Here is a 52516-nt window from a genome sequence, read left to right as displayed (position 1 = left end):
GAGCGGGTCGATTCCGGCTACCGCTCCATGATGAGCGTGCAGTCCTCCCTGGTCATGTACCCGATCTATGCCTACGGCTCCGAGGATCAACGCCGCAAGTACCTGCCCAAGCTCGCCTCGGGCGAGTTCGTGGGCTGCTTCGGCCTCACCGAGCCCGACCACGGCTCCGACCCGGGCAGCATGGCCACGCGCGCCAAGCCCGTTTCCGGCGGCTACGAGCTGACCGGCAGCAAGATGTGGATCACCAACAGCCCGATCGCCGACGTCTTCGTCGTCTGGGCCAAGGACGACGGCGGCCAGATCCGCGGCTTCGTGCTGGAAAAGGGCTGGAAGGGCCTGACCGCTCCCGCCATCCACGGCAAGGTCGGCCTGCGCGCCTCGATCACCGGCGAGATCGTGATGGACGAGGTGTTCTGCCCCGAAGAGAACGCCTTCCCTGAAGTGCGTGGCCTGAAGGGCCCGTTCACCTGCCTGAACAGCGCCCGCTACGGGATCGCCTGGGGTGCGCTGGGCGCCGCCGAGTTCTGCTGGCACACCGCGCTGCAGTACACGATGGACCGCAAGCAGTTCGGCAAGCCCCTGGCCGCGAACCAGCTGATCCAGAAGAAGCTGGCCGACATGCAGACCGAGATCACGCTGGGCCTGCAAGGCTGCCTGCGCCTGGGCCGCATGAAGGACGAAGGCACCGCCGCGGTCGAGATCACCTCGATCATGAAGCGCAACAGCTGCGGCAAGTCGCTCGACATCGCCCGCACCGCGCGCGACATGTTGGGCGGCAACGGCATCTCCGACGAGTTCGGCGTGGCCCGCCACCTGGTCAACCTGGAAGTCGTGAACACCTACGAAGGCACGCACGATGTGCACGCGTTGATCCTCGGCCGTGCGATGACCGGCATTGCAGCGTTCTAAGCCCCCCGAGGGGGCTGAGCCTGGACACGAACAGTCCTGAGGACTGTTCGTGCCTGGCGAAGGGGCGGGCCTCAGGCCCGCCGCGGTCTGCAAGACCGCGCAGCGGACCGGCAAAGCCGGATCCGCGCACGCCACTTGAAGAGCGGCGGCTCCTGAAGGAGCGCCGCGGGTACGGAGATTGATCAATGAGTATTGGTGCTTTGCAAGGGCTCAAGGTCCTAGATCTTTCTCGTGTGCTCGCGGGGCCGTGGGCGGGGCAGTTGCTTGGTGATCTGGGCGCGGACGTCGTCAAGGTCGAGCGCCCCGGCGCCGGCGACGACACCCGCGTGTGGGGCCCACCGTGGGTCGAGTCGAAAGAGACCGACGAGCGGCAGGCGGCGTACTTCCAATGCGCCAACCGCAACAAGCGTTCGGTTGCAATCGACCTGGCGACGCCGGAAGGTCAAGCGCAGGTGCGTGCGTTGGCCGCGCAGGCCGACGTGGTGCTCGAAAACTTCAAGGTCGGCGGCCTGAAGGGCTACGGGCTCGACTACGAGAGCCTGAAAGCAGTCAACCCGAAGCTCGTCTACTGCTCGATCACCGGCTTCGGCCAGACGGGGCCGTACGCACCGCGCGCGGGCTACGACTTCCTGATCCAGGGCATGGGCGGGCTGATGAGCTTGACCGGCCGGCCCGAGGGTGAAGAAGGCGCCGGGCCGCAGAAGGTGGGCGTGGCGCTGGTCGACATCATGACCGGCCTGTACGCGACGATCGCCGTGCTGGCCGCGCTGAGCCACCGCGACCGCACCGGCGAAGGTCAGCACATCGACCTCGCGCTGCTCGATGTTCAAGTGGCCACGCTCGCGAATCAAGCGGCGAACTACCTCTCCAGTGGTACGGCACCGAAGCGCCTGGGCAACGCGCACCCCAACATCGTGCCGTACCAGGACTTCCCCACCGCCGACGGCGACATGATCCTCGCGATCGGCAACGACGGCCAGTTCGCGCGCTTCTGCGCGATCGCGGGCAAGCCGGAGTGGGCCACCGACGAGCGCTTCGCGACCAACCCGGCGCGCGTGGCGAACCGCACGGTGCTGATCCCGCTGATGCGTCAGACCACCGTGATGCGCACCACCGCCGAGTGGATCGCGGCGCTCGAAGCCGAGGCCGTGCCTTGCGGCCCGATCAACCGGCTCGACCAGGTCTTCGCCGACCCGCAGGTGCAGGCTCGCGGCATGAAGATCGAGCTGCCGCATCCCGCTTTTGGCAGCGTGCCGCTGGTGGCCAGCCCGATCCGCCTGTCGGCTACACCGGTGCAGTACCGCATCGCGCCGCCGACGCTCGGGGAGCACACGGCCGCCGTGATCGCCGACTGGCTCGGCGTGCCTGCCGCGACACCCTGACGCCTTGCGGGGGCGCGCTTGCGCGCAATCAATTCCCATTCCGGGCACCCGCCCAGAATCGCCCGCACACAGCGATTCAGGAGGTTGTGCCATGGCATCGAAACTTCTCCGCACCGCGGCGCGCGGGCTGTTCTGGCTCTTGGTCGGATGGGCTGGTGCGACGGGAGGGGCCTGGGGAAAGCCGCCGAACATCGTCTTCATCCTCGCCGACGATCTGGACAGCGCGGCCGCCGCCACCATGAGCCAGGTCAAGACCCTGATCAATGACCAGGGCATGACCTTCTCGCAGCACTACGTCAACATCTCGTTGTGCTGCCCCTCGCGGGTGTCGATGCTGCGTGGCCAGTTCGGGCACAACACCGGCATCATGCACAACACGGCGCCCGAAGGCGGCTTCCAGGGCACCTACTCCAAAGGCCTGGAACAGTCGACCATCGCCACCTGGCTCCAGGCCGCCGGCTATCGCACCGCACTGCTCGGCAAGTACCTCAACGGCTATCCCGACGGTGCCCCGTCATCCACCTACATCCCGCCCGGATGGAGCGAGTGGTATGTGCCCAACGGCGGTGATCCGTATGGCGAGTTCGACTACGCGATGAACGAGAACGGCAGCACCGTGCCCTACGGCCACGCCGAGGCGGACTACCTGACCGACGTGCTCGCGTCGAAGGCGAGCGAATTCGTCCGCCGCAGCGTCGCACAGTACCCCGACCGGCCCTTCTTCGCCTTCGTGTCGACCTACGCGCCCCACTTCCCGGCGACACCGGCGCCGCGCCACGCGGGAGCTTTCCCAGACATCCGCGCGCCGCGGCCTCCGTCTTTCAACGAGCCGGACGTGAGCGACAAGCCCTCGTGGCTGCGCACCGCGCCACTGCTGACCGAAGCCGAGATCGCCGAGATCGATACCCGCTATCGCAAGCGGCGCCAGTCGTTGCTGGCTGTGGACGAGCTCGTCAAGGGTCTCGTCGATACGCTGCAGGCCACGGGCCAATTGAATGACACCTATGTCGTCTTCACGTCCGACAACGGCCTTCACCAGGGCCAGCACCGGCTCATGGCGGGCAAGTCGACGGCTTTCGAGGAGGACATCGTGGTGCCCTTGTCCATTCGCGGCCCCGGGGTGCCCGCCGGCCAACGGGCAGAGGCCTTGACAGTCAACGTCGACTTTGCCCCCACCATGGCAGACATCGCCGGCGCCACCGCACCGGACTGGGTCGACGGACGATCGCTGATGCCCTTCCTGCGAGGGCAGGTGCCGGCGCAATGGCGTCGAGCCGTGCTCATTGCGCATGACGAGGTCACCGGCCCGCTGCGCGACATGCCCGGCATCTACGAGCCGCCGGATCCCTTCGATCTTTCGCCCATGATCTGGAAGCGCGATTACGCCGGCCTGCGCACCGCCGACGGCCACACCTACGTCGAGTACGAGAACGACGAGTTCGAGCTTTACAACAACGCCGTCGACCCGTGGCAATTGCGCAACCGCTATGCGACCGCGCCGGCCAAGCTCACGACACGGATGGCCTCCTGGCTCGCGGCGCTGCGCAATGCCTCGGGTGAAGCCTTGCGCCAGGCGGAACTGCGCGCGCCTTGACCCCCTGCGGGGACGCGCATCACGCCCCGCAACGAATGCGACTGGCTCGACCCAGCTTCGTTCACTTAGCTCTTTTCGGCTTAACCGCGGAACGCGCCCTGCGGCGGCCACCCGGCGCCATCACCTTCTCCTGGGGCAGCAGCAGTGCCGCCCATGGTTCACCAAGGAGATCGCCATGGTCAAGTTTCTGCGGCAGAGTGCCGGCCTCGTGCTGGGCGTGTTGGTCGTGTGCTCGGGCGTTGCCCGGGCCCAACCACCCAACATCGTCTTCATCCTCGCCGATGACCTGTAAGCCGCCGCGGCGTCGAAGGTGGCGCAGGTGAAGGCGCTGATCACCGACCGGGGCACGAGCTTCCAGCGGCACTACGTCAACGTGTCGCTGTGCTGCCCATCGCGGGTCTCGACGCTGCGGGGCCAGTTCGCCCACAACAGCACCATCTACGGCAACGCCCCTAACGGCGGCTTTGAGGGCATGCATTCGAAGGGCCTGGAGTGTCGACCGTCGCCACCTGGCTGCAGGAGGCCTACATCCCATCCGGCTGGACCGAGTGGTACAGCCCCAACGGGGGCAACCCGTACAGCGGGTTCGACTACCAGCTCGACGAAAACGGTCAGACGGTCAGCTATGGCCACGCCGACGCCGACTACCTGACCGATGTGATCTCCGACAAGACGATCGACTTCATCCGCCGATCGGTCGAGCAGCATCCGGAGCAACCGTTCTTCGCCTACGTCGCGCCATATGCACCGCACCTGCCGGCCACGCCGGCACCGCGCCATGCCGACGCGTTGCCCGGCCTCGCGGCGCCGAGAACGAACTCAATCAACGAACCGGATGTCAGCGACAAGCCCGGCTGGGTGCGCAACGCACCGCTGCTGACCGAAGCCGAGATCACCGTGCTCGACCAGGCGCCGCCAATCGCTGTTGGCCATCGACGAGATGGTCCAGCGCATCGTCGACATCCTGCAAGCCCTCGGTCAACTGGACAACACCTTCGTCTTCTTCACGTCCGACATCGTCATTCCGCTGTTCACTGGCCTGCGCACGGCTGACGATTTCACCTATGTCGCCTATCGCACCGGTGAATACGAGCTCTACGACAACGCCAAGGACCCGCGGCAGCTGCGCAACCGCTACGAGGCAGCGAGCGACAGCCAGAAGGCACGCCTGGCGGCATGGCTGGAGGCCCTCGACGGTGCCTCGGGTGAATCGCTGCGCCAAGCCGAACTCAACCCGCCCAAAGTGAGTGGCCGCCGCGGCACGACCTGGCTGAAGGGCATGCTGAAGGGCGTGCGCGCCGCACGACGCCGACCGCGACTACCCGGCAGATTGCGCTGACAGTCGGTTACCTGTTCGTGACCCGAACGTCTCACGGCCGTCGCATTCATCGGGAAAATTTGCGATGCCCCGGCCGCAAACAGGCGGCCGGCAACAACGACCTTCCTGAGGGGAACCCAATGGGCAACATCATCGCCCGCGGCTTGCAGGCCGCGGTGCTGGGCCTGGCATTGCTCGGCTCGGCCGGCGCCAAGGCGCCGAACATCGTCTTCATCCTGGCAGACGACCTGGACGCCGCCGCAGCGGCCCAGATGCCGCTGGTCAAGTCGTTGATCACCGATCGCGGCACCACCTTCTTGCACCACTACGTCAGCCTGTCGCTATGCTGCCCGTCGCGCAGCTCCACGCTGCGCGGCCAGTTCTCGCACAACACCACGATATTCAAGAACGACCTGCCCGATGGCGGATTCGGCGCCTTCTACGCCAAGGGCCTGGAGGCATCCACCGCTGCCACCTGGCTCACTGACGCCGGCTACCGCACCGCGCTGATCGGCAAGTACATGAACGGCTACCCCGAGGACGGTCCTTCCAGCAGCTACATCCCGCCGGGCTGGACGGAGTGGATGAGCCCGATCGCCGGCACGCCGTACAAGGGCTTCAACTACACGATGAACCACAACGGCACGCCGGTCAGCTTTGGCAATGCCGAAGCCGACTACCTGACCGATGTGATCTCGAATGCGGCGGCCGACTTCATCCGCCGCTCGGTCGACCAGTTCCCCGACAAGCCGTTCTTCCTCTTCCTCGCGCCCTACGCGCCGCATGCCCCCGCCATCCCGGCACCGCGGCATGAGCACATGTTCAAGAACCTCAAGGCGCCCCGCGGCCCGTCGTTCAATGAAAAGGACGTCAGCGACAAGCCCAGCTGGGTGCAGGCGCAGCCGATGCTGACCTCGACGCAGATCGAGGACATGGACAAGCTCTACCGCAAGCGCCGCCAGTCGCTGCTGGCGGTTGACGAGATGCTTGCAAACGTACTCAACACCCTGCAAGCCAAGGGCGAACTGGACAACACCTACATCTTCTTCACGTCGGACAACGGCTTCCACCAGGGCCAGCACCGGCTGGACTCCGGCAAGATGACCGCGTTCGAGGAAGACCTGCTGATCCCGCTGTCGGTCCGCGGCCCGGGCGTCCCGGTGGGGCAAACCATCAATGCCATCACGGCCAACGTCGACTACGCCAGCACCTTTGCCGAGATCGCCGGCGCCAGCGCGCCAGCCTTCATCGACGGTCGTTCGCTGCTGCCGTTCCTGAAAGGCCAGACGCCCTCCAGCTGGCGCGCCGCGCTTCTGCTGGAAAACAAGGACGGCGCGGCACCCGCGCTGCGTGACGCCAGCAGCCCGTTGGAACCGGCGGATCCCTTCGAACATCGCCTCGGCACCCGCGGTGATGGCCCGGGGATCGATGGCTTCCTGGGCCTTCGCATCAACGACGGCACGACCTACCTCGAATACGTGACCGGCGAGCGCGAGCTGTACAGCAACATCCACGACGCGGCTCAGCTGCGCAACGGCTACGCGCTCGCGTCACCGGTGTCCAGGCAGCGCCTGGCAGCTTGGCTGGCGTCGTTGAAAAACGCGTCGGGTGCCGCGCTTCGAGAAGCCGAGCTGCAGGCCCCGACGCGCTGAGTCCCTGGGCCCCGGGGCCCCCTGCTGTCCGCATGAGCCCTGGGCGGGCCGCGTAACGATGGAGAAGAATTTGTGAGCATCCGCTTGACGGCGGCGGCTCCCTCCCCTTCCCACGTTCACGACGACGCACCACTTCGTTTGCCGTGCGCTCACCGCCGCAGTTGCTGGCCGACGACGCTGCCGGCAGAATCGGCCGGCGCCCGCGGCGCCGGTCCGGCACCGCCTGCGACGCACACAGGAGACACCATGCGCAATCTGCCGCGGTTGGGGGCCGTGATCGTGCTCGCGCTGCACGTCGCATGCGGCGGCAGCGGTAACAGCGCGCCGCCGCCTGATCAGCGCGCGCCGAACATCGTCGTCATCCTGACCGACGACCAAGACGTGGCCTCGTTGGCGCACATGCCCGCCGTGAAGGCCTTGCTGCGCGACCAGGGCACCACCTTCGCCCGCCACTATGTCAGCTTGTCGCTGTGCTGCCCGTCGCGCATCAGCGGCCTGCGCGGCCAGTTCTCGCACAACACGACCATCTTCAAGAACGGCCCGCCCGATGGTGGCTTCGAGGCCTTCTACGCCAAGGGACTCGAGCAGTCGACCATTGCGACGTGGTTGCAGGCCGCGGGTTACCGCACGGCGCTGTTCGGAAAATACCTGAACGGCTACCCGGACACCGCGCCGTCGCCCAACTACGTCCCGCCAGGCTGGACCGAGTGGGCCAGCCCGAACAGCGGAACGCCCTACAAGGAATTCAACTATTCGCTGAACGAAAACGGCCGGACCGTCAGCTACGGCGAAGCCGAAGACGACTACCTGACCGACGTGCTGTCGGACAAGGCGACCGACTTCATCCGGCGCACTGTCGACCAGTTTCCCGACAAGCCCTTCTTCGTCTACATCCCGACCTATGCGCCGCACGGGCCGTCCACGCCGGCGCCGCGCCATGCCGACCTGTTCCCTGGCGCACAGGCGCCGCGCACGGCGTCCTTCAACGAGACCGATGTTTCCGACAAGCCGGCGTGGGTCCAGGCGCAGCCGCTGTTGACCGCCGACCAGATCGAGCAGATGGACAAGCTGTACCGTCACCGCCTGCAGGCCCTGCAAGCAGTCGACGAGCTGGTGCAGAACGTCGTCGACACGCTGCGGGCCAAAGGCCGGCTGGACAACACCTACATCGTCTTCGCCTCCGACAACGGCTACCACCAAGGCCAGCATCGGCTCGACTCCGGCAAGATGACGGCATTCGAAGAGGACGTGCGGGTGCCGCTGGTCGTGCGCGGCCCGGGTGTGCGGCGCGCCGCCACGGTGACCCAGATCACCGCCAATGTCGACTACGCCCCGACGCTGGCCGCGATGGCCGGCATCACCCCGCCTGCCTTCGTCGACGGGCGCTCGCTGCTGCAACTGCTGCGTGGTGAAGCACCATCGGCCTGGCGCCAGGTGCTGCTGCTCGAACACAAGCCCGACAACTCCGACGACAGCCTCGCGCTGACCAACGGCACGCGCGAGCCAGCCGATCCGTTCGAGACGCTTGGCGACGGCCCCGGCATCTCGGTCTTCAGTGGCGTGCGCACGGCCAGCGGCCTGACCTACATCGAGTACGAAACCGGCGAGTTCGAGCTGTACGACAACCTGACCGATCCGGCCCAGCTGACCAATGCCTACGTCAGCGCGCCGGCCGACCTGAAGGGCCGTCTCGCTGCCTCGGTCGCCAGTCTGCGCACCGCCGCCGGCGCGGCCCTGCGGCGCGCCGAAGAAGTCGCCCCGTAGAGCCAGACGGCCCACCGGGCGTCTGGCTTCGACGTGCTTCGCCGGCTGGCCGTCAGGGCCCGAGTCGGCCTACTTGCCGGCTTGCTGCGGTGCCGGGCCGTCGCTGCCCAGCTCGACCGCGAACGACAGCGCCAGCTTCGCGAACTTCAACGCATGGTTGGCGTTGTTGCCCGACTTGCTGATCGTGTCATTGGGGGTGTGGATGTACGGGTTCGAGTCATCGAACAGCGCTTCGGCCGGCATCGATGCAACGTAACCCCGGTTCGTCCACGAGGCGTGGTCCGAACAGGCGTAGCCACAGCGGTCTTCACTGACCTTCAGCGACGGCTGGTAGTAGGCCACCAGGTCCTTGACGAACTTGTTCTGCGCGGCGTTGGTGTAGTCGGTCATCACCGTGATGTCGCTCGCCGAGCCCTTGTAGTTCGTCATGTCCAGGTTCATCACGCCGATCACCTTCTTGCCCTTGGACTGGTAGTCGCTGGCGATCTCCTGCGAGCCTTTCAGGCCGACCTCTTCGGCCGCATAGGCCATGAACTGCAACGTGCGGCGGGGCTTGTAGTTGCTCGACAGCAGCACCCGCATCACCTCCTGCAGTGTCGCGACGCCGGAAGCGTCGTCGTCGGCGCCCGGGGCGATGCTGTTCTCGTTGGTCCAGCCGATCGTCGAATCGAGGTGGCCACCGATCACGACGATCTTGCCCGGGTTGGTCGTGCCCTTGATCGTCAGGATCACCGACTTCTGCGGCCAATTCGGGTGCGAGAACTGCTTGACGGTCACGTCGTCGCGGCCGGCGGCGAGCTGCTTCCAGGTCGTCAGCAGATCGTTGCTCGAGCCGATGCCGCCCGAGGTCGTGTAGTAGCGGTTCTTGTAGTCGGTCGACAGCTTGACGATCGTCGAGCGGATGTTGCTCTCCTGCAGCTGCGGCAACAACGCGTTGACCTCCGTCTGGTCGTCGATCGCGTAGCTGACGCCCGCCGGCTGGTGGGCTTGCCGGGCCGCCGCATCGCGGAACTGGGCCACGACCTTGCGGCCTTCGGCGCGGCTGCTGTGCAGCATGAAGCCACCGCACCGATTCAGCTGCTCGTGCACTTCATGCGACAGGCGCGGGAGCGCCTCCTCGTCGACCTGCATCAGGTAGACAGATTCATTGCGCGTGCCGGCGCGGCCATCGGCCGTCGGCGCCTGCACGGCGACGGCATACGGCTCCACCTGCTCCAACTGCGCGCCAGCGCGACGCAGCAGGCGGTAAGACTCTTCGCCCATCGAGGCCCAGACCATCGGGCCGGCCTGGGCAGATGCCACAAAACAAGTCGCCAGGGTGCCAGTCACCCAGGCTGCGCGGCGTGATTTCATTCGTGTCTCCTTGTCACTGGAATGTCAGTCGAAGGCTCGTTGCCTCAACGCAGTCGGGGGCCTGCGAGGGCTTGGCGACATTACTGGGTTTGCCGCCACGGCGTATCCCCAAGACCCTGCTTGGCATCATGAACTTCAACGTTCTTGATGCTCTCGCAACCTGTCGACACAGCTGTTGCCGGCATCGCGGCGCCGCGGCGCCATGAAAAAGGCACCGGGGTGACCGGTGCCCAAGTGATCGGCGCCTGACGCCGCGCAGCGCCAGGGCCGTTGGCCATCGCTGGCCGTTGGAGACTGCCTTACTTCGTGTCGGCCTTCGGTGCCGGGCCATCGCTGCCCAGCTCCACCGCATAGGCCAGCGCCAGCTTGGCGAACTTCAGCGCGTGGTTGGCGTTGTTGCCAGACTTGCTGATCGTGTCGTTGGGCGTGTGGATGTACGGGTTGTCGTCGCCCATCGGCGCCTCGAACGGGAACGACGCGACGAATCCCCGGTTCGTCCACGATGCGTGGTCCGAGCACGCGTAACCGCAACGGCTTTCGTTGACGTTGTACGAGGGCATGTAGTGGGCGGCCAGGTCCTTGAGGAACTTGTTCTGCGCCGAGTTGGTGTAGTCGGTGATCATCGTGATGTCACTCGCCGCGCCCTGGTAGTTCGTCATGTCCAGCTGCAGCACGCCGACGACCTTCTTGCCCTTGGACTGGTAGTCGGCGGCAATGCCCTGCGAACCCTTCAGCCCCACCTCTTCGGCCGCATAGGCCATGAACTGCAACGTGCGACGGGGCTTGTAGTTGCTCGACAGCAGCACCCGCATCACCTCTTGCAGCGTGGCGATGCCCGATGCATCGTCATCCGCCCCAGGAGCGATGCTGTTCTCGTTGGTCCAGCCGATCGTCGAATCGAGGTGGCCACCGATCACGACGATCTTGCCCGGGTTGGTCGTGCCCTTGATCGTCAGGATCACCGACTTCTGCGGCCAGCTCGGGTGGGTGAACTGCTTGACCGTCACGTCGTCGCGGCCGGCGGCGAGCTGCTTCCAGGTCGTCAGCAGGTCGTTGCTCGAGCCCACGCCGCCGGTGGTGGTGTAGTAGCGGTTCTTGTACTCGGTCGACAGCTTGACGATCGTCGAGCGGATGTTGCTTTCCTGAAGCTGCGGCATCAGCGCGTTGACTTCCGCCTGGTCGTCGATGCCGTAGCTGACGCCCGCCGGCTGGTTGGCTTGCTTGGCGGCAGCGTCGCGGAACTGGGCCACGACCTTGCGCCCTTCCGCACGGCTGGTGTGGAGCATGAAGCCGCCGCACTTCTTCAGGTTCTCATGCACTTCGTGCGACAGGCGCGGCAGCGCCTCTTCGTCGACCTGCATCAGGTAGACAGATTCATTGCGCGTCCCGACGCGGCCATCGGCAGCCGGCGCCTGGATCGCCACGGAATGCGGCTCCACCTGTTCCAACTGCGCGCCGGCACGGCGCAACAGGCGGTAGGCATCTTCGCCCATCGAGGCCCAGACCATCGGGCCAGCCTGAGCGGATGCCACAAAACATGTCGCCAAGGTGCTGGACACCAGGGCTGCGCGGTGTAGTTTCTTCATCATGTCTCCTTGTCACTGGAAGTCAGTCAAAGGGGCCGGTTGCCTCGCGGTCGGGGGGCCCGCGGCAGGCTCGGCGACAATACTGGGTTTGCTGCCGCCGGGCACCCCCCAGGCGCGAGCCTTTATCTTTTTTGACTCTCTGGATGGCTGTAGAGCATGAGTGCTTTCAATGAAGAGCGCGTGTTGAGCGTGCACCACTGGACCGACAAGTTGTTCAGCTTCACCACCACCCGTGACAGCTCGTTGCGCTTTTCGAATGGCCACTTCACGATGATTGGCCTGCGCGTCAACGGCAAACCGCTGCTGCGCGCCTATTCGATCGTCAGCGCCAACTACGAGGAGCACCTGGAATTCCTGAGCATCAAGGTGCAGGACGGGCCGCTGACCTCGCGCCTGCAGCACATCCAGCCCGGTGACTCGATCATCGTCGGGCGCAAGCCCACCGGAACGCTGCTGATCGACTACCTCACGCCCGGCAAACGGCTGTACCTGCTGTCCACCGGCACCGGCATGGCGCCCTTCCTCAGCATCGTGCGCGACCCGGAGACCTACGAGAAATTCGAGCAGGTGATCCTCGTGCACGGCGTGCGCGAGGTGAACGAGCTGGCCTACCACGACTACCTCACGCGCGACCTGCCGGCGCACGAATTCCTCGGCGAGATGGTGACCCGCCAGCTGATGTACTACCCCACCGTCACGCGTGAACCCTACAAGCACCAGGGCCGGGTGACCACGGTGATCGAGAACGGCCAACTGGCGCACGACCTGCGCCTGCCGTCGCTGAACGCCGCCGAAGACCGCGTGATGATCTGCGGCAGCCCGGCCATGCTGCGCGACCTGAAGACGATGATGGAAGTGCGCGGCCTGAAAGAAGGCAACACCAGCACACCGGGCGACTTCGTCATCGAGCGCGCCTTCGTCGACCAATAGCAGGCGTATCGAGGCGTGTCAGGGCAAGCCAGAGCCTGCCTTGCCCTACTTTACAAAGTGGACGTGCTGGCCTTTCAGCCGGCCCGCAGCATGATGGCTTCACGGCAGCAGAACCCGCCACGGTGCACGGTGCGTCGTGACCAGCGGCCCGGCCGCCCGGAAGCCTCATGCCCCTTCCGCCCTTTCCCTCTTACCCGCCCGCCTGGCTCGGTGCCGCGCTCTGCGCCACGCTGAACCTGCTCGGCGGCTGCGCCAGCGCGCCGCCAGCCCCCACCCTCGCCCAGGGCATCGCCGCTGCCGCGCTCGGCCAGTGGGCTCGGGTCGACATCCTTCCGGGCGCTGCCGCCCCTGACGCACGGGCCCTGGCCACCTGGTGGCAACAGTTCGGCGACCCCCACCTCGACCGCTTGATGCAGCAGGCCCTGGCCGGCAACCTGGACTTGCGCTCCGCCCGGGCCACGCTGCGCCAGGCCCAGGCCGCCCGCGCCGCGGCCGAGGCCGGCACCGGCCCGCTGCTCGGCATCTCGGCCGGCGCCAGCCGCAGCCTCACTCGCAGCAGTACCAGCAACCTCTACAAGCTGGGCTTCAGCGCCAGCTGGGAGCCTGACCTGAATGGTTCCCAGGCCAGCGGAGTTGCCGCGGCCGACGCCGACGCCCAGGCCGCCTGGGCGGATCTCGGCACCACCCGCATGACCCTCAGCGCCGAGCTGGGCCTGGCCTACGTGCAGTGGCGCGGCGCCCAGGCCCGCCTGCGCATCACGGCCGCCAGCCTGGCCAGCCTCGAGCAGACGCTGGAGCTCGCGCGCTGGAAGGCCCAGGCCGGCCTGGCGAGCGTGTTGGACGTGGAACAGGCGCGCCTGTCGGTCGAGCAGACCCGCGCCAGCCTGCCCAGCCTGGCAACGGAGATCGCGCAGGACGAGCACCTGATCGCCCTGCTCACCGGCCGCGCGCCCAGCGAGCTGATGGCTGATCTGCCGGCCCAGCCCTTGTCCACCAACGGCGTGCCGCAGGCCGGCCCGGCCATGGAGCGCCTGGCCGTGGGCCTGCCGGCCGACCTGCTGCGCCGCCGCCCCGACCTGCAAGCCGCCGAGGCCCGCGTACGCGCCGCCTGGGCGCGCCAGGAACAGACCCGCCGCGCCGGCTGGCCCGGCCTGGGCCTGAGCGGCTCGGTCGGCCTGCAGGCGCTGACACTCGGCGCGCTCGGCCAGGCCAGCGCCGGCGTGGCCGCGCTGGCCGCGAGTGTCGACTGGACGCTGTTCGACAACGGCCTGCGTCGGGCCCAGGTCGACCAGGCCGGCGCCGCGCTCGATAGCAGCCGCATCGCCTACGACGCCGCCGTGCTCGGCGCGGTGAGAGACGTCGAGGACAGCCTGGTCGCGCTGCGCGGCAGCCGCGACCGCGCCGAATCGCTGCGCCAGGCAGCCGATGCGGCTGCCGCCACGCTGCACTGGACCCGTGTGCGCCACGACGCCGGCCTGACCGACTTCGCCACGCTGCTCGAAGCCCAGCGCAACGAACTGGGCGCGCTGCTGGCGCTGCAGACCACGCAGACCGACCTGTCGCTGAACCTGATCCGCCTGTTCAAGGCGCTCGGCGGCGGGTGGGATGCCGACGCGGCCAACGCCGAGCCCGTGCCGACGCCTACGCCCAACCCCTCCCCCAACGCGCCGCCAGCCCCCGCCGCCAGCCCCCGCGCCTGACACCGCGCCTGACACCGCTGCCCCCACCACCATGCCCGCAGAACAAGAAGCCTCCCACCGTGCCCTGCCCGACTGGCTCCAGGGCGACCAGCGCCACTTCCTCAAACGCCGCTCGACCTGGGTCATCGCCGTGCTGGCGCTGGCGCTGGCGGCCGGTGGTGTCGCCTGGTGGCGCGCGCAGGCCCGGGCCGACGCACCGCGCTACCTGACCGAACCGATCACCCGCGGCGACATCGCCCTCACGGTCACGGCCAATGGCACGCTGCAGCCGACCCGCTCGGTCAACATCGGCAGCGAGCTGTCGGGCACCGTCAGCGAAGTGCTGGTCGACGTGAACGACCGCGTCAAGAAGGGCCAGGTGCTGGTGCGGCTGGACACCGCCAAGCTGCAGGACCAGGTCGCCAAGTCCGAGGCTGCGCTGCAGAGCGCCCGCGCCGGCATCGCCCAGGCGGTGGCCACCACCCGTGAAGCGCAGCAGGCACAAGCCCGGCTGGACGACGTCAAGCGCATCTCCGGCGGCAAGCTGCCCGCCGCCAGCGAGCTGGACGCCGCACGCGCCACGCTGGCCAAGGCCCAGGCCGCCGAGGCCGGCGCGCGGGCCGACTTGGTCCAGGCCGAAGCCACGCTGCGCACCGACCGCACCAACCTCGGCAAGGCCTCGATCCGCGCGCCGATCGACGGCGTGATCCTGACCCGCGCGGTGGACCCCGGCAACGCGGTGGCTGCGTCGCTGCAGGCGGTCACGCTGTTCACGATGGCCGAAGACCTGACGCAGATGAAGCTGTCGGTCAACGTCGACGAGGCCGACGTCGGCCAGGTCAAGGAGGGCCAAACGGCGCAGTTCAGCGTCAGCGCGTGGCCGGGCCGCAAGTACCCCGCCAGGATCACCCGCGTGGCCTATGGCTCGACCACCACAGACAACGTGGTCACCTACACCACCCAGATGCTGGTCGACAACCCCGACCTGACGCTGCGCCCGGGCATGACGGCCACCGCCATCATCGCGGCCACCGAGCGCAAGGGTGTGCTGCGTGCGCCCAACACCGCCTTCAGCTTCGACCCCAACGCCGCCTCCGGCCGCGCCGGCCCTGCCAGCGGCGGCATCGTCTCGGCCTTGATGCCGCGCCCCGGCGGCCAAGCCACCAAGCGCGCCCGGCCCACTGACGGCGCGGGCGCCAAGTCCGCCGGCCAGCGGCGGCTGTGGGTGCTGCAGAACGGCCAGCCGGTGGCCATCGCGGTGACCGCCGGGTTGTCCAACGGCAGGCTGACCGAGGTCAGCGCGCCGGAGCTGAAAGAGGGCATGGCGGTTATCGTCGACCAGCAAAGCGGGGCCAAGCCGTGAGCGACACGCCCAGCCCAGACGCGGGCCGAGCGCCGGGCCGCTCCCAAGCCGGCCCGCATCTTCTCGGGGGGTCGGCCGAGGTACCCATCGAGCGAGGGGCAGAAGACCAACCGCCGTTGATCCGCCTGCGTGGCGTGACCAAGACCTACGGCGAAGGCGACATCGCCTTCCAGGCCTTGAAAGGCGTCGACCTGGACGTGCGCGCCGGAGAATTCGTTGCCATCATGGGCCCGAGCGGCTCGGGCAAATCGACCGCGATGAACCTGCTGGGGTGCCTGGACACGCCCACCAGCGGCAGCTACCTGTTCGACGGCATCCCGGTCGAGCGGCTGGACCGCGACGCCCGCGCCCGACTGCGCCGACGCCACCTGGGCTTCGTGTTCCAGGGCTTCAACCTGCTGCCGCGCACCTCGGCGCTGGAAAACGTCGAACTGCCGCTTCTCTATCGCGGCGAGCCGGCAGCCCAGCGCCACGCCGCCGCGCGTGCCGCGCTGGCCCAGGTGGGCCTGGCCGGCTGGGAAACGCACACGCCGGCCGAGCTGTCCGGCGGCCAGCAGCAGCGCGTGGCGATCGCCCGCGCCATCGTGACCCAACCCACGGTGCTGCTGGCCGACGAGCCCACCGGCAACCTCGACACCGCACGCAGCCAGGAGATCATGGCCCTGCTCGACGCCCTGAACCGCGACCACGGCATCACCGTGCTGATGGTCACGCACGAGCTCGAGATGGCCGCCCACGCACGGCGCATCGTCCACTTCCGCGACGGCAAGGTCGAACGCGACGAAGTCACCGCCACCACCGTGGACCACCTCACCGCCATCGCCGGGGCCGCCTGATGTGGGCCAACACCTTCTTCCTGGCGTTTCGCGCCATCCGCCGCAACCTGCTGCGCTCGTTCCTCACCGTGCTGGGCATCGTGATCGGCGTGGCCGCAGTGATCACGATGGTCACGCTCGGCAAGGGCGCCACCCAAGCGGTGCGCGACCAGATCAGCGGCCTGGGCAGCAACCTGCTGATGGTGCGGCCCGGCCAGCGCCTGGGGCCCGGCATGGGCGGTGCCGGCGCGCCGGCATTCAAGGAAGCGGACGTCGAGGCCATCGCCTCGCAGATCGGCGGCCTCAAGGCGGTGGCGCCCGAGGTGCGTTCGGGCGTCACCGTGATCGCCAACGGCAAGAACTGGGCGACCACCGTCACCGGCAGCAGCGACGCCTACTTCACCACCAGCAACTGGACCATTGCCAGCGGCCGCATCTTCGACGCCGATGAACAGGCCACCGGCGCCGCGGTCTGCCTGATCGGCGCGACCGTCAAGCGCGAACTCTTCGGCGCCAGCTCCGACCCGCTGGGCGAGCAGGTCCGCATCAAGTCTTTCTCGTGCGAGGTGATCGGCACGCTCGCCGCCAAAGGCCAGGCCGCGATGGGACAGGACCAGGACGACACCATCATCGTGCCGCTGCGCACCGCGCAGCGCCGCGTGACCGGCTCGACCCGCGTCAACACCATCCTCGTGTCGATGCGCGACGGCGCGGATGCCAAGCGCATCACCGCCGCGCTGACCCACCTGCTGCGCGAGCGCCGCAAGCTGGCCGAAGACGCCGACGACAACTTCAACGTGCTCGACACCGCGCAGATCGCACAGACGCTGTCCGGCACGACGCAGCTGATGACCTCGCTGCTCGGCGCGGTCGCGGCGGTCAGCCTGCTGGTCGGCGGCATCGGCATCATGAACATCATGCTGGTCAGCGTGACCGAGCGCACGCGCGAGATCGGCGTGCGCCTGGCCATCGGCGCGCTGGAACGCGAGGTGTTGCTGCAGTTCCTGATCGAGGCGGTCGTGCTGTCGTCGCTGGGTGGGCTGGCCGGCGTGGTGCTGGCCACAGCGGCCTCGATGGCGCTGGCCTCGCTGATGCAGGTGCCCTACCTGTTCGACCCTGGCATCAACCTGCTGGCCTTCGGCTTCTCGGCTGCGATCGGCGTCGTCTTTGGCTTCTTCCCGGCACGGCGTGCGGCACAACTGGATCCGATCGAGGCGCTGCGGCACGAGTAGCGCCGGGCCGCCTCACCGCGGCGGCAGGCTGTCGCAGCGCGGGTCGAAGTTGCAGCCGGTCAGTTGCACACCGATGCCCACGCCGACGACGGTCTCGAGAAACAAGCCGATGTCACGGGCGTAGTACTTGCGCGCCACCACGCCCGGCTCCAGCAGCGAGTAGTTCTTCGTCACCACGCAGTCGCCATCGGCGCACAACCGATGCGCCAGCGCGGCCGGCACGAACTCGTCCAGCGCGCCGCCCGCACCGTAGGCATAGGTGATCGACAGCACCTCGGCCACGTCTTCGGCATTGGCCAGCGAGAACTCCTCGCGGTAGACCTGCCCCACTGCGGGCGCGGCCGGCATGATGACGCCGCCCTTGTCGCCGTTGCGGCCGTGCTTGACCGAGCCGCTGACATTCACCAGCTCGGACCGGCGAGGCACATCGCCTTTGAAGCTCTCGTAGTTCTTGACCTCCTCGCCCAGGTACCAACTGGTGCCGTCCTTGGCCGCGGCGAACCAGTCGTCAGTGGCCTCGTGCAGACGCTCCTTCACGTAGACGAGGTCGCGCAGCACGATGGCGGTCACGCCCTCGATCAGCTTGGTCTCATCGACCACCTCGATGGTGTTCAGCTCGTCGCCGCCGCTGTATTCCCAGCGCTTGCCGATCTCGAGCGGGAAGTACGGGTTCGGGTGGCTCAGGTGGTGGTAATCGGTGTCGAAGCGTTTCGGGTCGACCTTCGGGTCGTAGCGCTGCTCGCCAACCACCGCGCAGGATGCCTTGCGCCAATCTCGCTGGGCCACGCAAAGGCCTTTCGCCCTGTCGTTGGCCTTGCTGGCGTCCTCACGGCAGTCCCGGCGGGCCGCCGCACTGCGCAGGTTCAGGCAGATGGCCCGCGCCACCCCGTGGTCGGCTTCGGTCTGGTCGAGGCAGGCCTCGTGCAACTGAGCCACGGTAGCCGAGCAGGTTTCCTGCGCCGCGGCGCAGGAAACCGCCAAACCGGCCAGCAGGCCCAGGGCCGCGGCTCGCCGCATCACTTGTCGGTTCATGGTCAACTCCTTTGATCTTCGGTCAGGTTGAGGTATGAGGAAGCCGCCTCGAACCTCGGCGGCCAGATCACTCTGCGCGGCACCGGTGCGGGCCGTCCATTGGCGCAATGACATAGGCGCCGCGGCCACCGCCCCCCCGGGCCGGTGGCGCATCCGCCGCTAGACTGACGCCGCCCGGCCTGACACCGGGGCAAGGCACCCCCTGCGGAGGCACAAGATGGACGACTGGTGGAATACGCGCACCCGCCTCTGGTCGGCAGTGGCGGCGGTCGGCGGACTCGGCCTCGCCGTCGGGCTGGAGCTCATCGACGAGCCCGACATCACGCTGGTGGAGTTGCTGCTGGAACTGCTCAAGTCATTGCCGATCGTGATCACCTGCGTCGGCATGGTCTTGCTGTTTCAGCTGACGCGACGCCAACGCGTCGAGCACCTGGCGCTTCTGCAAGGGCTGGACGAGGCCCGGCAACAAGGTGAACGATGGCGGGCCGACTCACACCTGTTGCTCAACGGTCTGAGCGAAGCGATCGACCTGCAGTTCCGGCGCTGGAGCCTGACCGAAGCCGAACGCCAGGTCGCGATGCTGCTGCTCAAGGGCCTGAGCAGCAAGGAGATCGCGGTGATGCGCCAGTCCAGCGAGCGCACGGTCCGCGAGCAGGCCCGTGCGGTGTATGCGAAAGCGGGCCTGAGCGGACGTGCTGCGCTGTCGGCCTACTTTCTCGAAGACCTGCTGGCACCGTCGGCACAAGGCGTGCGCTAAGCGGCAGTTCGCGTAGAGTGCCGCCGTGCCAGCCACTCGCGTTGCCGCGCTTCTCCATGATCCACAAGCCCTTGCTGTCGACCGCCCTGCTGCTGAGCGCATTGGTGGCTGGTTGCGCCTCCCAGCCCGAACCGCGCCCGCACACCGCCAGCCGCGGCGTCACGGTGCTGGTCACGCCGTTCATGATGCCGGTGCTGAACCGCCAGCGCAACGTGCGGCTGTACCTGCCGCCCAGCTACGGTACGAGCGACAGGCGCTATCCGGTGATCTACATGCACGACGGGCAGAACCTGTTCGACGACGCCACCTCGTTTGCCGGCGAATGGGGCGTGGACGAGACGCTGAATGACATGGCCGCGCGCCAGGGCTTCGAGGCCATCGTGATCGGCCTGGACAACGGCGGCGAATACCGCATCCGCGAGCTGAACCCGTTCGACCACCCGAAGAACGGGACCGGCGAAGGCGAGGCCTACCTGGCCTTCATCGTCAACAAGCTCAAGCCGGTGGTGGACAGCCAGTACCGCACGCTGACCGGGCCGCAGAACACTGCGATCGTCGGCAGCTCGATGGGCGGGCTGATCTCCGACTACGCGATCCACCGCTACCCGCAGGTCTTCGGCCGTGCCGGCGTGCTGTCTCCCGCCTACTGGACGGCCGACCCCGGCATCTACGACTACGCAGTGCAGCACCCGCTGCCGCTGGGCGCGCGGGTCTATTTCTCGATGGGCGGCAAGGAAGGCGACAGCGCGCTGCCCGGCGTGAAGCGAATGCACGCCGTGATGGCCGCACAGCGCCCTGAGCCGGGTGCGGTGGCGCTGAACATCGCGCCCGATGCCAAGCACAACGAGGCCGCCTGGCGGGCCGAGCTGCCGAAGGTGTTGAACTTCCTGTTCGCGCCGCTGCCTGCCCCTGCCGCCCAGTGACACTCGAGGGTTTGACGCTGCTGCTCGCCGACGAGCAGCTGGTGGCGGTGGACAAGCCGGCAGGCATGCTCTCGGTGCCCGGCCGCGGCCCGGAGCGGGCCGATTGTGCGGCCAGCCGGGTGCAGGCCGCCTACCCCGATGCGCTGATCGTGCACCGGCTCGACATGGGCACCTCGGGCGTTCTGGTGTTTGGCCGCGGCGCCGACGCGCAGCGCACGCTCAGCGTGTCGTTCGCGCAGCGGCGGGTCGACAAGCGCTACATCGCCATCGTCGCCGGTTCACTGCCTGCCGACGAAGGCAGGGTCGAGCTTCCGCTGATCTGCGACTGGCCGAACCGGCCGCGCCAGATGGTCGATCATGACCGCGGCAAGGCCTCGACCACGCTGTGGCGCGTGCTGCAACGATCGGCCGACGGCGCCACCACCCGCGTCGAGCTGACCCCGCTGACCGGGCGATCGCACCAGTTGCGTGTCCACATGCAGCAGATCGGCCACCCGATCGTCGGTGACGAGCTGTATGCCCCGCCCGATGTCCAGGCGATGGCCCCACGCTTGCTGCTGCATGCCGAGTGCCTGACACTGCCGCACCCGGCCGATGGCCGGGTGATCACGATCCCGAGTCCCTGCCCTTTCTGAGCACCGCCCTTCACCTTCTTGACACATGCGCCTGCCTGTCGAGTTGCCCAAGGCCTACCGCCTGCTGAACCACGGCCCCACGGTGCTGGTCAGCGCCCAGCACGGCGGGCACCGCAACGTGATGGCCGCTGCCTGGGCAATGCCGCTCGACTTCGACCCGCCGAAGGTGGCCGTCGTGCTGGACAAGAGCACCTACACGCGCGAGCTGGTCGAGCAATCGAGCCGCTTCGCACTCAGCGTGCCTTGCCAGGCTCAGGCGCGCATGGTGCACGGCGTGGGCAGCCACAGCGGCCGCGAGCGAGACAAGTTCGCGGCCTACGGGCTGCAGGCGCTCGAAGAGCCGGCCGCGCATTCGCCGCTGGTCAGCGGCTGCATCGCGTGGCTCGACTGCGAACGCTTGCCCCAGCCCGAGCAGGAGGCGCGCTTCGACCTCTTCCTCGGCCTGGTGACCGGCGCCTGGGCGCTGAGCCAGGTGTTCAGCGCGGGTCGCTGGCACTTCGAGGGCCACGACGACATGCGCACGTTGCACCACATTGCAGGCGGCCAGTTCTTCTCGATCGGTCGCCCGGTCGACGGCAGCAAGTGACCATCGCTTCGAAAGACATCCCATGACCCACCTGACCCTGATCACCGGCGCCTCGCGCGGCCTGGGTGCCGCGATGGCGGCGCAGCGCCTGCGCCAAGGCCACCACGTCATCGGCATCTCGCGCCAGGCGTCTGCCGAATTGGCGGCGCTGGTCGCCACCGGCAACGCGATGCTGACGCAATGGAAGCTGGACCTCGCCGAACCCGAGGCCGCCGCCAGCCAGTTGGCCGCCTGGCTGGCGGCGCAAGACGGCAAGGCCTTCGCCAGCGCCACCTTGATCAACAACGCCGGCGTCGTGACCCAGCCCGGGCCGCTGGAAGGCACGCCTTTGGCCGAGGCCTCGCGCGGCCTGCGCGTCGGGCTGGAAGCGCCGCTGCTGCTGAGCGCCGCGTTCCTGCTCGGCACGGCCACCTGGCCCGGCCCGCGCAAGCTGCTGAACATCTCGTCCGGCCTGGGCCGGCGCGCGATGGCAGGCAGCGCGGTCTACTGCGCGGCCAAGGCGGGCATGGACCACTTCGCCCGCGCGGTGGCGCTGGAGCAGGCGGCGTTGCCGAATGGCGCGCGCATCGTCTCGCTCGCACCCGGCATCATCGACACCGACATGCAGGGGCAACTGCGCGGCGCCGATCCCGCCGCGTTCCCCGAACGTGAGCGTTTCACCCAGTTCAAGAGTCAGGGCCAGCTCGACTCGCCCGAAGTCGCCGCTGCCAAGGTGCTGGCCTACCTGGACCGCGCCGACTTCGGCGCCAACCCGGTCGCCGACGTGCGCGACGCCTGATCAGGCCGTTGCCGCCGGCGCCTGCTGCGCCAGCGTCAGCACCACCGCATCGCAGTCGAGCGCGAAACGGTGCGACAGGCCCGCGGGCACCTCGATCATCTCGCCGGCGATAGCGCTGCAGCGCTCACCGCCCTCGGCCTCCATCTTCAGCGTGCCGTTCAGGCAGACGATGTACTCGGGCATCGCATGCTGCTCCAAGGCGTAGGCGCCGGGCGGAACGTGGATCAGCAGCAAGGCGCCGGCCGAGGTGCGCGCGAGCAGGTGGTCGCTGTCGGGGCGAGCGCACGGCCCACGCTTGGCAATGGGTGGTGCTTGAACATCAAGACAGTCATCGTCGGCCCTCTCAGGCCTTCACCAGCTGGGCACGATGTCGATGCAGCTGGCCGCGGGCCCGACGCACCCGTTGATAGCCCACGCGTCGAGCAAGAGCGGGCCACGCGTCGTGTCGACCCACCAGGTGCTGCAGCACGAGTTCGCGGCCCCGTCGCGCTCGATGTTCTGCGGCGTCGGCCGCGGTACCCGCTCCGACGGCTGGCGCGACGATCAGATGCCGCGCCGCATCCGCTACTGGATCGACGACCTGCAGTTGCTGGTGCCGTTCGTTGCCGAGGGCCGTGCACTGGTCTACCTGCCGGACTTTGCGATTGAATCCGCCGGCCTGCGCCGGTTGCGCGTGCGCGATTGCCAGTACACCTGCGAAGAATCGGCCTCGCTGCTGTGGCGGCCGACCGAGGCTGCCGGGTGGCAGCTGCGCATGGTCGATCGGCTGCGCAACCACTAACCCCCGAGATCAGAGGCGGCAGGCTTCTGATTGCCGCCGCCGCTGGGTTGACCGTTCGGCGGCTCGAAGTCCTTCATGATGCGCGCCAGTTTTCGTGCGGCGCGAATGCCCTGGTCTTCGAAGTTCACGTTGACCAGCACCTGCAGGTCGAACACCTCGTCGGCCAACGAATCGATGCGCCCCGCCAACTCCTCCAGTTCACCATCGCTGTACTCGTAGTTGAAACGCTCGGACGAGGCCGTCGTGCCCTTGCCCGTCCAGGTCTCCGCGTTGCGGCCGTGCAGGCGCACCACGGCCAGCTGCGGGTTCGTCACCGCCCACACGCCTTGCGCATAGTTGCCAACCCCCTGCGGTTCGTCGACGACCACATGGACCACGCCCAGCTCGCGTTCCCAGGCCAGGGTGTTCCCGGCCTGCCGGTCGTTCAGCCAGGTCTGGTTGCGAAACTCGACCGCCAGCAGATGACCGGCCATGCGCTCGACGCAATGCTCGACATGCGCCCGCCATGCCGGCTCATCCGTCACCCACGGCGCGAACTGGAAATGCACCGCCCGCAGCTTGCCGGCGTCCTTCAGCGGGGCCAGCGCGAGGATGAAGCGCCGCCACAACTCGTCGCGCAGATCGCCCGGCAGGTCTGCGTAGTAGTAGTTCTTCTTTCGCCCGGTCAGTGGCGGCAGATGCGGCTTGATGTCCGGCGGAAAGACCTGCGGCGGCGTCTGGTGGCCGGTCAGCAGCCGGAAGGCCTTGACGTTGAAGACGAAGTTCGCCGGCGTGCGCTGTGCCCACAGCTGCGCGTGCAAGGGCTCGGGCAGCGCGAAGAAGCTGCTGTCGACCTCGACCAGCGGGAACTGGCTGGCGTAGTAGACGAGCCGCTGCTCGGCCGAGCTGCAGCCGCGCGGGTAGAAGGTCTTGGCCTTGATCAGCGACGGGTCGGTCCAGCTGCAGGTACCGACCCGCACGTTGCCACGCCGCCCGACAGGCCCGGGCGTCTCGGCGGGGAACAGTTCGGCCTGCACAGGCTCGATCAGCACATGTCACTCCATCGGCTGGATTGGCAGTCTGCGGCGGTGGCAGCGCAAGATCAAGACATGCCGACGTGGGATCGACCACGTCGATGCCCTCGCGCCTAGACTGCGCCCGCTCTGGACGGCCACGCGGCCGCGATTTATGCGTTAACAGGCCCTAACCAAACCGCCCGTGCAGAAACCAGCCCGGCTCGCCTTCGGGCGGCGCGGGGCGGATGCGGTAGACCCACAGCAGCGGGCCCTCGGCCTGCTGGGCGATGAAATAGTCACGGCAGACGAGGTCACCATCCCACCAACCGGTTTCGATGCGCTCCGGGCCGGCCAGCAGGTGCAAGGGCTGGCCGGCAAACCACGGGCGGCCCTGTCGTTCGGGCAGCGCCTGCGGCTGGGGCAGCAGCCAAGCCGGGCGGGTCAGGCGCGCCGCAGGCATGGGCGCCGACGAAGGGGCCGGCACCCGCGCCTTGTCGTTGACCGTGAAGCCCTGGTGGACCGTGGCACGCTCGGGGCGGTGGTCGGCGTGGACGGCCAGCCGGTGCACTGCCTCTGTGCCCAGCCGGGCTTGCAGACGCTCGACCAGGCGCAACAGGCCCTCGCGTTGGCCTGCCTGGCTGGGGAAGAGTTCGCCATTGGGCGGCGGGCCCAGCACCGGCGAGTCACAAGCCAGGCCCAGCGACAGCACCGGAGCCGCCAGCGGCTCACGCGCCAGGCGTTCGCGCAACACCGCGTGCAGATGGCGGGCGTCACCGGTGGGTTCGGCCAGCGTGATCTCGATGCGGCTGACATGGACGCCGGCCTCGCCCTGCGAGTTCGCTCGCAGGCGGCTTTCGTGGTGCAGCAGCAGCTGGAAACTCTGCACCCGCGCATGGCGCGCCTGCGCCCACGCCAGCAGCCGGGCGAGCAGTACCTGGGCGCCAGCGAGCAACGCGTCGGCGTTGTCGGCCCGGGCCCACAGTTCGGCCTGGCTGTGAAACCGAAGCGGCGGCTCGATGGCTTCCAGCGGGTCTGGCACCGTGCCCCAGGCGCGATCGAGCATCAGCAACAGCTCGGGTCCGAAACGCCGCGCCAGGCCCCCCCGCGGTTGCCGGCGCAGATCGCCCAGCGTGCGCAATCCCATGGCTTCGAACTGAGCACAAGCAGCTTCATCGGGCGCCAGCCAGGCAGCCGGCAAACCCAGCAATCGCTCGTGCAGCGTGGCCCAAGCCGCGTCGGAGGAGCACAACGCCGAACGGGTCAGCGGGCCTGGCGGGTGAGACTCGTCGCCGGCCCGGGCCAGCAGCAGGGCCCCGAGTGCCGTGGGTGCCTGGGCCCGCTGCAGGCGGTGGCCCAGCGGCGCCAGCGCGTCGCTCATGCGCTGCCACAAGCGCGCCGGGCCGCCAAAACAGCGCAAGCTGGCCTGCACCTCGACCAACAAGCCATCGGGTGGCGCCGGCACCACCGTGGGCGTGAAGGCCAGCAAGGCGTGGGCGACGGCCTGCAAGGCCTCGGCATCACGCAGCGGATCGGCCATGCCCAGGACCAGCTCAGGCACCAAAGCCAGCGCCGTGGCGCGTTTCATGCCCGGCGCGACACCCCGCTCAGCCGCTGCGGCATTGACCGCGGCGATCCGATGTTGCGCTTGCAGTGCCACCGGCTGGGCGGCCTTCTCGGGGCCGAGCAAGGCACTGAACGCCTCGAGCGAGAGCGCCGGCAGATGAAACCCCACCCAAAGCATGACGACAACACCGTGGCGTGAAAACCCGTGGGCAGCAAGCTCAAGCCGCCGAAGCACCGGCCGGCGGCCCCGGTGGCTGCCCCGCAGCGCCATTCGTCGAATGCCGAAAGCCCGCGCTGCCCCGTGAGCCAGGCAAGCCAGCACCTTGGGGCGTGGCCGCGAGAGCCGTGGCCCCGGCGGCCTTCGGCGAATCGGTGGAGGCACGGCGGGGCACGGCCTTCGCCCGCGCCAGGGCGCGCTCGGAAAGCACAGGTGCCAGCGTCAGCTGCAGCGGCTGCGCCATCGCCGGGCCTTTGCGCTTGATGATCTGCAACTGCAGGTCATCAGCCCCGGCCGGCTGCAGCAGCACGCGCAGCGGCGCCGGGCTGGGCTGGGCCTGCGCCGACAGCTCGCGCAGCAGGAAAGCAGGGCCTTCGTGCGACTGGGCGGCCAATTGCAGCCGGCGCAGCGCCTCGGGGCGCGCCGCCGCGCCGGGCCAAGCCAGCACGGCCCCCACCTGCCCGCTGCGCAAAGCCTGCTCGATCGCCCAGCACAACTCGGCGCCAGGCACGGCACGGCGCGCCCGGCGCATGCCAGCCCCCGCCATTTGCTTGGGCGACGTGGGTCGTGACCGCACGACGATGCACTGCCCAGGTGGCCAGCCGAGTTCGGCCAGTGCCACCGCATTGGTTTCGGCCGGCGGATCGAACAGCATCACGCCTCGCCCCGAACGCGCCAAGCTCGCCAACAAAGGGGCCAGCAACCGGATCTCACCAACCCCTGGCCCGGGCAGCAGCAACTCGGTCAGTACCCGCACCGGCCAGCCGCCCCCCGGCAACTCTGCGTCCAAGGCGGCAAACCCGCTGGGCAGGCCGCTGCTGCCGAGGCTCGCTGCCCCTGCCCCGCCCTGCGCCCGCCACAGCCCTGGATGCACGCGGGTAGGCTGAGCCAGCAACTCGGCCCGGCCGGGAAACGCAAGCGCCAGGCCGCCCCCGGGCACGCTCTTTGCCGAAGCCATGGCCGGCTCGCTGCGCACGGGTCTGGAGGGAGTGAAAGAAAGCGCCATGACACTGTTTATTTGTACAGCACATCCTACGCCAAATCGGCCTCCGAGATGAAGGCGTCTTTTGGCGCCATCCAGGTCGGCAGGTTGCCGAAGAACTGTATTTGTGTACAGTATCACCATCCCATTGCCCCACGCTGGCCACATCGGCCAGGCCAAGCTGCCGCATGGCCTCGCGGCAGGAGAACACAGATGAACGCCCCGAGAAGTACGACCGAACTGCAAGACCAAGAGACATGGATCCAACTCTTCGCCGCCCGCCTGACCGCCTGCTGGCCCCGACTCGATGCGGTCGACGCCGAACACGTGGGCGATGGGCTGTCCCGCGAGGCCCGCTGGCGAAGCATCGAGCCCACCCTGGCGGCGGAACGCTGGATGGCGCAGGTGCTGGGCCCGACCTCGATGACCAACACGACGACCTCTGCGACACCTTCCGCGAAGACCGCCACGACATCCACGCCGACCCCTCAGACCACGACCTCACGCTCATATCCCGAGGTGGCTTCATGAGTCCCAGCGCCTTGCACTGGCCGGCTCGCCGGCATCTGTTTCGCCACACCAACCACTCGCAGCGCGGGTCGCTGTGGTGGACGACCGCGGTGCTGGTGGTCGCACTGGTCGGCGCCGGCGTCAGCGTGGCCTTGGCTTGAGCGTGCCTCACCGACCACCGGACGAGTCCTGCGCCTCAGTGAAAGAACCACGAAAAAGGCGCTGAGTGATGAACTCACTCAGCGCCTTGTCGTTTCGGCTGTTCAAGCCGCCGGGGCACTCAAACAGCAGCCGGAATGCTCGAAAAAAGGTTGCTGAACTTGGCAACTGAAGACCGGCCACGACAGCCTGTTGGATGGCCCGAGCGGCCGCGGAGCCCCTTCGGACGGCTTCCGTCCAGGTCTGCAAGCCAGGCTTGACACGGCCCTCCCCCAGCGAGCCAACCTGCGGCCGTGCTGCGGCGCGATTGCGCAGGCTCAATCGCGAGCTGGCGGCAGGCCTCCAACATCGCCGAGTACCTGGCCACTCGATGAGTCAGGGCCTGTTCAGCGTGCATTCGGGCGCCCGAGCCCGCGAAAGGAACGCACATGACATCCTCATCAGTTTTTCGGCTCGGTCTCATGCCTGTCGCCATCGCCTTTGCATTGACCTGCATCCATGCGCCGGCAGGCGCCACCGACAAGTCCGAGGCCGAGGGCTTGGTGGTCAAGTCCCTTGCCACCGTGCAGGCACTCTCGAAAGACAGCGACTTTGCGGCCATGAAGTCCTCCCTGGCCCAGGCCAGGGCCATCATCGTCTTTCCCCGGGTGGTGAAGGCTGGCTTCGTGCTGGGGGGCTCGGGCGGCAGCGGCGTCTTGCTGGCGCGCGATGCCGACACCGGCACCTGGGCCGGGCCGGCGTTCTATACCCTGCGCTCGGCCAGCCTGGGCCTGCAGGCCGGCGCATCGTCGGCAGAAATGGTGATGGTGGTGAACTCGCAGAAGGCCCTGGACTCGCTGTACACGAACAAGCTCAAGCTTGGCGCCGAAGCCACCGTTGTGCTGGGCCCCAAGGGCGTCGCGAAAGGTGGCCCGCTTGGCGCGGACTTCGTCGTCTACTCGAAGGTGAAGGGCGCCTTTGCCGGCGTGTCGGTCGACGGGTCGGTGCTGGATGTCCGCCAATCGCTCAACACGGCGTTTTATGGCAAGCGGGCAACACCGACCGACATCCTGGTCAAGCGCGACATCAGCAGCCCCGAAGCAGACCCGCTGCGCGTGGCGGTGGCCGACGCCGCCAAGTAATCGAACGCCGCCGAACCTTGGATAGCGCCCAGGCTTGCGTTCGCGCAAGCCTGGGCAAGGGGCGCTTTGGTAGCGTTCGCCCATCTGTCCGTGGGCCAGCAGCTCCTTCCACATGCAGATCGAGGCCAATGTCGGGACGCCCCGCCCCATCACGCTGCAGCGGTTCCTCACCGCTGTCGTCCTGATCTGCGTCGCGCCATTGCTCATCCTGGCGGCGGTGCTGGCCGCAGATCGCGTTCGCGAATCGCGGAACGAGACCACCCAAGTCGCCGAGCGCCTGGCGAAGAACGCGGCAGCGGCGGTCGACCAGCATGTCAGTGCGCGCATCGGTGCCTTGCAGATGCTTGCGGGATCCAGCCTGGCCGATGACCCAGCCGACTGGGGCACGCTGCGGGCAGATGCGCAGTTGCTGCGCGAAAGCTTCGGTGGGCAGGTCGTCTTCGCCGACACCGAGGGACGCATGCGGTTCCATACCGGCGTGCCGCCGCGCTCGCCGTTGCCACCGCTGCCCCAGCCCCAGGGGCGCAGCGCCGCGCAGATCGCCATACGCACCGGCGAGCCCGCCGCTGGAGACGTCTTCCTCGGCCCGATCGTCAAGAAGCCACTGGTCGCGCTCGCGGCACCAGGTGTCCGTCAAGGACGGGTCGATTTTGTGGTGCTGAACGTAGTGAGTGCAGAAGACTTCATGCAGCCCCTGAACAGGGTCTCGCTTCCGACCGGATGGCGCGTCTCCCTGCTCGACAGCGGGCAAGCGCTGGTCGCGCGCCGGGAAAGCGCCGGGCCGGATGGACAGGTGGACTACAGTTCCGCCCACACGAAGGTGGTCCTGACCCAGGCGCCCTGGTCTGTCGTTGTCGAGGTGCCGGCCGGAGAGATCGATGGGCCGCTGGTGCGGGCTTCGATACTGCTGACGCTGACGGTCCTCACGACCGCCGTGGTCGCAGTGGCGGGCGGCCTGTTGGCCAGCCAGCGCCTGGCCCGCGCCGTCCAGTCGGTTGCCGGGCCCGTGTCCTTGCCGGCCCGTCGAACCCGGATCAAGGAGGTCATCGATCTGCAGCAGGTGCTGCACGCCGCCGCACAGGACAGGGAGCTGGCGGTCGCGACACGGCTGGAGCGCGATCGCAAACATGCCGAAGCCATGGCCCAGTCGGTGGCAGACCTGCAGATTCGCGAAGGCCAGCTCCGAGGCATCTTCGAGTCGGCCACCGACGCCATCATCACTTGCGATGCCACGCACCGGATCGTCATGGCCAATCCGGCGGCCGCCCAAATGTTTCGCACGACCGTCGAAGGACTGGTCGGCTTGCCGCTCGCCAGGCTGGTACCAGATCGTTTCCGCGCCCGCCATGACAACGCGATGGAAGCCTTTGCCCGAACAGGTGCCACGTCGCGCACGATGGGGGTGGTGGGCGCCAACCTCCGCGCATTGCGGCTGGACGGCGAGGAGTTTCCGATCGACGCCGGCATCTCGCACGTTCAACATGCCGGACACGAACTGTTCACGGTGATCATCCGCGACATCACCGAGCGGCGTCGGGCCGAGCGGGACATGCGGCGCTACCACGTCGAACTCGCGCGCTCGCAGCGAGAGCTGCGCCACCTGATGGCCGCGCAAGTTCAGGTCCAGGAGGAAGAACGCAAGCGCATTGCCAGGGAGCTCCACGACGACCTTCAGCAATCGATCGCGGCCATCCTTCTCGACGCGGGCACGGCCAAGGAATTGCTGACCGCCGACCGGCCGGTTGTCGAGCCCCTGCTGCTGAACGTGACCAAGCTGGCCAACGCGGTGTTGACATCGACGCGCCGCATCGTCGAGGACCTGCGTCCACAGGTGCTGGAGGTGCTCGGCCTTCCAACTGCGCTGGAGACACTCGCGGCGGCCTTTGCGAACCGGATGAAGATCGAGTGCGAGGCCATGCACGACGACTTCGTCGCAGGCCTGCAGTTCGACGACCTGCAGGCGAACTGCCTTTACCGGGTGGCCCAGGAAGCCCTCAACAACGTGGCCAAGCACGCGCATGCACAGCACGTCTGCCTGACGCTGGTACGCCAAGGTGAATCGTCGGTCAGGCTGAGCATCACCGACGACGGCGTCGGGATGAACGAAGGTGCCCGCGTGAACAGAAGATCCTTCGGCCTGCTGGGCATGGAGGAACGTGCACGGGCGGCCGGGGGAACCCTGAGCGTGACGAGCTCGCGCGGGGCCGGCACGACGATCACGGTCGTTCTTCCGATTTCGGACACCGTGTCGACAGCAGGCGGGCCCGTGCGCGCGGCCGATCCGCAAGACGCCTAGCGCGAACCCCGCGCCCTGCCCCGTCTTGCGCCAGCGCAACCTGGTGTCCGCGATTCTTCCTAAAGTGGAATCGTCAGTTGCACGAACACAGGAGCGGCACCCAACGCCGGACAGCCATGGCCACCCACAAGCGACCGAATCCGTCCCCCGCCGAGCCGCCCGCACCCGACGAGCTTCAGGACGAGCGCTTGCTTCGCATCCGTGAGCGCCCTGACGGCTACCACTGGGTCGACGTGGAGGGTCGGCAGGAATTCGGCCCGTACGAGTCGCCGCAGGACGCCCTGGCCGCCATGGACGATTCCGAAGAAGCGCTGGAGACGGCGATCAGCCAGACCGAGGGGACGTCGCAAGCCGAGCAGGACCTCGACGTGGAAATCGGCTCCGACCGCCCCGACGAAGACGAATCCGACGCCGGCCCCCGGTGACCCTTGCGAGGGGCCGGCAGGACGCCCTTCATTGCGCATGCTCAACTTTGCCGGCACGCAGGTTCCTATATTCGTCAGGATCACGCGAGGACAGAGCATGAATCGGACGGCCTCACCGGGATCAAGACTCACCACGTCATTCGTTTCGCTACGGACCTGCGCGCGTTGACATGACGTTCGCCGGCAACCCGGCGGCATCCGGCATCGATGAATTCGACGTCGAGGATGCGCTGACCTTGGTGCTTCGTCGTGTCGCGCCCGCTCTGCGCAGCAAGCCCATCGGTTTTGCGTTCGACAGCCGCCTCGGGGCCACCAGAGTCTTCGGCAACCCGCATGCGCTCGAAGGCGCCTTGTACAGGGTCATCTGGGCGGTCGCAGAGGTCCTCAGCGAAGGATTCCTTGTCGTCCATGCGACAGGTTCGCCTGTCCACCAAAGACTGCGCTGCCTGATCTATGTCGCCGCCACGGGGCGTCCCAATCCAGGCCCAGGGTGCCGGCCTGCGGGCTGCCGACGGACAACGCCAGCCAGGTGCCCGCGGTGGCGGCGGTGCCGATCAGCGCCTGCGCCGGCGGCTGGCGGCTCGCCCGCGCCTGCAGGTCGAGCCAGCCTTCGGCCGGCATCGCCGCAATCACCCGGCGCACCATTTCGGCCAGCGCCGCCTCGAGATGCTCGGCATCGACGTCGGCGGGCTCCGGGCAGTCTGCGGCAACGTGCAGGCGCAACCCGATTCCGCTGCCCAGCAGAGGCCGAACCCGGCTCACGAAGCCGTTCAGCAGAAGGGGGAGCGCCCCGGTCATGACCATCGCTCCGTCAAAGGCGCATGGCCGCGCGGGCCTCACGGGGCGGGCCCATTGGCGACACCGGAGAGAGCGGGCCGCCCTCGATGCCCGGCCCGGTCGGGATCTGCTCCACGGCAATGCCTTTCACCAGCGTAATCAGCAGTCTATGGAACGACCGGCAAGGCATATATTCTGGATACACCGAAATCGAACTAACGGGAAACCGGTACTCGGCTTCGGTTGCAGCCACTCAACCTTCTGCTCATCAAAGCAAGGGCACGCTGTATGCAGTATCCCGATCTCCGCGACGGCGAGGCTGGCTTGGTCCGCCTCGCGCAACAGGGCAACGGGCACGACCCGCTCACCATGGCATTCGCCGACGAACTGGAACGCCGCGTCGAAGAACGCACGTCGATGCTCAGGCGTTTGTCGTGCGCAGTCGACGCGGCAGAGTGCCGCGAGCGATACCAGCTCGCTCGCATGCTGCATGACGACCTGGGCCAGACGCTGGCCGCCGTGCAGATCCGCCTGGCGCCGCTGTGCGCAGACCCGCGCGAGGACGTGCGCCAAGCGTGTGCCGAGATCGCCCGGCTGGTGGGCGAGGCCCACCGGGCCACCCGCTCCGTGACGACCCAGTTGGCGCCGCCGGTGCTGCACGAACTGGGGCTGGAGCCGGCGCTGGAATGGCTGGCCGAAGACCTCGGCCGCAGCACCGGACTGCACATCGGCGTGCACGACGACGGCGCCGAGAAACCGTTGTCGCAGGACGCGCGCTCGATCGTCTTCCGGTCGGTGCGTGAGCTGCTGACCAACGTAGCCAAGCACGCCAGGGTCGATCGGGCCGAGGTGGCCATCGCGCGCGAGGGCGACGCGATGGTGGTCCGGGTTTGCGACGCAGGCGTGGGCTACACGCCCGACGCGATCGCGCCGCCCACCGGCTTCGGCCTGCTCTGCGTGCGCGAGCGGCTGGCCTTCATCGGCGCCCGGCTCGAGATCCTCAGCGCGCCCGCCGACGGTACCCAGGCGTTGCTTCACGTGCCGCTTGCACCGGACGGTGTGGCGCGGGAAGGGACGCCCTGATGGGCCCGACGCGCGTGTTGCTGGTGGAAGACCATCGCCTCGTGCGCGAGGCGCTGCGTGACGTGCTTTCCCGCCTGCCGGACATCGAAGTGGTGGGTGAAGCCGGGGACGCGGCCGACGCTCTGGCGCAATCGGTCCGGCTGATGCCGGATGTGATCGTGCTGGACATCGGACTGCCCGACTTGAGCGGCATCGACCTGACCTTGCGCCTGAAGCGCGACGGCTCGAAGGCAAAGATCGTCGCGCTGTCGGCCTACAGCGACAGGCGCTTCGTGATGGAGATGGTGCGTGCAGGCGCCGCGGCCTATGTCGCCAAGTCGGCGGCGGGGACGGAGCTGGTCCGGGCAATCAGCAGCGTCGCCGCCGGGCACCACTACTTCTGCCCTGAAGTTTCGAGCCTGCTGGCCGCAGGCCTGCGCGGGGGCATCGAGCCGGCGCCACCACTCGGTCGCCGGGAGCGCGACGTGCTGCGCCTGGTCGCCCAGGGCCAACGCACGAGCGCGATCGCCGATCAGCTGCACATCTCGGCATCGACCGTCGAGGTCCATCGCCGCAACATCATGCGCAAGCTCGACCTGCACACGGTCGCAGACCTCACGCGTTATGCCATACGCGAGGGCCTCGCCGGCCCGTGAAGGGTGGCAAGGCGCCGCTGCGCCGGAAGACAACCCGTTCCAGCGCCCCAATCATTGGCCATGCTGCCGGCGTGACCCACGAGGCTTCAACGGCCTCTCGGCGATCCGGGAACGCGATCTCGGCATCATCCACAAGTTCCTGGCGAGCCCGGCACCCCGCACCGCACGGGTCCCGGGCCCCGCGCCAGGCGAGCGGCGTGAACCCGCAACCCGCGGCCGAGAAGGTGCTCGCTGAGCTCCTGAAGAAAGCCCAACTGGCCCGGCACGATCTTCACCACCGCCGCCTGGATATCGAACCATTCGACCCGGTCCACCTCATCGAACTGCCGCATCTTTCCAGATCCGCGCGGCCACTCGAGCGTGAACGTATTCGAGCGGAAGCCTGAGGGCTCCCATGCGTCGTCGACCGCCCAGGCCGAAATCCACTTGCCGCCAGGCTGCTTGATCGGCGTCAACCTGAAGAAGTGGCCGACAGGTCGGTGACCGGTCTCTTCCTGAAACTCTCGAAGCGCGGCGTCGAACGGGGCTTCGTCGGCGTCATATTCACCTTTGCCGATGGACCAGGCGCCGTCATCCCATCTGGCCCAATAGGGCCCGCCCGGGTGGACAAGGAGAACCTCGACGCGGTTGCCCACACGCCTGTACGGCAGGATTCCCGCACTCTTCTTGCCCACGATTCGCTCTGGCGAGCCACCGTTGTCGCCCCACACCGCCCGGCTTGTCGACCTGCTCATGAGCGCTCCTTCAACAAGGCGACGACCTCCTCATCCGAGGTCTGCCCGAAGTGGCGGTAATGTGCGCCAACGGCACCAAACCAGTCCAGTGTCTCCAGGCAGACGAGGTCGTCCACCTCGGCGCGCAGGGCCTGAACCTCCGTCGCCGGCGCCACCGGAACGGCCAGCACCACGCGCGCCGGATGGCGCTGCCTCAGCGCCCTGATGGCCGCGCGCACGGTGGTGCCGGTGGCGATGCCGTCGTCCACCAGCACCACCGTCTTGCCATCGACCGGCACAGGCGGTCGGCCCTTCAGGTACAGCGCGCGGCGACGCTCGATCTCCTTGATGTGCGCGGGCAATTCGCCCGTCACGTACTCGAGCGATGTGCCACAGAGCGCCAAGGTCTGCTCGTCGATCGCCAGGGCCGGCTCGGCACCGTCGGCCACCGCCGCCACGGCCAGCTCGGGCTGGTCGGGCGCACCGATCTTGCGAACCAGCAGCAGGTCCAGCGGCGCCTTGAGCGCCTTGGCCACTTCAGCGGCCACCGGCACCCCGCCGCGAGGCAGCGCCAGGACAACCGGGTCGGCGATGCCACGCTGCAGCAGTGCCCGCGCCAGGCGCCTACCTGCATCGACACGATCCTCGAACAGCCACTCCATGTGGGCTCCCAATCTCGATCCCAAAGATGCCAACGATGGCCCAGGACGGTGTGCGCAAGGCTGAGAGTTCTCAATTCGGCGGGTCGATCACGGGCAGCAAAAGTGGTTTCTCGTCACCTTGCGGCCTAGACAGCGGCGACCCGTGGCAGTTGAAGAACTTCCGCGTCGCCTGAGTTGAGCCGGCTCAAGCCGCCTGCACGCTCCTTCGCGCACAAACAAGAGGACCACGGCATTGCCTGCGGAGATGAATGATGCAAGACCTGCTGCCCCACCAACACGTCCTGATCGGCCCCCATGCGCTGGGAGGGGACCTCGTGTTGCCACCACAGACGCAGGGCCTGGTCGTGTTCGCGCACGGCAGCGGCAGCTCACGGCTCAGTCCACGCAACCAGCAGGTGGCCCGCGCCCTGAACGACGCGGGCCTGGCCACGCTGCTGTTCGACCTGTTGCACCCCGACGAAGCGCTCCATCGCCGCAACGTCTTCGACATCGACCTGCTCGGGCAGCGCGTGGTCGAGACGATTGATTGGCTGGACCGCTACCCCGCGCTGGCCGCGACGCCGCTGGGCCTGTTCGGTGCTAGCACGGGCGCCGCAGCGGCGTTGGCGGCCGCGGCGCAGCGGCCCCGGCGGGTCAGTGCGATCGTCTCGCGCGGTGGCCGGCCGGACCTGGCGTCGCCAATCCTGGCCCAGGTCGTCGCGCCAACGCTGCTGATCGTCGGCGGCGACGACAGTGACGTGTTGGCCCTGAATCGCACCGCCCTCGCCCAACTGTCCCGCCGCTGCGACCTGGCCGTGGTGCCGCGCGCGCGGCATCTGTTTGAAGAACCGGGGGCGCTGGAAGTCGTCATCCAGTTGGCCCGCCGGTGGTTTGCACACCACTTGGTGGCCAGAAGCAGCGGCACTCCGCCCCGGCTGGCACCGGCTTGAGATTGCGCAAGGCGTGCCCCATGCCGGCGAGCATGATCGCCCGGTGGTCCCTTTCTGCTCGACCAAGGAGATGGCATGACTCAAGCGACCCGACACCCGCCCACACTCCCCCAATGGGTGCTGGTGGCCAATGCCGCCCGTGCCCGCTGCTTCGAGCGTGATGCCGCGAGCACACGCCTTCGCGAGGTGGCCGGCTTCGTGCACGAGCAAAGCCGCCTGAAAGCCGGCCAGCTCGGCGCAGACCGCCCCGGCCATGCCTTGAAAGGCAGCGCCAGCACGCAGTTCGAGCCGCACACCGACGTGCACGGGAAGCACCGCACCCAGTTCGCCCGCGAGCTGGCGGCCTATCTCGACGAGGCGGCCCTCGCGCACCGCTACGACAAGCTGGCGCTGATCGCGTCCAACCCCTTCCTCGGCGAACTGCGTGCGCAACTGGGCGACGCCAGCCGGCGCTGCGTCGTCGTCAGCCAGGTGCACGACCTGACCGAGCTGAGCGGACGCGAGCTGGAAGAGCGCATCACGTCGGCCATGCAGGGACACGGCGTCTGAAGCAACCCGCGCCAGCGTGACCGGCGCAGACGCAGGGCCGGGTCGCTGCGTGCGCAAAGGCGACCCGGGCTGAGGACTGCGTGTGTGTGCGTGGGTTCACCTGTGCGGTTGGTGTCTTTACGTCGTGCGGCGCAGCAGAGCCCGCAGCTCGTCCAGAGGGCGCGTGTTGAGCACATCCGCCGGTTCGAGCCAGCCGCGGCGGGCCTGCTGCACGCCCGAAGCGAGGTTGTCCAGCTCCACGCCGCTGTGGGCATCGGAAGCGATGCTGACCAGCACGCCTTCGGCCTTGGTCATCTGGCAAGCCACATCGTCCAGGTCCAGCCGCGAGGGTTGCGCGTTCAGTTCCAGAAAACAGCCGCGCTGCTTCGCATGGCGCACCAGGCGCAGCAGGTCGACCTCCATCGGCGGACGTTCGCCGATCAGGCGGCCGGTGGGATGGGCCAGGATGCTGAAGCAGCGCTGGTCCATCGCGCGCATCAGCCTCGCCGTCTGCTTCGCGCGCGACAGGTCGAAACGGTGGTGCACCGCGCCGACCACCAGGTCCAGGCGCGACAGGATCGAGTCGGGCAGGTCGAGCGAGCCGTCCTCGAGGATGTCCACCTCGATTCCCTTGAGGACCGTGAAGTCCGCCAGCGTCTCGTTCAGCCCGTCGATGCGGTCGATCTGCTTGGCCAGACGCACCGGGTCCAGCCCGCGCGCCACGCCCAGGCGACGCGAGTGCTCGGTGATCGCGAGGTAGCGCAGGCCGCAGCCCCGCGCCGCCTCGACCATGGCTTCCATGGTGTCGTGCCCGTCGCTGTCGCGGGTATGCGAATGCAGGTCGCCGCGCAGGTCCTGCAGCCGCACCAGCTGCGGCAGCTTGCCCTGGCGCGCCGCCTCGATCTCGCCGCGGTCTTCTCGCAGCTCGGGCGGAACGGGGTCCAGGCCGATGGCACGGTAGAGCGATTCCTCGGTGTCGCCGGCGATGCGTTCGGCACCGCGGTAGACCCCGTACTCGTTGATCTTCAGCCCCTTGGTTTGCGCCAGGCGGCGCAACGCGATGTTGTGGGCCTTGGAGCCGGTGAAGTAGACCGCTGCCGCGCCAAAGCTTTCCGGCGGCACGGCGCGCAAGTCCACCTGCATGCCGTTGCGCAGCACGACGCTGGCGCGTGTCGGCCCTTGGAGAAGCCGCTCTTTCACCTCCGGATGCTCGACGAAGCGCAGCATCGCCGGGCTGTCCGCGCGGGCGGCGACCAGCAAGTCGAGGTCGCCGACGGTCTCGCGGCCGCGCCTGTAGCTGCCGGCCGCCAATGCCTGTTCCACACCCGGCACGGCATGCAGGAAGCCGACCAGGTCGTCGGCCACCGACTGTGCCACGACGTGCATGAAGCGGCGCGGCGCGCGCAGGTGGCGCGCGGTGGCCTCCAGGATGCGCGCCTGGGTCTTCTCGCCGAAGCCGGGCACGTCGCAGATGCGGCCGTCCTGCGCGGCGCGGTGCAGGTCGGCGACGCTGTCGACGCCCAGGTCATCGTGCAGGAGCCGCACGCGCTTGGGTCCGAGCCCAGGCAGCTGCAGCAACTCGCAGACCGCGGGCGGCGTCTTGCGGTGCAACTGGTCGAGCAACGCACAGCGGCCGGTGTGCACGATCTCGGCAATCTTGCCCGCCAGGTCCGGCCCGATGCCGGGCAACTCGTCCAGGTCTTCTCCGGCCTGGACCATGGCCTCGACACTGCGCCGGAGTTGGCCGAGCATGCGCGCCGCGTTTCGGTACGCGCGCACCCGAAACGGGTTCTCGTCCCCAATCTCGAGCAGGTCCGCGATCTGGTCGAAGACAGCGGCGACCTCGGCGTTGCGCATCGTCATCGTCCACTGCCGCACCGGGATTCAATCGTTTCCAACATGGCAGCAAGCTAAGGCGTCGCCCGCACGCGGCGGTTGACCAGCATCAATCACGTGCGCGGGCTGAACCAGACGCCTATGGCTCCCGCAACTGATCCAGGTAGTCCGCCCACTTGGCCATCAACAATCTGGCGCAACTGACCGAGCCGCAAAAACAACAAGGCTGACAACGCAAGGGCAGCGCGCGTCACCGAATTCCCTTGTACTCGCCCATGGCGCGCAGCAGTTCGGCCGCCCGCTCGGGCTCAACGATGGCGGCAAGGTGTCGGCTCGGCACCGGCGGCAGCGCGTCGCGCAGCTCGCGTGCAGGGTCGCTTGCACACAGGCCTGAGGCGATTCCATGACGAAACACCTGCCCGCAAGCGTCCTTGGCGCGATGCGCGGTTTCGATCGTTCCCCGCCCGACGATTCGACGCAGGCAGGCCGGCAACTCGGGTGGCTAGATGAAATCCACCTAAGATGCCTGCTCGAGGCGAATGCGCGTCCGTTCCGCACATGGCCCTCGCTCACCTTGGCACTGTGCACCGTGGCGAGAGCTATTCGCGTGCAACGGCCTCGAACGAGCCCGCGGGAGGCCCCTTGTCTTCGAGCTTCTGGGCCTCGCGCTGGCTCTGTGCGCTTGCCTCAGCCGCTTTTCGCACATCGCTCGGATCAATACCGTCGCTGACCAGTTTGCGGGCTTCGCTGGCCTTCTTCCTGGCCAAACCCAGACCGGTGTGGGGGTAAGTGCCCAGGCTCAGCGTCGTTCGCACGCCATTGACTGCACAGGCGAGCCGCCAGCCATGCGCCCCACCCTTCACGAACAACAGCAGGTACAGGATCTCGTGGCAGGAACCGGGACAAGAAAAAGGCCTAGAGCGTTGATTCTCTAGGCCTTTTCGTACCCTCACGGACTTCTTGGGAAATCCGTGAACTCTTGGATGGTGGGCCGGGGTCACTTGAATGTGGGGCGGAAAGCCGCATGGATGCTTGCTTCGGCCATTCACCATGTGCTGAGTTACCCGGAAAGTTACCCGGTTGATGTCACGGCTACGGCGCGCTGCCCTGCCCCCTCTAGCGCTTCAGCCCCGGGAAGCAATGGCAACCGCCCGTCCACTCTTGGCAACCCGCCCGGCATGGCGTTTAGTCGCTCGTTTAGTCAGTGCGTGGCGAAGCCTCGACGGGTCGATACAGGGAATTCACCTCGGAGAGCCACAAGGCGCTCCAGTAGCGCCACGGGTCGCCCGACAGTGCCTCCGACCTGGCCGCCTTCTGCGCGTACAAGGGCGCCGAGGACAGCCGCGCTCTTAAGCGTTGTGTCCCCAGCACGAGCCGCTGGTGAGCGTCCGGCCTCGACAGCTTGTCGTAGGGAGTCGTCATCAAGCTCTCGACCCGCTTGATCGTAGAAGCGTCCAGTGTCTGGTCGAAAATTGATGGGGTTGCCGCCGGCACTCTCGATGCTCCTGACTAGGGCTGGTTTGACCGCCCAGCTCTGTGACGCGCGACAGTCTACGCCCCCCCTTGAAACGGTATCCGGCCGCATCGCTGATCCGGTGCGAAACAAGCTTCACTGTTCGGACACCTGGCCAAAGGCACGAAGGCGCCCTGCATTTGCCTCCAGCCAGAGCCCGGTAGTGATCGGCGAATGGCGCCGGCTAGTGCGCGCCGTGTCACTGTTCGGTCGCCCGTGCCCTGAGGCTCACCGGAGATCCCACGCGACGCACTCGGTCTTGCTGACCAGCCTTGGATACCTGTTTGGCAGCAGCTGGCAGCCGGGTCATCATCGGTGCCTTGGACGGGATTCAGGCCCATCAGAGGCCAAACGACATCATGGGCTTCAACCCCTACGCGGGAGAGGCGCACCCCTGCTGGACGTGCGCTTGGTTCGACGGAATGGCCGGCCAGGGCACCTGCGCCTTGTGCTCGCACCCGCGCGGTTCGAGGGTCGGAGCCATTCCGGAGCACGGATGCTGCGCCTGGGAACGCGAGCCCGGCAGCGACGACGAGCCCCTGACGAAGGAATTGATGCAGGCGACCTGGTGCCACCTCAAGTGGCCCGAACCGTCCTTGCGGGGCGGGACGATCCGGCGGCGGCCCAGAGACGACGAGCGGGGCCGGTAGGTCTGCTCGGAGACGCTACTCGCCTTGCCGCTTCTTCGCTTGTACGTCGAGCGCTTTCGACTCTTCCTTTGCCGCCTTACTGTAACCGGGTCTTCGTCCTTGGCACCGCGGCTGTGCCAAGCGGCCAAGCTCATGACCGCGAGGACGCGCGCGGCCAGGTGCGGCAGCGGGAGGGCCTAGCTGGCCCTCGAAACGTCGATCCGCTACGTTCGTGCGGAATGCTTACGTGTCAATCTCCTTGATGTGCAGCACCTTGTTCAGTCGCGCGATCCAGGTCGAAGGATCGCGATAGTCCAAATTCCGATAGAGGTAGTCGAACTCCGGAGCCCAAGTTTCAACCTCCCTTTGCAAGTATTGCCTGGCATCTTCCGGGGCAAATTGAGGCACGTGAGACAAGGTGTCGCGAAGGCGATCAGCCAGTGCATTTGGGGATTGAAGGTCAGGAACGTCAAGCGACGCTGCATATGACTGCGCCTCTCGCAATGCGTCCGTGGCCTCTTGATAGCTCGCTTCGCCGACCTTAATCGGTCGCGGAAACGCGTCAACTACTTTGCGGCGTTCGGCCACGATCCGTGCAATGAAGCTCTCATAGCTACGAAAAATGTCCCTCGCTACATCGAGAGCTGCATGCTGTGCCCAGGGCAATAACGCGTCGCGCACAGCCTCATGCGAGGCTCCAACCCCTTCGAGAATTTCTTTCACTGAGCGTGATAGTTCGTAGCCCCGCCGCGGCGGTGTCACGCCGCCAAGTCGCCCAGTGCTAGCGTGAAGGCTGATCACGCTGCTACCGGTGACTTCGGCCAATCGCTTCATACGTGCAACGACTGCATCTGCCTCATCAATGGTCTTCCGCAGTTCCCGCGTCTTTGCCTCTATGCCGAGGCCTTTCAGCGTTTCGAACCGATCGACAGTCGAGGCGAGCAACAGCACCAAGCCGGCGGTTACTGCCGCCGCGCCCAGTGTTGCATTGCCAAGCACCATGTAGGCCGTACCGGAGATCAGATTGACGGCCCCAGCGAAGCCAAGCAGCCAGTTGACAATGGTGGTTAGGGTGGGCGTCCGCATATGAGTTCTACCTGCACCGCTGCGCGGCTCTCTTGATGGTCAGTCTTGCCTGTTGTTCGTGATCACTTGCGGGGTGCGAACCTCTACTTGACGCTGTCCGTCGTGCACTTGGTGACGTAGCTGTTCCGCGCCGCACCGGCCAGCTTCCTGTCGTCGGCCATCCCGTCGCAGGTCGCTTGCACGTCCGGCGTCATGTCGGTAACGCACTTCTTCGTGAAGCTGGTTTTGGCGGCGCCAGCAAGCTTCTTCTCGGCTGCCTGCGCATCACACGTCGCCTTCGAGGCAGCCACCGCGTCGCGCGTGCACTTCGTCAGGAAGCTGGCCTTGGCCGCACCGGTAAGGCTCTTGGCAGCCGCCTGGGAGACGCAGGTATCGCCGGCATGCGCGGCGAACGTGGCCAGGGTGGCGATCAGGGCGAGTGCGGCGGCTTTCATGGATGGCGGTCCTGTCGAGTTGAAGATGACCGCCGGACTCTAGCCCCGCTTCGGGGGATGGCGCCAGTCCCACGGCGCCACCGGTGCGGCGTCGGTCCACAAGCCACGGCGATCGCCGCGGGCGTCTTGCTCGAGCTTCTTGATCGACGCGTCGGTGAGGTACCTGGTGTACGCCCACGCCATGCCCGTTCGCACCTGTTCGGCATTGGCGTCCTTCCCATCGCAGGTCACGCGCGCAATGGTGCGGCCGTAGCGGTCCCGGACCTTGGGCTGGATCTCCGCGCGCTTCTGAAAGCACAGCTCGGCCAAGTGCTGGCGGCTTCGCTCGCCGAAAGCCTGGCGCTTCTCGGGCGCATCGATCTCGGCCAGGCGGATGACCATTTCGGGGGACTCGCCACAGCGGGCGCGGAGGGTGTCGCCGTCGGTGATCGCGACGACAAGGCAAAGCAGCACTGCATCCATTGCCTGCAGTGTCGCAGGCCGGAGTGTGGGCTTCACGTTTACGGCGGTTCGCTCAACTTTGGCAATGCCACTCCAGATGCACGCCATTGAAAGCCCGGAGGCCAAAAGTTTCGAGTTCCGAACGTCGCTACATCGACAAGGACTGGAATTCGGCGCGGCACTTCGATGACGCGGGCGATTTGCATAGTCTCACTTGGGGAAAGTGCGATCTTTCGACCATCAGGATCACCCGCTTGTTCACAACTTGGAGCCACTTCAGTTCATCGCTGAGATCGAGCTCGGCTAGCTCGTTGCCATCTGTTGATTTTGCTCGCGCGGTGATGTGCTGCAGCCAGATGGAATCGGTGGCTCCCTTTTCTAAAGTGACGACGATGGCGAGGAAGTCGGTCTCATCATCCCTCCTCTCTCTGGACAGGCAAACCGACATCTTTAGATTGATGATCAGCCAGCCCGTGAAGATCTTCCATCCAAAGAATGCGGCACCTGCCAGCAAGGCAACGATCTTTAGGAACGTCTCGAATTCATTCATCTGCGTCTGGTAGTAGAAGAAATCAGTTGAGCCGGCACCGAGCGTTCGGCGCAACGGGCGGCTCGCCGCACGACCCTACTTTCACGGGCAACTGCCTGGCTGACATTCGCAGCCACATCCCCGGTTCTGGTGGCAATGGCACTCGCCGGTCTTGCGGTTGAAGTGGCATCCGCAGCCATTCAGCCCGCCGCCGTGAGCGACCTCGTCGTCTTCCTGATCGGTCAGTGCAATGACCGTGGCGGCACCGCAGGGCTTGGGAACGTCGATCAGCGTGGATGCTGCCGAAGCGAGGGCGACGGCGGCCAGCAACACTGCGAGCGAGAGCTTTCGCATGGTGTCTCCTTCGAACGCATCGCGCGGCGCCGAAGGCTCGGACGTCGTGGAGGACTGAGACACTATGCGCCGCAACCTCTCATCTCGTCAGCTAGGGTTAATTCTTTCCGACACGTGTCGGGTTTTGCCCGACGAATCCGTATGCATGTTGTTGTCGTGCACGCGTGGCGTTGCGTTGGCGTGCTACGGACCCGCCCGGTGCCACCCTTCGCTCTATCCGCCGTCGCTGAAGCCTGAGCCAAGTGCCGTTGGCCAAAGGTCACACGTCTTGCAGCGCAGAATCCGAAGCCATTGCAACTGCACGGACTGCTCCATGCCCACGTTCGCGGAGCTTTGGGCCAACCATCCAACCATCAAGGGCGATGCGCCGATCCTGGACAAAAAGGTCTACGAGAACCAGTGCGCCATCAACTTGTCGGCCGCCCTCATGCGCAGCGGCATGGACCTGAAGTCCTTCACCGGTGCCCGCTCGTGGCAGCAGGAAGGCCCCAAGTACCCCATCCGGGCCGAAGAACTGGCCGGATGGCTCGACAAGAACGCCGCGATGCTGCCCGGCAAGATCACCAAGTTCACAGCCAAAGAGGTGCCCGGCTCGTTCGATAAGATCGACGGCAAGACGGGCGTCGTCTTCCTGAAGGACTACTACGGCCCCGGGCTCAGCGGTGACCACATCGACTTGTTCAACAAGTCCCGGCTAACCGACTTCTCTTCTTGGTTTCGTATCGCCACCGGCTTCCACATCCAGGGGTTCTGGAGCGACTACAAGAAAGCCAAGGCCATATGGTTCTGGCAGATGCAATGAAGCGGCTCCTCTTCACTTTGCTTGGGGCGGTCTTGTTCGCTTTGGTCTCGTACGGCCTGGTCGAGCTGTTCGCCCTTTGGTACGGGCCTCGCTACATCAAGTCAGACTCGGACATCGGGGACGCCTTCATGGCATCCCTCGCCTTCATGCTCGCCTTTTTAGTTGCAGGTGGGGTGCTTGGCTACAAGCTTGCAACACGCGCTCCTCGGAGCGCCTAGGACCGGACCGGTCATCACTTCCTAGTCGGGCGCCCCATACGCCGGGGCCCCCTAGTCTCGGACGGAGGTAAGAACTTGGAAGAGCTTTGGGACACTCAGCAAATCGCCGAGTACCTCGGCCTGACGCGCCGACACGTAACCGAAGAGATCACGAAGGAGCCGAAGTTTCCGCAGCCCGTGGTCAACAGAAGTCGGCGGAACCGGAGGTGGTCTGCTGTGGCGGTTCGGGCCTACGTGAAGAGCCCAAAGGACGCCAGCGGCCGTTGATCGCAGACTTGACCTTGTGTTGACCTGCCATTGATCTGTCGCGCCGGAAAGATTCTTTACAAGGGCTCCAGCCCTCGTAACTCGGGCGATTCAGAAACAGGGCCCGGCCAGCTGCATGCGTTGCGTTTCTTTGCGCTTCCTTTGGGCCTCCCGCCGGAGAACGCAGCTGGAGGCTCCTGTGGGTCACTACGACGTTGCCGGGTTGTGCGTTGTCGCTTCGGACTTGGGCTTGCGCCCCGGCTTCTTGCGCTGCGGGATAAACGTGGCTTTGAAGGCCTGGAAAGCTTGGTCCCTGTCAGCCTTCAGCGAGCGGTTGCACTGTGCGAACCATTCGCTTTGGCCCGCCGGAGTCTGGCGATAGAGTACCTCGGCCAGCTCGCGCTCCTTGTCGAGGATACGCAGGGCTGCCCGCTCCCGGCTGCTGATGAGCTCGCAGCGCAGGCGCCACCAGTCGCCGCTTGTCCAGACCGTCATCGGACCTTTGATGTCGCCCGGGCGAGTTCGGCGGATCCAGTAGCGGAAGCGGCCCACTTCGAACTGCTTGTATTGAGTGCCCTCAGGCCACTCGGTGCCCGGAGGGATGACGTTCTCAGCTTCGATCTGGGCGCGGGTTCCCTCGAACTCCCAGAAGTCGAGGCGGCTCGGGCGGATGCGGACCTTTAGCGCTCCTTGGGCGTGTGGCAGCGCGGCAGCAATGGTCAGGTCAGCCATGGCACACCTCGCGCACAGACTGGAGGTGTGAGAACCCATCCGGCCGGACAAAGCGGCCATGCTCTCCAAAGTGAAAGCGCCCGGCACTTGTCCGGTAGACGTACCCGTAGCGATAGCTCGATGAGCCATCGGAAGAGCCCACAAGGTGCAGGCCGTAGCCGATGACGATCCGGCACTGGTCGTAGTTGTCCTCCACATCGAAGACAAGCTCGCCGACCTTGAGCCGGGCTGGCGACGGCGCATCGGACTGTTGCGTGCGGTGACGCCGGCGCACGGTGCGCGGGAAAGGAATGACCGACGCGAGTGCGCGGGTAGTGGTAGCTGATGCCATGCTTGGCTCCCGGGTGCAGTGGCTGACTGCTGCCGACCCACGCCAATGGGCGGCAGCCCAGACGGGTTGGCGTGCCGGGCACCCGCGGAGCGGAACCGGTGAGCCTCGCGGCTCCCCGCCTGGGCCACCATTGAAAGCGTCCAAGCATGAAAAAAGCCGCTGACTGCGGGTCGCGGCTTCTGCGCCGCGGGTGCTACGGGACGCCAATCCCGTGTCCCTCATCGGGACAACACCACTGTGTCACGCGGCGTGGCGGACGTCAACTACAAGGTGGTGACTAAGGAGGACGCAATGCGCCTGCTGCTTTCGTGGCTCCTGGCGGGCCTCAACGCCATATGGGTGTACGCGTGGAGACCGCCAAGGTTGACGCCGGCCAAGTCACCTCAGCCATGTTGTGTGAGGCCGCTGGCCGCGCACGTCCCCACAAGAAGCTCAACGGCGCCGACAGGCGCCGCCTCGACCAACTCGGGCTTCACGCCCCCGGCGTCAATCTACTTCTCGGTGCCGCCCTCTACGACGCGGTGTATGACCTCATCCGTCACCCAATAGACGGCGCCGGTCCAGCGGTCCAGTAGGAAAGCGGCTCCGCCAGCGGTTGGCTCGATGTCATACCGCATGAGCCAAACCGTCAGCACCCAGAACGCCGCACCAATGCCAACCACAACCGCCTTCCATCCGAACTTCTCCACGAGGGGCCTCCCACCATGAGTTCAGACAGGATCGGGTCGGACCTGATCCGAGTCAAGCGTGACGTGGTGTCCTAGGTCAGCCGCTTCAGTGCAGCTCGCTGCACCTGGAGCGCTTCCCGCAAGCCCTTCCTTAGGGCGCGCAACTGGTCACGAACTCCACCTCGATCAGCGTTCCTTGCAGACCTTGCCTTGCCTTCCGTAGTTGCGGGGCCGGTTGACCGCTCCCATGGTTTCCACTTTCGAATGAGTTCGGCTTGCCTGGCTCGCCGCTCCGGTGACCAGCCGTTCGCCATGATCAGCCTCCAATAGTTCGTTTGGCCTCGGTTCAGAAATCGCCGCGGGCGCGGGTGCTGGCGCAACCCCGTTGTTGACTTGCTGTGGGCCGCTCGCAAAGTTGGCCTGCCGAGCGAACACGACTGGCGGATTCTTGATGTTCGCCAGAGTCTCCAAAGTCATCCGGCATTGACTCTGCACCTTCATGGCCATCCGCATGTAAATCTCCCAGTTCGAGACCGTCTCCTGGCGGTCGGCGCGAAAGGCAGTTCGAAAGAAGATGGCCTGAAGCGCGTCGGCTTGGGCAACCAGCATCGCTTCGCAGCGGGAAAGGTCTCCACCTTGAACCTCCTTGATCCCCTCTCGGACAACTCCCATCAAGGCGGCAACGCTCTGATCCCCGAGGAGCTTGTGGGTTTGTTGGTGTACAAGACACCCAGCACCTGCAGCAGGGTCAACAGCCAGCCTTGCCAAGGCTTTGGCTCGCTCCTTGTCGGGGGCATCCTGAATACCGGCCACGTACTTTGGCCGCCCCCCTTCCGCGGGCGCTCCCTGCACCTTGGCCGAACCCTTTGGCTTCGCGTTAGACATCGAGTGAGCCCTCAGATTTGATTGTTTGAGGAGTTGGCGCTGACCCGACTGCCCTCCGGGGAAAGGCTTGTCTCTCGTCGGCCCCGCGCAGAAGAATCACCACTGCCAGCTTGAGCGGAATGCCCTGCTTGCGCATCTGCGTAGCGGTGTGCCGGACGTTCCCCGTCTCATGCAGGCGGCTACGCCACTTCGCAAGGAACCAGGCGCCGAGCGCCGAGCGCCGAGAGTGCTTGTTGATCACGGGCCATCACATGCCACCTTTCTGGTGAAAGCATTCACATCGTTGAAGGATCGTTTGAACCGGTTCGAGCCGGCGATCAGCGCCGGGTAGCGCTCTGCGCCATGCGGCCAAGCAACGCCCTTGCTCGGTGAGGTTTGAGCACTCCAGACACATCCGCCGGTCGTCACCCTCACGGTCTCGCAGTACCAAGCGTTCAGCCAAATCGTCGGCGTCACTCGCAGTTAGGCCCCTTCGCAGGAACAGAGTCACCCGAGCGACGAAGCGGGCGCAGGTGGCGTCGTCCCAAGGCTGCGCGTGGACTTTGTCGGCCTCATCGCGAGACAGGGCATACGGACCGCGTGGCGCCGGCGCCAACAGCGCCAGGATCGCGGGCTTTGCCTCACGCAATGCGGCACGCATATCGTCGGTCAACTTGGAGGCGGGCCGAACCACCAGCCGGCCGCCCTCTGCCGCGACGGACAAGCCGACAGCCGACAGCTCGCAAAGCAGTTCACGGGCACCCATCAGATCACCTCGCTTCCATCGGCAAGGGTGCCAAGGGTGCCAAGGGTGCCAAGGTTTCCAAGTGATGAACCGCTGGCACTCTTGGCCGTTTCCTCAAGGGTGCCAGCCGTTTGAGCCTTGGAATCGTTGGCACTGTTGGCACTCTTGGCCCCCTTGACCGGCAGTGCCCACGCCCAGCCCACCTTCTCCTTGATCGACTCGGCCTGCAATTCGGCCTTTGCCCGCTTAATCGTGCGTTCGCTGTGGCCCGCGTCGCGTGCCTCCCGGAAGATCGCCTTCGCCGGTTTCGGACCGTCCCGCAGTTCGGACCGAAGGAACTGCACCGCCTCATCGAGTGCTGACGATTCCTCGTCGCCCTCCGGATTGGCTTCGGCCTCGGCCAGCACCTCACGCGCAGTGCCTTCCAGCGGCTCAAGCCAATGCACCCGCTGCCCCTCCACGTCGGGCGCCACCTCGATACGCTCCAAACCGTAGGCGAAGCCCCCATCGTCGGGGCCGATGTTCGACTTGGCGCGCACGAGCACCCGGCGCGGTTCTTCATCCTCCTCGCGCTTCACTTTTGCAGCCACCAACACCAGGCGGGCCAGCGCAGCAAAGGCCAAGCTCCCTGTGATGCGCTCCACTGGGTCGCGGCCACCAGTGCCTTTGCTGAAGTGCGTGATGCCAAGCACTGCGCAGCCCAGCCGGTGCGCCAAATCAACCACGGGCTGCAGCGAGCGGCGCACATCGTTGGACTTGTGCCCGTCGCCTGTCACCGCAGACACGATGGGGTCAAGAATCAGCAATCGGGGTGCAGCCAGCTTACTGGCGGTGGACTCCAGCAGGTCCATGTGGCGGCCTGGGTCAAAGCCTTCGCCGTCGCATCCGGTCACACCATCAATCAGGTGAACCCGGCGCATGTCTGCACCCGATGCGACCAGGCGCGATGCGGTCACGGCGTGGGGGTCTTCACCACTCCACACCATAACGTCACCGGCTTGACGGCAGCGCGCGCCATCCGGCCAAGTTCCGCCCGTGGTGATGGTCGCGGCCAAATCAAGGGCTATGGTCGTCTTGCCGCAGCCAGGCGCTCCACCCAAGAGAGTGAGCATTCCAGCCGGCAAGTATCCTGGCCAGGCCCACTGCACAGCCTCCAACACAACGGCGTCTCCACGCAGTAGGCGCACGGCAGGCAAGCTCCTTGGCACAGCCGATAGGCCCACCGTCAGGCGATCTAGTAGGCGATCAGCGCCCCCGTGTGCAGCCACCGCTGCATCCACCACTGCAGCCGACTTCGCGCTCATGCACACACCTCGTCGCGAAGGTATGCAATACGCGCCGCTGCCTGGACCAACCGAGCGCGATCCTGCTCGGACAGTTCAATGCCATGGCAAAGATTCGATGCAGCCACCGCCACCAGAAGCGCCTCGTCCGCGAGCAACTCAAGCGCCTGCCCAGCTGGCAGCAGTCGCGTCCGGCGCAGCGAGGATGCACCGCCATCAGTGCGCGGGGGGAAGAGGTCCGCCAGCTCGAGGCCTACAGCCTCGACGACCGCGCTCGCTTCACACCCAGCAAAGCATCGAAGCAGCACCCTGCCATCGGACAATTCTTTGACCGACAACGACGGTCCCTTGTCGTCGTGGGCCGGGCAGCGGGCAGACCATTGGTCCGTCCCGCGCTGGCGCACCTTTTCAAGTCTGCTCAGCAATGTCTCGGCGGTCATTGCTTGCCTTCTGCGGCAGAAGCGACTCGCTTGGCCTGCGCAGCTGAACTCGCTCTGACGGCGAGCGACTTCACGGCAGCAGATGCATCCGTGTCGGCGGCGGCGCGCCTTGTGTACTCAGTCCAGAACGCAGAGACATCGGCAAGGCGCCATCGCGTGCACCGTGGCCGTTGAATCGCTGGAGCAGGTGCCAGTCCGGCGCGCACTGCTTCATGCCACCAAGACACCGACATTGCACCGGCGGCGGCGCAGGTCTTGGCATTGATCAGCGCAACCTCCGCCAGATTGGCGGGAAGCGAGCTGGGGACGGAACGGAAATCAGCGTATGGCTTCACTCTTGACCTCAAGGCGCAATTCAGTGCGCGTGAGGTCGATGAGACAGCAGAAGAAATTGCCTCGCTAGCCCATATCCGGCGATACGACACTGCCGGCGATATCCCACTGTTCACCCGGGTACTCGCTTAGGAGCAATTTTCGGACGTGCGACGCTGACTTTCCGATCGTCTCGGCGATCATGAACGCGGCCATCTCCCGGCTGACCTTGCCTCTAAACTGCTCCGCCTCTTGGCGCACCCTTTCACGGGTTACGTCTCCGAGCCTGCGCCGACCACTTGCGCCACTCTTCGACTGCTGGCGGTGTAAGTGGATCAGGGCCGTTAGATAGCCGGTGGCAAGGTAGTGTGCTGACTGAGCATGTGCATACGCCTTAGCTCGATGCGCCTCCACTTCATCGTTGGTGATGGCCCCGACGAGAGGGTAAGAAGCACAAAGCTCAAGTGATTGCACCGCAAACTTCAGGAGTACGGTCGCCTTCTCATTGACCGATTGGTCGGCATCAGCCCCGCGCGCGGAAAGGAAGGTCCCGTCACGGGCCCGCAATTGGCGCCGAAGCTCAAGCAGCGAACCCGTCTTCTCGACAATCCCTGCCCGTTGAGCCAGCTCAAAGAGGCGTTGGAAGTCCGCAACCAACGACAGATAGCGCTGAGGTATGTCGCTTAGCCCTCTCACTCGGCTCGCCACATCGTCAACCATTTGCATCCCCGACAGCCCCGCTCCAGCGGGGGTTTGAGCTATGCGACCTTCTCGGCGAATGGCAGAACCTGCGCCCCGACCCGGAGTTGGTCGAGGTAGTCGGCCCACTTCGCCATCATGTCGCACCGCTGTTGAAGGAACTGGGTACGGTTGTACGCCCGGCCCAACGAGTCGGCAACGGTGTGCGCAAGCTGCGCCTCGATGACTTCCGGTGCGACGCCCAATCGTTCAGCGATCATCGTCCGAGCCATCGCGCGGAAACCGTGAGCGGTCATCTCGTCGTTGTCGTACCCCAGCCGGCGCAACGCACTGCGCACGGTGTTCTCGCTCATGCAGCGCTCACCAGTCGTAAGCGCAGGGAACACGTACCGGCCATGCCCTGTCAGCGGGTGCAACCCGCGCAGGATGGTGACGGCCTGAGGCGCAAGGGGAACCAGGTGGGGCACGCCGTTCGCCTTGTCGGCCTTCGAGCGCTTCATCGTTGCCGCCGGGATGGACAGGCTGGCCCCGTCAAGATCGACCCAAGCCCACTCCATGTGGCGAAGCTCGCCAGGACGCAGCAGGAGCAGCGCCGACAGTGACAAGGCCGCGCGGGTGACCGGAGCGCCGTTGTAGCCAGCCATATCGCGCAGTAGCCCACCAACCTCCTTCGGGTCCACGATCGCGGCGTGATGACGGACTAGAACGGGCCGTAGAGCGTCGCGCAAGTCGGCAGCCGGGTTGCGCGTGCACGCACCGGTGGCGATGCCGTAACGGAACACCTGCCCGCATGCGTCTTTGATGCGATGTGCCGTCTCAATCGCGCCTCGCGTCTCGACTCGGCGCAGGCATTGAAGCAACTCAGGCGCCTCAATCTCACCAATCGGCCGGGAGCCCACCCAAGGGAACGCATCCTTCTCAAGTCGGATCCGCGTGCGGGCAGCGTGCCCCGCGCTTACCTTCGCTTGGTGAACCGTGGCGAGCCACTCGCGAGCAACCGCCTCGAACGTGCCAGGAGCAGCACCGCCGGCGGCAATGGTTCTCGCCGCCGAAGCTTTCGCATCGCTTGCCGCCTTGGCGGTCTTTCGGGCGTCGCTCGGATTGACGCCCGATGCGACCTGCTTACGAGCCTCGTCGCGGCGTTGGCGGGCATCCGCGAGACTCACCTCCGGGTAGGTGCCAAGGCTCAGCATGCCCTCCTTGCCCTCGCTCCAGAAGCGCAGGCGCCACCATCCGGAGCCAGTTGGCCGCGCGTCTAAGACGAGCCCCGCCCCGTCGCTGACCTTCCGCGCCTTGCCCGTGGTGGTCGCTTGCTTGATGGCGGATTCCACCGCCTTCGTGGTGAGGATGTTTGTCGCCGCCATGCTGGTGCCCTCCACCGCATGGAACCGGGTAACTCGATGATCCGATGTGCCCTGCCGTTGCGGTTACCCGGATTGTTACCCGGTGGATTGCTGGATGCAAGTGCAGCCTTGTGACCCCATGCGGACGTGAAAAAGGCGCTAAGCCGTTGATTTGCTTAGCGCCTTCGTCTTTTGTGGTCCTTCGTGGACCCTTGTATGGTGGAGCCGGGGGGAATTGAACCCCCGTCCGCAAGCCATCGCCAGGTAGATCTACATGCTTAGCTGACTGGTTTGGATCTCACGAGTCTGGTCGCGCAGCAGCACGCTACCGGACTCGCCAGCCACTT

General features: G+C 66.8%; 55 protein-coding genes, 1 other RNA gene and 1 pseudogene. 28 read left to right on the top strand and 29 right to left on the bottom strand.

Going from position 1 to position 52516, the window contains the following annotated elements:
* The 7 genes and pseudogenes from VFY73_RS25705 to VFY73_RS25680 all read left to right on the top strand — a co-directional run.
* A partial coding sequence (locus tag VFY73_RS25705; protein WP_329724248.1) for an acyl-CoA dehydrogenase family protein occupies positions 1-909 on the top strand: 909 nt, incomplete at its 5' end.
* 185 nt (positions 910-1094) lie between these two features.
* Positions 1095-2291 carry a CaiB/BaiF CoA-transferase family protein gene (locus VFY73_RS25700; RefSeq protein WP_329724246.1) on the top strand — a complete coding sequence of 399 codons (1197 nt, stop codon included), beginning with the start codon at positions 1095-1097 and terminating at the stop codon, positions 2289-2291.
* A 91-nt stretch (positions 2292-2382) separates the two neighbouring features.
* Positions 2383-3885 (top strand): sulfatase-like hydrolase/transferase, encoded by a 1503-nt coding sequence (locus VFY73_RS25695; protein ID WP_329724244.1) that lies wholly within the window; start codon positions 2383-2385, stop codon positions 3883-3885.
* A gap of 492 nt (positions 3886-4377) precedes the next feature.
* Positions 4378-4653: pseudogene (locus VFY73_RS30475) on the top strand (sulfatase-like hydrolase/transferase); the annotation flags it as partial.
* 157 nt (positions 4654-4810) lie between these two features.
* On the top strand, positions 4811-5224 hold the full coding sequence (locus tag VFY73_RS25690) for a hypothetical protein (RefSeq protein WP_329724242.1): 414 nt from the start codon (positions 4811-4813) through the stop codon (positions 5222-5224).
* A gap of 119 nt (positions 5225-5343) precedes the next feature.
* On the top strand, positions 5344-6855 hold the full coding sequence (locus VFY73_RS25685; protein ID WP_329724240.1) for a sulfatase: 1512 nt from the start codon (positions 5344-5346) through the stop codon (positions 6853-6855).
* 246 nt (positions 6856-7101) lie between these two features.
* A complete protein-coding gene (locus VFY73_RS25680; protein WP_329724238.1) occupies positions 7102-8619 on the top strand; it encodes a sulfatase in 1518 nt (505 codons plus the stop codon).
* A 69-nt stretch (positions 8620-8688) separates the two neighbouring features.
* Here the strand turns inward: VFY73_RS25680 and VFY73_RS25675 are convergent, their stop codons facing one another.
* Entirely contained in the window at positions 8689-9972 is a 1284-nt protein-coding gene (locus VFY73_RS25675) for a M28 family metallopeptidase (RefSeq protein ID WP_329724236.1), read from the bottom strand.
* A 299-nt stretch (positions 9973-10271) separates the two neighbouring features.
* Entirely contained in the window at positions 10272-11561 is a 1290-nt protein-coding gene (locus VFY73_RS25670; RefSeq protein ID WP_414654532.1) for a M28 family metallopeptidase, read from the bottom strand.
* Between the two features lie 153 nt (positions 11562-11714).
* Between VFY73_RS25670 and VFY73_RS25665 the strand changes: the two genes are divergently transcribed.
* The 5 genes from VFY73_RS25665 (at position 11715) to VFY73_RS25645 (ending at position 17577) form a co-directional block, all read left to right on the top strand.
* The gene (locus VFY73_RS25665) at positions 11715-12488 is read left to right on the top strand and encodes a ferredoxin--NADP reductase (RefSeq protein ID WP_329724232.1); all 774 of its coding nucleotides are present in this window, start codon (positions 11715-11717) and stop codon (positions 12486-12488) included.
* Between the two features lie 167 nt (positions 12489-12655).
* The gene (locus tag VFY73_RS25660) at positions 12656-14188 is read left to right on the top strand and encodes an efflux transporter outer membrane subunit (RefSeq protein WP_329724230.1); all 1533 of its coding nucleotides are present in this window, start codon (positions 12656-12658) and stop codon (positions 14186-14188) included.
* A 31-nt stretch (positions 14189-14219) separates the two neighbouring features.
* Complete coding sequence (locus VFY73_RS25655; protein WP_329724228.1) at positions 14220-15530, top strand: efflux RND transporter periplasmic adaptor subunit; 1311 nt, start codon at positions 14220-14222, stop codon at positions 15528-15530.
* 116 nt (positions 15531-15646) lie between these two features.
* Positions 15647-16366 carry an ABC transporter ATP-binding protein gene (locus VFY73_RS25650; protein WP_329724226.1) on the top strand — a complete coding sequence of 240 codons (720 nt, stop codon included), beginning with the start codon at positions 15647-15649 and terminating at the stop codon, positions 16364-16366.
* On the top strand, positions 16366-17577 hold the full coding sequence (locus tag VFY73_RS25645) for an ABC transporter permease (RefSeq protein ID WP_329724224.1): 1212 nt from the start codon (positions 16366-16368) through the stop codon (positions 17575-17577). The genes VFY73_RS25650 and VFY73_RS25645 overlap by 1 nt, the downstream gene beginning before the upstream one ends.
* 12 nt (positions 17578-17589) lie before the next feature.
* Here the strand turns inward: VFY73_RS25645 and VFY73_RS25640 are convergent, their stop codons facing one another.
* Positions 17590-18609, bottom strand: coding sequence for a hypothetical protein (locus VFY73_RS25640; RefSeq protein WP_329724222.1), 1020 nt, complete (start codon positions 18607-18609; stop codon positions 17590-17592).
* Positions 18610-18826: 217 nt separating this feature from the next.
* Here VFY73_RS25640 and VFY73_RS25635 point away from each other — a divergent pair, with 217 nt between their 5' ends.
* The 5 genes from VFY73_RS25635 to VFY73_RS25615 are packed head-to-tail and all read left to right on the top strand — an operon-like array spanning position 18827 to position 22288.
* On the top strand, positions 18827-19366 hold the full coding sequence (locus VFY73_RS25635) for a helix-turn-helix transcriptional regulator (RefSeq protein ID WP_329724220.1): 540 nt from the start codon (positions 18827-18829) through the stop codon (positions 19364-19366).
* Between the two features lie 56 nt (positions 19367-19422).
* Positions 19423-20289: an alpha/beta hydrolase gene (locus VFY73_RS25630; protein WP_329724218.1), complete on the top strand. Its 867-nt coding sequence runs from the start codon at positions 19423-19425 to the stop codon at positions 20287-20289.
* Positions 20290-20300: 11 nt separating this feature from the next.
* Positions 20301-20924, top strand: coding sequence for an RluA family pseudouridine synthase (locus VFY73_RS25625; protein WP_329724216.1), 624 nt, complete (start codon positions 20301-20303; stop codon positions 20922-20924).
* A 25-nt stretch (positions 20925-20949) separates the two neighbouring features.
* Positions 20950-21510, top strand: coding sequence for a flavin reductase family protein (locus tag VFY73_RS25620; RefSeq protein WP_329724214.1), 561 nt, complete (start codon positions 20950-20952; stop codon positions 21508-21510).
* A gap of 22 nt (positions 21511-21532) precedes the next feature.
* Positions 21533-22288 carry an SDR family NAD(P)-dependent oxidoreductase gene (locus tag VFY73_RS25615; RefSeq protein WP_329724212.1) on the top strand — a complete coding sequence of 252 codons (756 nt, stop codon included), beginning with the start codon at positions 21533-21535 and terminating at the stop codon, positions 22286-22288.
* Here the strand turns inward: VFY73_RS25615 and VFY73_RS25610 are convergent, their stop codons facing one another.
* Positions 22289-22522, bottom strand: a complete 234-nt coding sequence (locus tag VFY73_RS25610; protein ID WP_329724210.1) for a cupin domain-containing protein — start codon at positions 22520-22522, stop codon at positions 22289-22291. It lies immediately after the preceding gene.
* Positions 22523-22655: 133 nt separating this feature from the next.
* Between VFY73_RS25610 and VFY73_RS25605 the strand changes: the two genes are divergently transcribed.
* Positions 22656-23069 (top strand): hypothetical protein, encoded by a 414-nt coding sequence (locus VFY73_RS25605; RefSeq protein ID WP_329724208.1) that lies wholly within the window; start codon positions 22656-22658, stop codon positions 23067-23069.
* Here the strand turns inward: VFY73_RS25605 and VFY73_RS25600 are convergent.
* From VFY73_RS25600 to imuA, 3 genes are all read right to left on the bottom strand, one after another.
* Positions 23066-24100: a DUF72 domain-containing protein gene (locus VFY73_RS25600; protein ID WP_329724206.1), complete on the bottom strand. Its 1035-nt coding sequence runs from the start codon at positions 24098-24100 to the stop codon at positions 23066-23068. The two genes, VFY73_RS25605 and VFY73_RS25600, sit on opposite strands and share 4 nt — an antisense overlap.
* 151 nt (positions 24101-24251) lie before the next feature.
* Positions 24252-25805: a DNA polymerase Y family protein gene (locus VFY73_RS25595; RefSeq protein WP_329724204.1), complete on the bottom strand. Its 1554-nt coding sequence runs from the start codon at positions 25803-25805 to the stop codon at positions 24252-24254.
* A gap of 40 nt (positions 25806-25845) precedes the next feature.
* A complete protein-coding gene (imuA, locus tag VFY73_RS25590) occupies positions 25846-26802 on the bottom strand; it encodes a translesion DNA synthesis-associated protein ImuA (RefSeq protein WP_329724202.1) in 957 nt (318 codons plus the stop codon).
* A 237-nt stretch (positions 26803-27039) separates the two neighbouring features.
* On the opposite strand from imuA, the gene VFY73_RS25585 reads away from it, so the two are divergent.
* The 5 genes from VFY73_RS25585 (at position 27040) to VFY73_RS25565 (ending at position 31337) form a co-directional block, all read left to right on the top strand.
* The gene (locus VFY73_RS25585; protein ID WP_329724200.1) at positions 27040-27357 is read left to right on the top strand and encodes a hypothetical protein; all 318 of its coding nucleotides are present in this window, start codon (positions 27040-27042) and stop codon (positions 27355-27357) included.
* Entirely contained in the window at positions 27354-27497 is a 144-nt protein-coding gene (locus tag VFY73_RS25580) for a hypothetical protein (protein WP_329724198.1), read from the top strand. The genes VFY73_RS25585 and VFY73_RS25580 overlap by 4 nt, the downstream gene beginning before the upstream one ends.
* A 459-nt stretch (positions 27498-27956) precedes the next feature.
* Complete coding sequence (locus VFY73_RS25575; protein ID WP_329724196.1) at positions 27957-28616, top strand: lipid-binding SYLF domain-containing protein; 660 nt, start codon at positions 27957-27959, stop codon at positions 28614-28616.
* A 112-nt stretch (positions 28617-28728) separates the two neighbouring features.
* Entirely contained in the window at positions 28729-30912 is a 2184-nt protein-coding gene (locus tag VFY73_RS25570) for a PAS domain-containing sensor histidine kinase (RefSeq protein WP_329724194.1), read from the top strand.
* A gap of 116 nt (positions 30913-31028) precedes the next feature.
* On the top strand, positions 31029-31337 hold the full coding sequence (locus VFY73_RS25565) for a hypothetical protein (RefSeq protein WP_329724192.1): 309 nt from the start codon (positions 31029-31031) through the stop codon (positions 31335-31337).
* A gap of 128 nt (positions 31338-31465) precedes the next feature.
* Here the strand turns inward: VFY73_RS25565 and VFY73_RS25560 are convergent, their stop codons facing one another.
* Positions 31466-31747 (bottom strand): hypothetical protein, encoded by a 282-nt coding sequence (locus VFY73_RS25560; protein ID WP_329724190.1) that lies wholly within the window; start codon positions 31745-31747, stop codon positions 31466-31468.
* Entirely contained in the window at positions 31722-32135 is a 414-nt protein-coding gene (locus VFY73_RS25555) for a hypothetical protein (RefSeq protein WP_329724188.1), read from the bottom strand. The genes VFY73_RS25560 and VFY73_RS25555 overlap by 26 nt, the downstream gene beginning before the upstream one ends.
* Positions 32136-32357: 222 nt before the next feature.
* Here VFY73_RS25555 and VFY73_RS25550 point away from each other — a divergent pair, with 222 nt between their 5' ends.
* Together VFY73_RS25550 and VFY73_RS25545 are read left to right on the top strand one after the other, a co-directional pair.
* Entirely contained in the window at positions 32358-33197 is an 840-nt protein-coding gene (locus VFY73_RS25550; protein WP_329724186.1) for a sensor histidine kinase, read from the top strand.
* Entirely contained in the window at positions 33197-33832 is a 636-nt protein-coding gene (locus VFY73_RS25545) for a response regulator transcription factor (RefSeq protein WP_329724184.1), read from the top strand. The genes VFY73_RS25550 and VFY73_RS25545 overlap by 1 nt, the downstream gene beginning before the upstream one ends.
* 125 nt (positions 33833-33957) lie before the next feature.
* Here VFY73_RS25545 and VFY73_RS25540 read toward each other — a convergent pair whose 3' ends face one another.
* Positions 33958-34566, bottom strand: coding sequence for an NUDIX domain-containing protein (locus VFY73_RS25540; RefSeq protein WP_329724183.1), 609 nt, complete (start codon positions 34564-34566; stop codon positions 33958-33960).
* Positions 34563-35207 (bottom strand): phosphoribosyltransferase, encoded by a 645-nt coding sequence (locus tag VFY73_RS25535; protein ID WP_329724181.1) that lies wholly within the window; start codon positions 35205-35207, stop codon positions 34563-34565. The genes VFY73_RS25540 and VFY73_RS25535 overlap by 4 nt, the downstream gene beginning before the upstream one ends.
* A gap of 251 nt (positions 35208-35458) precedes the next feature.
* Between VFY73_RS25535 and VFY73_RS25530 the strand changes: the two genes are divergently transcribed.
* Together VFY73_RS25530 and VFY73_RS25525 are read left to right on the top strand one after the other, a co-directional pair.
* Positions 35459-36136: a dienelactone hydrolase family protein gene (locus tag VFY73_RS25530; RefSeq protein ID WP_329724179.1), complete on the top strand. Its 678-nt coding sequence runs from the start codon at positions 35459-35461 to the stop codon at positions 36134-36136.
* Positions 36137-36211: 75 nt separating this feature from the next.
* Positions 36212-36685: a host attachment protein gene (locus tag VFY73_RS25525; protein WP_329724177.1), complete on the top strand. Its 474-nt coding sequence runs from the start codon at positions 36212-36214 to the stop codon at positions 36683-36685.
* A 117-nt stretch (positions 36686-36802) separates the two neighbouring features.
* On the opposite strand, the gene polX is transcribed toward VFY73_RS25525, so the two are convergent.
* The 8 genes from polX to VFY73_RS25485 form a co-directional block, all read right to left on the bottom strand.
* Positions 36803-38527, bottom strand: a complete 1725-nt coding sequence (polX, locus tag VFY73_RS25520; protein ID WP_329724175.1) for a DNA polymerase/3'-5' exonuclease PolX — start codon at positions 38525-38527, stop codon at positions 36803-36805.
* 223 nt (positions 38528-38750) lie between these two features.
* Positions 38751-38993, bottom strand: coding sequence for a phage integrase central domain-containing protein (locus VFY73_RS25515; RefSeq protein ID WP_329724173.1), 243 nt, complete (start codon positions 38991-38993; stop codon positions 38751-38753).
* A gap of 106 nt (positions 38994-39099) precedes the next feature.
* Complete coding sequence (locus tag VFY73_RS25510; RefSeq protein ID WP_329724171.1) at positions 39100-39552, bottom strand: Arm DNA-binding domain-containing protein; 453 nt, start codon at positions 39550-39552, stop codon at positions 39100-39102.
* A gap of 1333 nt (positions 39553-40885) precedes the next feature.
* The gene (locus tag VFY73_RS25505; RefSeq protein ID WP_329724169.1) at positions 40886-41728 is read right to left on the bottom strand and encodes a hypothetical protein; all 843 of its coding nucleotides are present in this window, start codon (positions 41726-41728) and stop codon (positions 40886-40888) included.
* An 83-nt stretch (positions 41729-41811) separates the two neighbouring features.
* On the bottom strand, positions 41812-42162 hold the full coding sequence (locus tag VFY73_RS25500; protein WP_329724167.1) for a hypothetical protein: 351 nt from the start codon (positions 42160-42162) through the stop codon (positions 41812-41814).
* A gap of 39 nt (positions 42163-42201) precedes the next feature.
* Entirely contained in the window at positions 42202-42624 is a 423-nt protein-coding gene (locus VFY73_RS25495) for a thermonuclease family protein (RefSeq protein ID WP_329724165.1), read from the bottom strand.
* Positions 42625-42751: 127 nt separating this feature from the next.
* Positions 42752-43153: a hypothetical protein gene (locus VFY73_RS25490; RefSeq protein ID WP_329724163.1), complete on the bottom strand. Its 402-nt coding sequence runs from the start codon at positions 43151-43153 to the stop codon at positions 42752-42754.
* Between the two features lie 81 nt (positions 43154-43234).
* A complete protein-coding gene (locus VFY73_RS25485; protein WP_329724161.1) occupies positions 43235-43486 on the bottom strand; it encodes a hypothetical protein in 252 nt (83 codons plus the stop codon).
* Positions 43487-43799: 313 nt separating this feature from the next.
* Between VFY73_RS25485 and VFY73_RS25480 the strand changes: the two genes are divergently transcribed.
* Positions 43800-44288: a type VI secretion system amidase effector protein Tae4 gene (locus VFY73_RS25480; protein ID WP_329724159.1), complete on the top strand. Its 489-nt coding sequence runs from the start codon at positions 43800-43802 to the stop codon at positions 44286-44288.
* Positions 44289-44959: 671 nt separating this feature from the next.
* On the opposite strand, the gene VFY73_RS25475 is transcribed toward VFY73_RS25480, so the two are convergent.
* The 10 genes from VFY73_RS25475 to ssrA form a co-directional block, all read right to left on the bottom strand.
* Positions 44960-45484 carry a hypothetical protein gene (locus tag VFY73_RS25475; protein ID WP_329724157.1) on the bottom strand — a complete coding sequence of 175 codons (525 nt, stop codon included), beginning with the start codon at positions 45482-45484 and terminating at the stop codon, positions 44960-44962.
* On the bottom strand, positions 45477-45815 hold the full coding sequence (locus tag VFY73_RS25470) for a hypothetical protein (RefSeq protein WP_329724155.1): 339 nt from the start codon (positions 45813-45815) through the stop codon (positions 45477-45479). The genes VFY73_RS25475 and VFY73_RS25470 overlap by 8 nt, the downstream gene beginning before the upstream one ends.
* 491 nt (positions 45816-46306) lie before the next feature.
* Entirely contained in the window at positions 46307-46504 is a 198-nt protein-coding gene (locus VFY73_RS25465; protein ID WP_329724153.1) for a hypothetical protein, read from the bottom strand.
* Positions 46505-46669: 165 nt separating this feature from the next.
* The gene (locus tag VFY73_RS25460; protein ID WP_329724151.1) at positions 46670-47368 is read right to left on the bottom strand and encodes a hypothetical protein; all 699 of its coding nucleotides are present in this window, start codon (positions 47366-47368) and stop codon (positions 46670-46672) included.
* A gap of 247 nt (positions 47369-47615) precedes the next feature.
* Positions 47616-48113, bottom strand: coding sequence for a hypothetical protein (locus tag VFY73_RS25455; RefSeq protein ID WP_329724149.1), 498 nt, complete (start codon positions 48111-48113; stop codon positions 47616-47618).
* Positions 48113-49396, bottom strand: a complete 1284-nt coding sequence (locus VFY73_RS25450) for an AAA family ATPase (RefSeq protein WP_329724147.1) — start codon at positions 49394-49396, stop codon at positions 48113-48115. Before VFY73_RS25450 ends, VFY73_RS25455 begins: the two co-directional genes overlap by 1 nt.
* A complete protein-coding gene (locus VFY73_RS25445; protein WP_329724145.1) occupies positions 49393-49815 on the bottom strand; it encodes a DNA primase in 423 nt (140 codons plus the stop codon). The genes VFY73_RS25450 and VFY73_RS25445 overlap by 4 nt, the downstream gene beginning before the upstream one ends.
* A 399-nt stretch (positions 49816-50214) precedes the next feature.
* On the bottom strand, positions 50215-50853 hold the full coding sequence (locus VFY73_RS25440) for a hypothetical protein (protein WP_329724143.1): 639 nt from the start codon (positions 50851-50853) through the stop codon (positions 50215-50217).
* Between the two features lie 32 nt (positions 50854-50885).
* Positions 50886-52190 carry a tyrosine-type recombinase/integrase gene (locus VFY73_RS25435; RefSeq protein WP_329724141.1) on the bottom strand — a complete coding sequence of 435 codons (1305 nt, stop codon included), beginning with the start codon at positions 52188-52190 and terminating at the stop codon, positions 50886-50888.
* Positions 52191-52386: 196 nt separating this feature from the next.
* Positions 52387-52516, bottom strand: a transfer-messenger RNA (tmRNA) gene (ssrA, locus tag VFY73_RS25430); the annotation flags it as partial.

The organism is Ideonella sp. (genome assembly GCF_036277275.1).
Lineage (GTDB): Bacteria > Pseudomonadota > Gammaproteobacteria > Burkholderiales > Burkholderiaceae_C > Ideonella.
This window is presented reverse-complemented; position numbering and strand designations above follow the sequence as displayed.

Bases quoted from the DNA above. Each gene is read 5' to 3' on its own strand.
- VFY73_RS25700 (WP_329724246.1), top strand. From the start codon at position 1,095: ATGAGTATTGGTGCTTTGCAAGGGCTCAAGGTCCTAGATCTTTCTCGT.
- VFY73_RS25695 (WP_329724244.1), top strand. From the start codon at position 2,383: ATGGCATCGAAACTTCTCCGCACCGCGGCGCGCGGGCTGTTCTGGCTC.
- VFY73_RS25685 (WP_329724240.1), top strand. From the start codon at position 5,344: ATGGGCAACATCATCGCCCGCGGCTTGCAGGCCGCGGTGCTGGGCCTG.
- VFY73_RS25680 (WP_329724238.1), top strand. From the start codon at position 7,102: ATGCGCAATCTGCCGCGGTTGGGGGCCGTGATCGTGCTCGCGCTGCAC.
- VFY73_RS25675 (WP_329724236.1), bottom strand. From the start codon at position 9,972: ATGAAATCACGCCGCGCAGCCTGGGTGACTGGCACCCTGGCGACTTGT.
- VFY73_RS25670 (WP_414654532.1), bottom strand. From the start codon at position 11,561: ATGATGAAGAAACTACACCGCGCAGCCCTGGTGTCCAGCACCTTGGCG.
- VFY73_RS25665 (WP_329724232.1), top strand. From the start codon at position 11,715: ATGAGTGCTTTCAATGAAGAGCGCGTGTTGAGCGTGCACCACTGGACC.
- VFY73_RS25660 (WP_329724230.1), top strand. From the start codon at position 12,656: ATGCCCCTTCCGCCCTTTCCCTCTTACCCGCCCGCCTGGCTCGGTGCC.
- VFY73_RS25655 (WP_329724228.1), top strand. From the start codon at position 14,220: ATGCCCGCAGAACAAGAAGCCTCCCACCGTGCCCTGCCCGACTGGCTC.
- VFY73_RS25645 (WP_329724224.1), top strand. From the start codon at position 16,366: ATGTGGGCCAACACCTTCTTCCTGGCGTTTCGCGCCATCCGCCGCAAC.
- VFY73_RS25640 (WP_329724222.1), bottom strand. From the start codon at position 18,609: ATGAACCGACAAGTGATGCGGCGAGCCGCGGCCCTGGGCCTGCTGGCC.
- VFY73_RS25635 (WP_329724220.1), top strand. From the start codon at position 18,827: ATGGACGACTGGTGGAATACGCGCACCCGCCTCTGGTCGGCAGTGGCG.
- VFY73_RS25630 (WP_329724218.1), top strand. From the start codon at position 19,423: ATGATCCACAAGCCCTTGCTGTCGACCGCCCTGCTGCTGAGCGCATTG.
- VFY73_RS25620 (WP_329724214.1), top strand. From the start codon at position 20,950: ATGCGCCTGCCTGTCGAGTTGCCCAAGGCCTACCGCCTGCTGAACCAC.
- VFY73_RS25615 (WP_329724212.1), top strand. From the start codon at position 21,533: ATGACCCACCTGACCCTGATCACCGGCGCCTCGCGCGGCCTGGGTGCC.
- VFY73_RS25605 (WP_329724208.1), top strand. From the start codon at position 22,656: ATGTCGATGCAGCTGGCCGCGGGCCCGACGCACCCGTTGATAGCCCAC.
- VFY73_RS25595 (WP_329724204.1), bottom strand. From the start codon at position 25,805: ATGCTTTGGGTGGGGTTTCATCTGCCGGCGCTCTCGCTCGAGGCGTTC.
- imuA (WP_329724202.1), bottom strand. From the start codon at position 26,802: ATGGCTTCGGCAAAGAGCGTGCCCGGGGGCGGCCTGGCGCTTGCGTTT.
- VFY73_RS25585 (WP_329724200.1), top strand. From the start codon at position 27,040: ATGAACGCCCCGAGAAGTACGACCGAACTGCAAGACCAAGAGACATGG.
- VFY73_RS25580 (WP_329724198.1), top strand. From the start codon at position 27,354: ATGAGTCCCAGCGCCTTGCACTGGCCGGCTCGCCGGCATCTGTTTCGC.
- VFY73_RS25575 (WP_329724196.1), top strand. From the start codon at position 27,957: ATGCCTGTCGCCATCGCCTTTGCATTGACCTGCATCCATGCGCCGGCA.
- VFY73_RS25570 (WP_329724194.1), top strand. From the start codon at position 28,729: ATGCAGATCGAGGCCAATGTCGGGACGCCCCGCCCCATCACGCTGCAG.
- VFY73_RS25565 (WP_329724192.1), top strand. From the start codon at position 31,029: ATGGCCACCCACAAGCGACCGAATCCGTCCCCCGCCGAGCCGCCCGCA.
- VFY73_RS25560 (WP_329724190.1), bottom strand. From the start codon at position 31,747: ATGGACGACAAGGAATCCTTCGCTGAGGACCTCTGCGACCGCCCAGAT.
- VFY73_RS25555 (WP_329724188.1), bottom strand. From the start codon at position 32,135: ATGACCGGGGCGCTCCCCCTTCTGCTGAACGGCTTCGTGAGCCGGGTT.
- VFY73_RS25545 (WP_329724184.1), top strand. From the start codon at position 33,197: ATGGGCCCGACGCGCGTGTTGCTGGTGGAAGACCATCGCCTCGTGCGC.
- VFY73_RS25540 (WP_329724183.1), bottom strand. From the start codon at position 34,566: ATGAGCAGGTCGACAAGCCGGGCGGTGTGGGGCGACAACGGTGGCTCG.
- VFY73_RS25535 (WP_329724181.1), bottom strand. From the start codon at position 35,207: ATGGAGTGGCTGTTCGAGGATCGTGTCGATGCAGGTAGGCGCCTGGCG.
- VFY73_RS25530 (WP_329724179.1), top strand. From the start codon at position 35,459: ATGCAAGACCTGCTGCCCCACCAACACGTCCTGATCGGCCCCCATGCG.
- VFY73_RS25525 (WP_329724177.1), top strand. From the start codon at position 36,212: ATGACTCAAGCGACCCGACACCCGCCCACACTCCCCCAATGGGTGCTG.
- polX (WP_329724175.1), bottom strand. From the start codon at position 38,527: ATGACGATGCGCAACGCCGAGGTCGCCGCTGTCTTCGACCAGATCGCG.
- VFY73_RS25510 (WP_329724171.1), bottom strand. From the start codon at position 39,552: ATGGTGAATGGCCGAAGCAAGCATCCATGCGGCTTTCCGCCCCACATT.
- VFY73_RS25505 (WP_329724169.1), bottom strand. From the start codon at position 41,728: ATGCGGACGCCCACCCTAACCACCATTGTCAACTGGCTGCTTGGCTTC.
- VFY73_RS25500 (WP_329724167.1), bottom strand. From the start codon at position 42,162: ATGAAAGCCGCCGCACTCGCCCTGATCGCCACCCTGGCCACGTTCGCC.
- VFY73_RS25495 (WP_329724165.1), bottom strand. From the start codon at position 42,624: ATGGATGCAGTGCTGCTTTGCCTTGTCGTCGCGATCACCGACGGCGAC.
- VFY73_RS25490 (WP_329724163.1), bottom strand. From the start codon at position 43,153: ATGAATGAATTCGAGACGTTCCTAAAGATCGTTGCCTTGCTGGCAGGT.
- VFY73_RS25485 (WP_329724161.1), bottom strand. From the start codon at position 43,486: ATGCGAAAGCTCTCGCTCGCAGTGTTGCTGGCCGCCGTCGCCCTCGCT.
- VFY73_RS25480 (WP_329724159.1), top strand. From the start codon at position 43,800: ATGCCCACGTTCGCGGAGCTTTGGGCCAACCATCCAACCATCAAGGGC.
- VFY73_RS25475 (WP_329724157.1), bottom strand. From the start codon at position 45,484: ATGGCTGACCTGACCATTGCTGCCGCGCTGCCACACGCCCAAGGAGCG.
- VFY73_RS25470 (WP_329724155.1), bottom strand. From the start codon at position 45,815: ATGGCATCAGCTACCACTACCCGCGCACTCGCGTCGGTCATTCCTTTC.
- VFY73_RS25460 (WP_329724151.1), bottom strand. From the start codon at position 47,368: ATGTCTAACGCGAAGCCAAAGGGTTCGGCCAAGGTGCAGGGAGCGCCC.
- VFY73_RS25455 (WP_329724149.1), bottom strand. From the start codon at position 48,113: ATGGGTGCCCGTGAACTGCTTTGCGAGCTGTCGGCTGTCGGCTTGTCC.
- VFY73_RS25450 (WP_329724147.1), bottom strand. From the start codon at position 49,396: ATGAGCGCGAAGTCGGCTGCAGTGGTGGATGCAGCGGTGGCTGCACAC.
- VFY73_RS25445 (WP_329724145.1), bottom strand. From the start codon at position 49,815: ATGACCGCCGAGACATTGCTGAGCAGACTTGAAAAGGTGCGCCAGCGC.
- VFY73_RS25440 (WP_329724143.1), bottom strand. From the start codon at position 50,853: ATGCAAATGGTTGACGATGTGGCGAGCCGAGTGAGAGGGCTAAGCGAC.
- VFY73_RS25435 (WP_329724141.1), bottom strand. From the start codon at position 52,190: ATGGCGGCGACAAACATCCTCACCACGAAGGCGGTGGAATCCGCCATC.